The organism is Burkholderia sp. SIMBA_051 (genome assembly GCF_046534915.1).
In the GTDB taxonomy this organism is placed as follows: Bacteria; Pseudomonadota; Gammaproteobacteria; order Burkholderiales; family Burkholderiaceae; genus Burkholderia; species Burkholderia ambifaria.
Genome location: NZ_JAWRXS010000010.1, coordinates 228,238 through 285,908, shown reverse-complemented (window position 1 = coordinate 285,908; position 57,671 = coordinate 228,238). Strand labels below are relative to the sequence as shown.

Sequence of the window (57,671 nt, the reverse complement as noted above, 5' to 3'; positions counted from 1 at the left end):
CCCGTCTTCGCCGGTCTTCCGCCATGTCTGCGACCCCTCTCGCTGCTTCCGTCCCGCTCGACGCGCGCTACACGCGCGGCGCCGAACTGCCCGCGCTGCTGAAATCGCGCATCCTGATCCTCGACGGCGCGATGGGCACGATGATCCAGCGCTACAAACTCGACGAGGCCGCCTATCGCGGCGAGCGCTTCAAGGACTTCCCGCGCGACATCAAGGGCAACAACGAGCTGCTGTCGCTCACGCAGCCGCAGATCATCCGCGAGATCCACGACCAGTACTTCGCGGCCGGCGCGGACATCGTCGAAACCAACACGTTCGGCGCGACGACGGTCGCGCAGGCCGACTACGGGATGGAAGACCTCGTCGTCGAGATGAACATCGAATCGGCGCGGCTCGCGCGCGAATCGGCCGTGCGCTACGCGACGCCCGACAAACCGCGCTTCGTCGCGGGCGCGATCGGGCCGACGCCGAAGACGGCGAGCATCTCGCCGGACGTCAACGACCCGGGCGCGCGCAACGTCACGTTCGACGAACTGCGCAGCGCGTATTACCAGCAGGCGAAGGCGCTGCTCGACGGCGGCGTCGACCTGTTCCTCGTCGAGACGATCTTCGACACGCTGAACGCGAAGGCCGCGCTGTTCGCGCTCGACGAATTGTTCGAGGGCACCGGCGAGCGCCTGCCGATCATGATCTCGGGCACCGTGACCGACGCGTCGGGCCGCATCCTGTCGGGCCAGACGGTCGAGGCGTTCTGGAATTCGCTGCGCCACGCGAAGCCGCTCACGTTCGGCCTGAACTGCGCGCTCGGCGCGGCGCTGATGCGCCCGTACATCGCCGAGCTCGCGAAGCTGTGCGACACCTACGTGTCGTGCTACCCGAACGCGGGCCTGCCGAACCCGATGAGCGACACCGGTTTCGACGAGACGCCGGACGTCACGTCGGGCCTGCTGAAGGAATTCGCGCAAGCCGGGCTCGTGAACCTCGCGGGCGGCTGCTGCGGCACGACGCCCGAGCACATCGCCGAGATCGCGAAGGCGCTCGCCGATGTGAAACCGCGCCGCTGGCCGAGCCACTACAGCGACGCCGCCTGACCGACCGCCCCAACGCCCGCCCTACCTCACACGAATTCGCACCGCCATGACCGATCACATGATGCGCCTTGCCGGCCTCGAGCCGTTCAACGTCACGTCCGGGACGCTCTTCATCAACGTCGGCGAACGCACCAACGTCACCGGCTCGAAGGCGTTCGCGCGGATGATCCTGAACGGCCAGTTCGACGAGGCGCTCGCCGTCGCGCGCCAGCAGGTCGAGAACGGCGCGCAGGTGATCGACATCAACATGGACGAGGCGATGCTCGATTCGAAGGCGGCGATGGTGCGCTTCCTGAACCTGATCGCCTCCGAGCCGGACATCGCGCGCGTGCCGATCATGATCGACTCGTCGAAGTGGGAAGTGATCGAGGCCGGCCTCAAGTGCGTGCAGGGCAAGGCGATCGTGAACTCGATCTCGCTGAAGGAAGGCGAGGAAGCGTTCCGCCATCACGCGAACCTGATCCGCCGCTACGGCGCGGCCGCGGTCGTGATGGCGTTCGACGAGACGGGCCAGGCCGATACCTACGCGCGCAAGACCGAGATCTGCAAGCGCTCGTACGACTTCCTCGTGAATGAAGTCGGCTTCCCGCCGGAAGACATCATCTTCGACCCGAACATCTTCGCGGTCGCGACCGGCATCGAGGAGCACAACAACTACGCGGTCGACTTCATCGAGGCGACCCGCTGGATCAAGCAGAACCTGCCGTACGCGAAGGTGAGCGGCGGCGTGTCGAACGTGTCGTTCTCGTTCCGCGGCAACGACCCGGTGCGCGAGGCGATCCACACCGTGTTCCTGTACCACGCGATCCAGGCCGGGATGGACATGGGCATCGTGAACGCGGGCCAGCTCGGCGTGTACGCCGATCTCGACGCGGAACTGCGCGAGCGGGTCGAGGACGTGATCCTGAACCGCCGCGAGGATTCCACCGACCGGCTCCTCGAAATCGCCGACAAGTTCAAGGCGGGCGGCGCGAAGAAGGAAGAGAACCTCGAGTGGCGCAATCAGCCGGTCGAGAAGCGGCTTTCGCATGCGCTCGTGCACGGCATCACGAACTTCATCGTCGAGGATACGGAAGAGGTGCGCGCGAAGATCGCCGCGGCCGGCGGCCGCCCGATCAACGTGATCGAAGGCCCGCTGATGGACGGGATGAACATCGTCGGCGACCTGTTCGGCCAGGGCAAGATGTTCCTGCCGCAGGTCGTGAAGTCGGCGCGCGTGATGAAGCAGGCCGTCGCGCACCTGATCCCGTTCATCGAGGAAGAAAAACGGCTGCTCGCGGAAGCGGGCGGCGACGTGCGCGCGAAGGGCAAGATCGTCATCGCGACCGTGAAGGGCGACGTGCACGACATCGGCAAGAACATCGTGTCGGTCGTGCTCCAGTGCAACAACTTCGAAGTCGTCAACATGGGCGTGATGGTCCCGTGCAACGAGATCCTCGCGAAGGCGAAGGTCGAGGGCGCGGACATCATCGGGCTGTCGGGCCTCATCACGCCGAGCCTCGAGGAAATGGCGTACGTCGCGTCCGAAATGCAGCGCGACGATTACTTCCGCGTGAAGAAGATTCCGCTCCTGATCGGCGGCGCGACGACCTCGCGCGTGCACACGGCCGTGAAGATCGCGCCGCATTACGAAGGCCCGGTCGTCTACGTGCCCGACGCATCGCGCTCGGTGTCGGTCGCATCGAGCCTGCTGTCGGACGAAGGCGCGACGAAGTATCTCGACGAACTGAAGTCCGATTACGAACGGATCCGCGAACAGCACGCGAACCGCAAGGCCCAGCCGATGGTCACGCTCGCCGAGGCGCGCGCGAACAAGGCGAAGCTCGACTGGGCGGGCTACCGGCCCGTGAAGCCGAAGTTCATCGGCCGCCGCGTGTTCAAGAACTACGACCTGAACGAGCTCGCGAACTACATCGACTGGGGCCCGTTCTTCCAGACCTGGGATCTCGCGGGTCCGTACCCGGCGATCCTGAACGACGAGATCGTCGGCGAATCGGCGCGGCGCGTGTTCTCCGACGCGAAGTCGATGCTCGCGCGCCTGATCCAGGGCCGCTGGCTCACCGCGAACGGCGTGATCTCGCTGCTGCCGGCGAACACGGTCAACGACGACGACATCGAGATCTACACCGACGATTCGCGCTCCGAAGTGCTGCTCACGTGGCGCAACCTGCGCCAGCAGAGCGTGCGTCCGGTGGTCGACGGCGTGATGCGCCCGAACCGCTCGCTCGCGGACTTCATCGCGCCGAAGGAATCAGGCGTCGCCGACTACATCGGGATGTTCGCGGTCACGGCCGGCCTCGGCGTCGACGTGAAGGAAAAGCAGTTCGAAACCGACCACGACGACTACAGCGCGATCATGCTGAAGGCGCTCGCCGACCGCTTCGCGGAAGCGTTCGCCGAGGCGATGCACGCGCGCGTGCGCCGCGAGCTGTGGGGCTATGCGAGCGGCGAAACGCTCGACAACGATGCGCTGATCGCCGAAAAGTACGCGGGCATCCGCCCGGCGCCCGGCTACCCGGCCTGCCCCGACCACCTCGTGAAGCGCGACATGTTCGCCGCGCTGCATGCGGAGGAAATCGGGATGAGCGTGACCGAATCGCTGGCGATGCTGCCGGCCGCGAGCGTGTCGGGCTTCTATCTCGCGCACCCGGACAGCCGCTACTTCTCGGTCGGCAAAATCGGGCAGGATCAGCTGGACGACTACGCGCGGCGGATGTCGCTGTCGCTCGCCGACGCCCGGCGCGCGCTCGCGCCGCAGCTCTGACCGATGCCGGCGGGCGGGCGGCCCGCCATTTCGTCAGAGGAAATGAAAAGCCCGCTCGAAAGCGGGCTTTTTTGCGTTGCCGACGATCTTTCGATCGGGCGGGCAAGGAAGCTCAGAAGCCCCAGTGCACGTCGGCCTGGCCGGCCTTCGCTTCGCGCAGCATCGTAAGGAAGGGTGCGACGCGCTGCGCGAGGCTCGGCGGCACTTCGTGGTGCGCGTGGTCGTCGTCGTCCTCGTGGAAGTGGCCCGCGTGCTCGGCGCGCTCCTGCTTCGCCTGCGCGACCGCGCCTTCCAGCTTGGCGATTGCGTGGTCCAGTTCGTCGTGCGTAATCACACCGCGCTCGCCCAGCTGCTTGCCGACGAGACCCAGCACATACACGGCGAAATCCTTCAGCACGTCGAGATCCTGTGCCGCCTTGCTCTTGAACGTAATCATGACAATTCCCTTTTCATCTTGTTGTGCCTGCCCGGCGCGGTTGGGGGGACGCCGGCAGACCGGCGTGCGGCCTCACGAAGCCGGGGCGCCTGAGCGGCATATTAGCACCTGTTAAAATTCTGCGATCCCTGAAACGCGCGCTTAAAAAGCGCGCCGGCCGGCCGGTGTTTCCGGCAGCCACCAACGAAGCCTTCTACCAGCATGCTGCCAGCACACAAACAGACCCTCGAAGCCCTGCTCGCGGATAGCGTCACGCAGGTCGCACACGCGCTGAAAGGCGCCGACGCAGCGTTCGTCGCCCCGGCCATCACGCTGGAGCGCCCGAAGGTCGCCGCGCACGGCGACGTCGCGTGCAACGTCGCGATGCAGCTCGCCAAGCCGCTCGGCACGAACCCGCGCCAGCTCGCCGAGAAGATCGTCGCCGCCCTCACGGCCCAGCCGGCCGCGCAAGGGCTCGTCGATGCCGCCGAAATCGCCGGCCCCGGCTTCATCAACCTGCGCCTGACGGCCGCCGCGAAACAGGCGGTGATCGCCGCCGTGTTCGAGCAGGGCCGCGCGTTCGGCACGTCGGACCGCGAAAAGGGCAAGCAGGTGCTGCTCGAATTCGTGTCGGCCAACCCGACCGGCCCGCTGCACGTCGGCCACGGCCGCCAGGCGGCCCTCGGCGACGTGCTCGCGAACGTGATCGCGAGCCAGGGCTACGCGGTGCACCGCGAGTTCTACTACAACGATGCCGGCGTGCAGATCGGCAACCTGGCGATCTCGACGCAGGCGCGCGCGCGCGGCCTGAAGCCGGGCGACGCGGGCTGGCCGGAAGCCGCGTACAACGGCGAATACATCGCCGACATCGCCCGCGACTACCTGAACCGCGAGACGGTCGCCGCGAAGGATGGCGAGCCGGTCACGGGCGCGGGCGACATCGACGATCTCGACGCGATCCGCAAGTTCGCGGTCGCGTATCTGCGGCACGAGCAGGACATGGATCTGCAGGCGTTCGGCGTGAAGTTCGACCAGTACTACCTCGAGTCGTCGCTGTACAGCGAAGGCCGGGTCGAGAAGACGGTCGACGCGCTGGTCAAGGCCGGCATGACCTACGAGCAGGACGGCGCGCTGTGGCTGCGCACGACCGACGAAGGCGACGACAAGGATCGCGTGATGCGCAAGTCGGACGGCACGTACACGTACTTCGTGCCGGACGTCGCGTACCACGTGACGAAATGGGAGCGCGGCTTCACGCAGGTGATCAACATCCAGGGCTCGGACCACCACGGCACGATCGCGCGCGTGCGCGCGGGCCTGCAGGGTCTGCACGTCGGCATCCCGAAGGGCTATCCCGACTACGTGCTGCACAAGATGGTCACCGTGATGCGCGATGGCCAGGAAGTGAAGCTGTCGAAGCGCGCGGGCAGCTACGTGACGGTGCGCGACCTGATCGAATGGTCGGGCGGCGCGGCACCGGGCCAGGAAGCGGCGCCCGACCTGATCGACGAGGCGACCATCACGCGCGGCCGCGACGCGGTCCGTTTCTTCCTGATCTCCCGCAAGGCCGACACCGAATTCGTGTTCGACATCGACCTCGCGCTGAAACAGAACGACGAGAATCCGGTCTACTACGTCCAGTACGCGCATGCGCGCATCTGCTCGGTGCTCAACGAACTGAAGTCGCGCTACAACGTCGACGTGGCGCAGCTGCCGGGCGCCGACCTGGCGCAGCTCACGAGCCCGCAGGCCGTGTCGCTGATGCAGAAGCTCGCCGAGTATCCGGACATGCTCACGCATGCGGCGAAGGAACTGGCGCCGCATGCGGTCGCGTTCTACCTGCGCGATCTCGCTGGTGAATTCCACTCGTTCTACAATGCGGAGCGCGTGCTGGTGGACGACGAAGCACCGCGCAACGCGCGCGCCGCGCTCCTCGCCGCGACCCGGCAGGTGCTCGAGAATGGTCTGGCGGTGCTCGGCGTGTCCGCGCCCGCCAAGATGTAAGCGGCCCGAACGGGGCAGCGAATGGCCGCGGCAGGAGCGCCTGCCCCGGCCTTTTCACGATTCTTTTTGCAGGTGACTCAAGCAATGGCACAACCACGCCGAACTTCGAAGCAATCGAAACAAGCCGGAGGGACATTTCTTGGAATCGTGCTGGGCCTGATCGTCGGCCTCGCGATCGCGGTGGTGGTGGCGCTCTACATCACGCGTTCGCCGTCGCCGTTCGTGTCGAAGGTCGCACCGCCGCCGACCGACACCGGCGCGAGCCAGCCGCAGCAGTTCGACCCGAACCGCGCGCTGCAGGGCAAGACGCCCGGCCAGCCGGTGCCGCAGGCCGCGCAGCCCGCGCCGCCCAACACCGCGCCCGGCCAGGCCGCGAACCAGACCCAGGGCGGCCTGCTGCCCGAACCGCAGATCGTCGAGGTGCCGCCGTCGGGTAACGCGAACGGCTCGAACACCACCGCATCGAACAATGCGCCGTCGGGCAACGGCGTCGCCGTCGCGCCAAAGCCGGCCGACAACACGCCGCCGCCGAAGAAGACGCAGCAAGCCCAGCAACAGCAGCAAGGCGGCGAGGACGATCTCGCGCGCTTCGCCGCGCAGAAGCAGGCGCAGCAGGCGGCCGCGCAGAAACAGCAGCAACAGCAACTGGCCGCGAACACGCCGAAGCCGGCGCCGTCCGCAACATCCGCCACGTCCGCCGCTGCAGCGAAGCCGCCGACCGCGAACGACGCGAACACCGGCTACTTCCTGCAGGTCGGCGCGTACAAGACGGAAGGCGACGCCGAGCAGCAGCGCGCGCGCCTCGGCTTCCAGGGCTTCGAGTCGAAGGTGTCGAAGCGCGATGTCAGCGGCGTGACCTATTTCCGCGTGCGCGTCGGCCCGTTCTCGAAGTTCGAGGATATGAACTCGGCCCGTCAGCGGCTGTCCGATGCAGGTGTCGACACGGCGGTGATCCGCTTCACGAAGCAGTAAGCAACCAGCCGCGCCCACGCAGAACCCGTTACGTTTCGTCATCCAAGCAACTGATTCGACGCTTACAACATGAAAAAACTACTTAGCACGCTCCTCCTGTCCCTCGGCCTGGCCGCCGCGGGCTTCGCCCAGGCGTCGCCCGCCGCGCCTGTGTCCGGCAAGGACTTCGAGGTGATGAAGTCGCCGCAGCCGGTGTCCGCACCGGCCGGCAAGGTCGAGGTCATCGAATTCTTCTGGTACGGCTGCCCGCACTGCTACGAATTCGAGCCGACGATCGAGGCCTGGGTGAAGAAGCAGGGCAACAACATCGACTTCAAGCGCGTGCCGGTCGCGTTCCGCGACGATTTCATCCCGCACTCGAAGCTGTTCTACGCGGTGTCCGCGCTCGGCATCTCGGAGAAGGTCACGCCGGCGATCTTCAACGCGATCCACAAGCAGAAGAACTACCTGCTGACGCCGCAGGCGCAGGCCGACTTCCTGGCGACGCAGGGCGTCGACAAGAAGCAGTTCATGGACGCGTACAACTCGTTCAGCGTGCAGGGCCAGGTGAAGCAGTCGGCCGAGCTGCTGAAGAGCTACGCGATCGACGGCGTGCCGACGGTCGTCGTCCAGGGCAAGTACAAGACGGGCCCGGCTTACACGAACAGCATCCCGGGCACCGCTCAAACGCTCGACTACCTCGTGAAGCAGGTTCAGGACAAGAAGCTCTGATCCCCGCCCGCGCGCCGGCATGACTACTCCGCTGAAGGTCTTCATCACCGGCGCGTCGAGCGGCCTCGGCCTCGCGATGGCCGAGGAATACGCCCGCCAGGGCGCCACGCTCGCTCTCGTCGCGCGCCGCACCGATGCCCTCGATGCGTTCGCGCGACGCTTCCCCAAGCTGTCCGTCTCCGTCTATAGCGCCGACGTGCGCGACGCCGATGCGCTCGCGACGGCCGCCGCGTCGTTCATCGCCGCGCACGGCTGCCCCGACGTCGTGATCGCGAACGCGGGCATCAGCCAGGGCGCAGTCACGGGCCAGGGCGACCTCGCCACGTTCCGCGACGTGATGGACATCAACTACTACGGGATGGTCGCGACGTTCGAGCCGTTCGTCGGCCCGATGACGGCCGCGCGCCACGGCACGCTGGTCGGTGTCGCGAGCGTCGCCGGCGTGCGCGGCCTGCCGGGCTCCGGCGCGTACAGCGCGTCGAAGTCGGCCGCGATCAAGTATCTCGAGGCGCTGCGCGTCGAGCTGCGCCCGGCCGGCGTCGGCGTCGTGACGATCGCGCCCGGCTATATCCGCACGCCGATGACCGCGCACAACCCGTACCGGATGCCGTTCCTGATGGATGCCGATCGCTTCGCGGCCCGCGCCGCGCAGGCGATCGCGCGGCAGCACGCGTTCCGCGTGATTCCGTGGCAGATGGGCGTCGTCGCGAAGGTGCTGCACGTGTTGCCGCGCTGGCTCTACGACCGCCTGTTCGAGAAGGCGCCGCGCAAGCCGAAGGCCGGCGCGCACTGAGTGCGTCGCGCATCCGGCACGCCGTGCGTGCCGGACCGGCGCTGCGCCTTTCCCCCTCCCTCACCGCCGCCCCAACGCGCATTCCGTCGCGAACGCAGCCGTTGTTCGCTCAATTCGCCGCGTTCCGACGCCTTTTTTCACGCGCCGCGCGCTTTGCCGGTATGCTATTCGCCAGCCGCGCCGCCCCGTCCACCATCGGGCCGCGCCTGCATTCCGCATGCATTCCGACATCCGGCAAAAATCACAAGTCACGTGGGAGAACCTATGCACGCCAAGCTGTTCACCGCGGCTGCGCTCGCCGCCGCCCTCGCCGCTCCCGGCCTCGCCGTCGCCAAGCCGCTCACCGTCTGTACGGAATCGAGCCCGGACGGCTTCGACGTCGTGCAGTACAACTCGCTCGTCACCACCAATGCATCGGCCGACGTGATCTTCAACACGCTCGTGTCGTACGACGAAGCCGCGAAGAAGGTCGTGCCGGCGCTCGCCGACAAATGGGAAGCCAGCGCCGACGGTCTCACGTACACGTTCCACCTGCGGCCGAACGTCGCGTTCCAGACCACCGACTACTTCAAGCCGGGCCGCCCGCTGAACGCGGACGACGTCGTGTTCACGTTCTCGCGGATGCTCGACGATGCGAACCCGTGGCACAAGGTGGCCGGCGCGAGCGGCTTTCCGCACGCGCAGTCGATGGGCCTCGTGAAGCTCGTGAAGTCGGTCACGAAGGTCGACGACAACACGGTGAAGTTCGTGCTGAACGAGCCGAACGCGACGTTCGTGTCGATCCTGACGATGGGCTTCGCGTCGATCTACTCGGCCGAATACGCGGACCAGCTGCTGAAGGCCGGCAAGCAGGCCGACCTGAACGCGAAGCCGGTCGGCACCGGCCCGTTCGTGCTGAAGAGCTACACGAAGGACGCGCTGATCCGCTACGACGTGAATCCGACCTACTGGGGCGTGAAGCCGAAGGTCGACCGGCTGATCTACGCGATCACGCCGGACGCGTCCGTGCGCATGCAGAAGGTGAAGGCCGGCGAATGCCAGATCGCGCTGTCGCCGAAGCCGCAGGACGTGCTCGCCGCGAAGGGCGAAAGCGCGCTGAAGGTCGTGCAGACGCCCGCGTTCATGACCGCGTTCGTCGCGCTGAACACGCAGAAGAAGCCGCTCGACAACGAGAAGGTGCGCGAGGCGCTGAACCTCGCGTTCGACCGCGCGACCTACCTGAAGGTCGTGTTCGACAACACGGCGACGGCTGCGAACAACCCGTATCCGCCGAACACGTGGAGCTACGCGAAGGACATCGCGCCGTATGCGTACGATCCCGCGAAGGCGAAGCAGCTGCTCGCGTCGGCCGGTTTCCTGAACGGCTTCTCGACGACGATCTGGACCCGCCCGACGGGCAGCGTGCTGAACCCGAACCCGAAGGCCGGCGCGGAACTGCTGCAGGCCGACCTCGCGAAGATCGGCGTGAAGGCCGAGGTGAAGGTGATCGAATGGGGCGAGCTGATCAAGCAGGCGAAGCTCGGCCAGCATGACATGCTGTTCATGGGCTGGGCCGGCGACAACGGCGATCCGGACAATTACCTGTCGCCGCTGTTCAGCTGCAACGCGGTGAAGTCGGGCATCAACTTCGCGCGCTTCTGCGACGCGCAGCTCGACAAGCTGATCGCCGACGGCAAGGCGACCGCCGACCAGGCCAAGCGCGCGAAGCTGTACGAATCGGCGCAGAAGGTGATCCACGATCAGGCGCTGTGGATTCCGCTCGGCTACCCGACCGCGGCCGCGCTCACGCGCCCGAACGTGAGCGGCTATCACGTCAGTCCGTTCGGCCGCCAGAACTTCACGACCGTCTCCGTGCAGTAACCGCGCGTGGCGCGCAAGCGACGGCATCCCGGCCCGTCGCTTGCGGCCCGCGCGGCGCGCTTGCTACACTGCGCGCTCATTCCTCATACCGGACGCCAGCCAAAGTGAACAACTAAGCCTTCCCAAAAATGTTTTCGCCGCCGTGCCACGCACGCCGCGCGAAGGGTTTCACGCATTTTCGGAGGTGCTTATGGCTGCTGCCACGCCCATCGGCGCGCTCGTCGCGCTTCATCACGTTTCCTTCCGCTTCGACGACGGCGTCACGCTGTTCGATTCGCTCGACCTTTCCATCGACCGCACGCCGACGGGCATCGTCGGCCGCAACGGCGTCGGCAAGAGCCTGCTCGCGCAACTGATCGCGGGCCGGCGCACGCCCAGCTCGGGCACGATCGACCGGCACACGCCCGTCGTCTACGTCGCGCAGCAGCACGACGACGCGCCGGCCGGCACGCGCACCGTCGCGGAGATCGCCGCGCTCGATGCGCCGCTCGCGGCCCTGGCGCGCCTCGCGGACGGCCGCGCGCACGCGCTCGATTTCGACCTGATCGGCGATCGCTGGGACCTCGCCGAGCGGCTGCGCGCGGCGCTCGACGCGGCCGGCCTGCACGACGTGCGCGCCGACACGCCGGCGCACGCGCTGAGCGGCGGCCAGCTGGCGCGCGTCGCGCTGATCGGCGCATTGCTGTCGGAGGCCGGGCTGCTGGTGCTCGACGAACCGACCAACCATCTCGATGCAGCGGGCCGCGCGTGGCTGCGCGCGGCGCTCGACGGCTGGCGCGGCGGCGTCGTCATCGTCAGCCATGACCGCGCGTTGCTCGCGCACGTGCAGCGCATCGTCGAACTGACGCCGCACGGCGTGCGCGCGTATGGCGGCAACTACGCGCTGTACCGCGCCCAGCGCGACGCGGAACAGGATGCCGCGCAGGCCGCGCTCGAGCATGCGCACGCGGAGCGCGGGCGCGTGAGACGCCGGCTCGAACAGGAACACGACACGATCCAGCGCCACGCGGCCGGCGCGCTGCGCGACGCGAAGACGGCCAACCTGTCGTCGATGGCACGTCAGCGCCGCAAGGGCGCGGCGCGCAACATCATGGGGCAGGTCCGGCGTCATCAGAACGACTTCAAGGCGACGCTCGACGAGCGCGTGCAGGAAGCGGCCGCACGCGTCGAAGCCGACGCGCCGGTGCTCGTGTCGTTGCCGGGCACCGAGGTCAGCGCGCGCCGCCAGCTGTTCACGCTCGAGCATGCGCAATTGCCGTGGGATGCCGCCGGGCGCGCGGACGCGATCACGTGGTCGGCCAGCGGCCCGGTGCGCATCGCGCTGACGGGCCCGAACGGCTGCGGAAAATCGACGCTGCTGCGCATGCTCGCCGGCGAACTCGCGCCGCGCTCCGGGGCATGCACGACGCATGTGAGCGCCGCGTATCTCGACCAGCGGCTTGCGCTGCTCGACCCCGAGCGCTCGATCGTCGAGCAGTTGGGACTGCTCGATACGCCGCTCGCCGAAGGCGACCTGCGCAGCCGGCTCGCGTTGCTGCAGCTCGATGCCGCACGCGCGACGCAGCCGGTGCACCGCCTGAGCGGCGGCGAACGGCTGAAGGCCGCGCTCGCGTGCGCGTTGTGGCGCGGCACGCCCGCGCAACTGCTGCTGCTCGACGAGCCGACCAATCACCTCGATCTCGAATCGGTGCGCTCGATCGAAGCCGCGCTGGCCGGTTTCCCCGGCGCGATCGTGGTCGCGTCGCACGACGCCGCGTTTCTTGCGGCGCTCGAACCGACGCACACGATGCAATGGCAGCGCGACGGGTGGCGTTACGAACCCGTCGCGTGATTGGTGCTCACGATCGCTCGCCTTTGCGCGTGACGTGCGGATTGGAATCGGCGAGCCGCCGCCTGAAAAGGCGCTTCGATTCGCGCACGCCAGGGTCGGTCAGGGCGGCGGATTTCGCTTTGCCGACCGCACGCGGATCGATATTCATTTCCATGCGCCCCTCCCTCGTCGGTTGGATCATGCGTCGAGCTTCGCAGGCCGACGCATGATCCGGTTTGCGGGGCGTACGGCGCTTGAAGCGCCAACGACGGCGACGTAGCGTCGCGCATCGAACAGCCGGAGCGGTCAGGCCCGCGCGTAGCGAATCACGCCGTCGTCGCCGTGCTCGCGCACGAGCTCGCCCGCGAGCCACAGCAGATTCAGGTGGGCGAGCGCCTCGCCGAGCGCGAACGTCATCTGGTGGATGTCGAGCTCGCGGCGGCGGAACATGATCGGCACGATGTCGGCGGCGCTCATCGGCTGCTCCGCGCAAGCCGTGCGCACTTCGTCGAGCCGCGCGTCGTGATGCGCGCGCAGTTGCGCGATGCGCGTGCGCACGCCGCGGAACGGCTTGCCGTGCGACGGCAGCACGAGCGTGTCGGGCGCCATCGTTTCGTAGCGGCCGAGCGATTCCAGATACAGCGCGAGCGGGTTCGCTTCCGGTTCGAGATCGAACACGGACACGTTGGTCGAGATGCGCGGCAGCACCATGTCGCCGGAGATCAGCACGCCGTCCGCTTCACTGTGCAGCGCGCAATGTTCAGGCGAATGGCCGTAGCCGGTGACGACGCGCCACGTGCGCGCGCCGATCTTCACCGCGTCGCCTTCGCGCAGGCGGCGGTAGCGCGGCGGCACGGCCGGCACGAGATCCGAGTAGTAGCTGCGGCGGCTGCGCAGCTTGTCGAGCGCGGCCGGATCGGTCAGCCCGTGGCGCGCGAAGTGATCGGCCGCGGCCGCGCCGCCGGCGTTCGAGCCGTTGCCGGCCGCCATCAGGCAGCCGAACATGTATTCGCCGAGCGTCATCCACAGCCGCACGTTCCAGCGGCCTTTATCACCGCCTTCGCACAGCCAGTTCGCGAGGCCGAAGTGATCGGGATGGCAGTGCGTGACGAGCACGCGCAGCACCGGCAGCCCGTCGAGATGCCGATCGAAGATCTGTTCCCAGTGCGCCCGGATCGCATCCGACGAGATCCCGCAGTCGACGACCGTCCAGCCGGCCTGCCCATCGATCTCGTCGCGCAGCAGCCAGAGATTGATGTGATCGAGCGAAAACGGCAGCGGCATGCGCAGCCAGCGCACGCCGGGAGCGACCTCGAACGTGTCGCCCGCGGCGGGCAGCGTGTCGGCGAAGGGATAGTCGAGTTGGTGTTCCAGTGCGTTCATCGGTCGGGTGTCTCGTCGTTGTCGTTGCAGATGCAGCTGCAAATGCGGGGTACGTATGCGGGGGCAATGCGATTGCATGAGCGCGCGGGCGGCAGGCCGCGGCGGGCATCGCGTCGATTCTATCGCCGTCGCGTGAAACGCGTGCCCGGCGGGCGCCGGCCGCGCAAAAAAGTTCGTGTCAGAATCCGTTCCGTACCCGTATCTTTACGCGAAGATGCACCGAACGGCATGCAACCGCGCACAACCCGCGCATTGACGGCACTTGGCGCCGGACCCCGAAACCCGTTGAAATGCCGACTTGGGCGCTAAAATGGCGGGTGCTTACAGTCCCTCTCGAACGAGCCTGCACGCAATGAATCACTTCCCCAAGCTGCTGTCGTCGCAGATCGGTTTCGACGTCGCGCAGACGATGCTCGAAAACTTCGACCGTCACTACCGGATCTTCCGGGAAGCCGCGGTCGACGCGAAGACGCTATACGAGCGCGCCGACTGGCACGGGCTGCAGCGGCTGGCGCGCGAGCGGATCACGTCGTACGACGATCGCGTGCAGGAATGCGTCGAGGTGCTGCAGGACGAATACGACGCGGAGAACATCGACGACGAGGTGTGGCAGCAGATCAAGCTGCACTACATCGGCCTGCTCACGTCGCACCGCCAGCCCGAGTGCGCGGAAACGTTCTTCAATTCGGTGTGCTGCAAGATCCTGCACCGCTCGTATTTCAACAACGATTTCATCTTCGTGCGGCCCGCGATCTCGACCGAATACCTCGAGAACGACGAGCCGGCCGCGAAGCCGACCTATCGCGCGTACTACCCGGGCACCGACGGGCTCGCGGCCACGCTCGAGCGCATCGTCACGAACTTCCAGCTCGAGCCGCCGTTCGAGGATCTCACGCGCGACATCGGCTGCGTGCGGCAGGCGATCACCGACGAATTCGGCGAGTTCGACGCCGCGCCGAATTTCCAGATCCACGTGCTGTCGTCGCTGTTCTTCCGCAACAAGAGCGCGTACATCGTCGGCCGCATCATCAACGCCGATCGCGTGCTGCCGTTCGCGGTGCCGATCCGCCACGTGCGCCCGGGCCTGCTCGCGCTCGACACCGTGCTGCTGCGCCGCGACCTGCTGCAGATCATCTTCAGCTTCTCGCACTCGTATTTCCTCGTCGACATGGGCGTGCCGTCCGCGTACGTGGATTTTCTCTGCACGATCATGCCCGGCAAGCCGAAGGCCGAGATCTACACGTCGGTCGGCCTGCAGAAGCAGGGCAAGAACCTGTTCTACCGCGACCTGCTGCACCATCTGTCGCATTCGAGCGACCGCTTCATCATCGCGCCCGGGATCAAGGGCCTCGTGATGCTCGTGTTCACGCTGCCGTCGTTTCCGTACGTGTTCAAGATCATCAAGGATCACTTCCCGCCGCCGAAGGAAACGACGCGCGAGCAGATCATGGAGAAGTACCAGCTCGTGAAGCGCCACGACCGTCTCGGACGGATGGCCGACACGCTCGAGTATTCGAGCGTCGCGCTGCCGATCTCGCGGCTCGACCATGCGCTCGTGCGCGAGCTGGAGAAGGAGGTGCCGTCGCTGCTCGAATACGAGGACGGCAACCTCGTGATCAAGCACCTGTACATCGAGCGCCGGATGATCCCGCTCAACCTGTACCTGCAGAACGGCACCGACGCCGAGATCGAGCACGGCGTGAAGGAGTACGGCAACGCGGTGAAGGAGTTGATGAAGGCCAACATCTTCCCCGGCGACATGCTCTACAAGAATTTCGGCGTCACGCGCCACGGCCGCGTCGTGTTCTACGACTACGACGAGATCGAATACCTGACCGACTGCAACGTGCGGCGCGTGCCGCCGCCGCGCAACGAGGAAGACGAACTGTCCGGCGAACCGTGGTATACCGTGGGCCCGCACGACATCTTTCCGGAAACCTACGGACCGTTCCTGCTCGGCGACCCGCGCGTGCGGGCCGTCTTCATGAAGCATCACGCGGACTTTTTCGAAGCCTCGCTGTGGCAGGCCAGCAAGGACAAGCTGCTGCAGGGCGAGTTGCCCGATTTTTTCCCGTACGACGTGTCGCTGCGTTTCAGCGTGCGCTACCCCGATCGCTTCGACGCGACGTCGGACGCCGGCGACGGCGACAGCGCGGGCAATGCGCAGCGCGCTGCATGACGCAGGCCGAATCGCACGCCCGGATCCAATCGAATCGAACCGTTATCGACCCGCTTTCCGCCAACGGAATCCACACCCGATGAATACTCAAGACAATCCGCTTTCACACCTGTTCGACAACAACGACGCCTGGGTCAAGCGCCAGCTCGCCGACGATCCCGATTTCTTCGCGCGTCTCGCCGACCAGCAGGCGCCGGAATATCTGTGGATCGGCTGCTCGGATTCGCGCGTGCCCGCGAACCAGATCATCGGCCTGCCGCCGGGCGAAGTGTTCGTGCACCGCAACATCGCGAACGTCGTCGTGCACAGCGACCTGAACTGCCTGTCGGTGATCCAGTTCGCGGTCGACATCCTGCGCGTGAAGCACATCATGGTGGTCGGCCACTACGGCTGCTCGGGCGTGAACGCGGCCCTGCACAACCGCCGCGTCGGCCTCGCCGACAACTGGCTGCACCACGTGCAGGACGTGCGCGAACGCCACGCGGCGCTGCTCGACGAATGGCCGGTCGGCGAGGCGCGCTATCGCCGCCTGATCGAGCTGAACTCGATCGAGCAGGTCGTCAACGTGTGCCGCACGACGATCGTCAACGACGCGTGGGCGCGCGGCCAGTCGCTCACCGTGCACGGGCTCGTGTACGGCGTGCACGACGGGCGGATGCGCAACCTCGGGATGGCCGTGTCGAACTTCGACGCGCTCGACGCAACCTACAAGCGCTGCGTCGCGGCGCTCACCGCGCGCGGCCAGCACGCGCCGGACAACGACATGGTCGCGGCGGACGCCGCGCAGCTCGACGACGTCGCGCAGGCGGTCGCCGATACGCTCAAGCCGTCGTGCGGCGACGCGAAGTAACCGGCGCCGGCGCGGCGCGCACGCGCCGCGCGTCCTCCGGCTGAAGATGCGCACGAGCCTGGTCGCGACGGGTAGCGAACTGATCTGACACCGGCACTGCCGCGACGGCGGTGCAACGCAAAGGAGCGGCGAACATGAAAACCGTACTGATCGTCGGCGCATCGCGCGGCTTGGGGCGCGAATTCGTCCGGCAATACCGCCGCGATGGCTGGAACGTGATCGCGACCGCGCGCGACGACGCATCGCTCGCCGCGCTGCGCGAGCTCGGCGCGCAAGCCTATGCGCTCGACATCGCGCAACCCGAACAGATCGCGGCGCTCGGCTGGAAGCTCGACGGCGAACGGCTGGATGCGGCCGTGCTCGTGTCGGGCGTGTACGGGCCGCGCACCGAAGGCGTCGAGACGATCGGCGCCGAGGATTTCGACGCGGTAATGCATACGAACGTGCGCGGGCCGATGCAGCTGCTGCCGATCCTGCTGCCGCTCGTCGAGGACGCACGCGGCGTGCTGGCCGTCGTGTCGAGCCGGATGGGCAGCATCGCGGAAGCGACCGGCACGACCGGCTGGCTGTACCGCGCGAGCAAGGCCGCGCTGAACGACGTGCTGCGCATCGCGTCGCTGCAGACGCGCCACGCCGCGTGCATCTCGCTCCATCCCGGCTGGGTGCGCACCGACATGGGCGGCGCGCAGGCCGCGATCGATCCGGAAACCAGCGTGACCGGCATGCGCCGCGTGATCGCCGAAGCCGGCGCGGACGTGTCCCGAGCCAACGGCCGTTTCTTCCAGTACGACGGCGTCGAGCTCAGCTGGTGAGCCGGCATGACAACCCGGCGTCGTTAATTCACGATTCGCATGATTTTGAACCGACCTGACGCGTGCCCGTGCGGCGGCGCGTCCCCCACTCCCGCCGGCAAAGCCCCGGCGCCGCGCTATGCGGCGTGCTGCGGGCGCTTCATCGACGGCGGCGAAGCCGCGCCCACCGCGCTCGAGTTGATGCGCTCGCGGTACAGCGCGTACGTGCTCGGCGCGACCGACTACCTGCGCGCGACCTGGGACGCGCGCACCTGCCCGGCCGATCTCGATGCCGACCCGAATGCGCCCGACGCGCCGCGCTGGCTCGGCTTGGCGGTCAAACGCCACGCGCTGCTGGACGAACGGCACGCGGAGGTCGAGTTCGTGGCCCGCTACAAGGTCGGCGGGCGCGCGTACCGGCTCCACGAGACGAGTCGCTTCGCCCGCGACGAGCACGGTTTCTGGCGTTATGTCGACGGCGAAGTAAGTGAACGCTGACAAATAGTTGCCGTGTCAGACGCCGGGTAATTCCCGCATTGCACAACCTGAATTTGTCGGGCTACGATGGCCCCTCGGATCGGTCATGTTGCATGGCAGGGCTTACGAATGGCGTTCAGCAAAGTATTGGTGGGATGGATGGCGGCCTGTGCGCTGTCGGCCGCTCAGGCCGGTGCGCTGCCGAACGCAAATACCGGCGCGGCCGCGGCCGCCGGCTCGCTCGCCCATGCCGAGCGCTTCGATTACGGCGATTCGCGCCTCCCGCAAGTCGCCGCGAACCTCAACGAACAAGTCATCAGCATCCCGGCCGATGCGTCGGGCACCGTGATGCTCGAGGCCACGCTGTTCAAGCCGGACGGCCCCGGCCCGTTCCCGCTCGTCGTCTTCAACCACGGCAAGAACACCGGCGATCTGCATCTGCAGCCGCGCAGCCGGCCGCTCGCGTTCGCCCGTGAGTTCGTGCGCCGCGGCTATGCGGTGGTCGCGCCGAACCGCCAAGGCTTCGCCGGGTCGGGCGGCACGTACCAGCAGGAAGGCTGCAACGTCCGCAAGAACGGCCTCGCGCAGGCCGCCGACGTCGCCGCGACGGTCCGCTACATGTCGCGTCAGTCGTACGTCGATGCGTCGCGCATCGTCGTCGCCGGCACGTCGCATGGCGGCCTCGCTTCGGTCGCGTACGGCACCGAAGCGGCGCCGGGCGTGCGCGGCATCATCAACTTCTCAGGCGGGCTGCGCCAGGATCTCTGCGACGGCTGGCAGCGCAATCTCGTCGAAGCATTCGACCAGTACGGCGCGCATACGGCCGTGCGCTCGCTGTGGCTGTACGGCGACAACGATTCGGTGTGGACGCCCGCGCTCGTCGCGCAGATGCACGACGCGTATGTGTCGCACGGCACGCAGGCGCAATTCATCGATTTCGGCCGCTACAAGGACGACGCGCACCGGCTGATCGTCGACCGCGACGGCGTGCCCGTGTGGTGGCCGGCCGTGCATGCGTTCCTCGCGGACCTGAGCCTGCCGACCTCGGTGCGCTATGCGGTCGCGAACCCGCACGAACCGAATGCGACCGGCTACGCGTCGATCGATGCGGTCGAGGCGGTGCCGTTCCTCGACGCGGCCGGCCGCGAAGGCTATCGACGCTTCCTGAGCCAGCATCCGAGCCGCGCGTTCGCGGTGTCCGCCGAAGGCGCGTGGTCGTGGGCCGAAGGCGGCGACGACCCGATGGCGCTCGCGCTCGACACCTGCACGAAGCAGGGTGCGGGTGCATGCCGGCTGTATGCGGTCAACGACCGCGTCGTGTGGAACGGCGCGACGCAGACGGCCGACAACGGCGACGCCGATACGCACGCGCTGGCTTCGCGCTGATCGCGGATGGCGACGCCCAGGATCGGGCGGTTTCGGCATCGTCTCCTTCGCTTCTGTCCCTGCTCCCGGTAACTGAGCGCTCGCGCGGCGCGCAGCGGCGTTTGCATATCGCGACGGCCGGCCTCCGGGGCTTTCGGCATCGTCCCCTTCGCTTCTCGCCCTGCTCCCTGTACTGAACGCTCGCGCGGCCCGGAGCGGCGTTTGCATATCGCGACGGCCGGGGGATCCGGGGCTTTCGGCATCGTCCCCTTCGCTTCTCGCCCTGCTCCCTGTACTGAACGCTCGCGCGGCCCGGAGCGGCGTTTGCATATCGCGACGGCCGGCGTCCGGGGCTTTCGGCATCGCCCCTTCTCGCTCCTCTCCCTGTACTGAACGCTCGCGCGGCCCGCGGCGGCGTTCGCGCCCGGTCGCCGGATCATGAGAGCCGCCGAAGCGCGGCCGAGACCCGAAGCCGTTTCCCGGCGCCGTTCCCGATCCCCCTGCGTCCGACTCCGCCCCTTCGCCCACCCCATGCATTGCCTCGCGCGTCGCGCCCCTTTTCCCTTCCCGCCCCGATTTTTGGTCCTCGCGCGCCGGTCCGCCCCACGATTTTTTCTGTCAGGGGGTCTCACTCGAACGTCGTCATCTGCGCTCATTTCGGGATATCTGGCGCGTACCGTTCCGAGCACCCCGGATCTGCGCCGAACTCCCGCCCGGCAAGGCGTTGCGGCGTTTGTAACCGGTAGTGCAACGCGCGGCGGAACACGCTAATCTCAGCGCGTTTTCCGTCTGTCGCCGCGCGGCATCCGTTCGATGCGCGCCGCCGTTTTACCCCCCCGGAGTTGCCTTGAGTACGCCAGCCACCGACGACTGGGTCGCGCGCAGCCTGCGCGCGGTCTGGCATCCCTGCACCCAGATGAAGCACCACGAGCGCCTGCCGCTCATTCCCGTCGCGCGCGGCGCGGGCGTGTGGCTGTACGACCGCGACGGCCGCCGCTACTTCGATGCGATCAGCTCGTGGTGGGTGAACCTGTTCGGCCACGCGAACCCGGACATCAACGCGGCGCTGAAGGACCAGCTCGACACGCTCGAGCACGCGATGCTCGCCGGCTGCACGCACGAGCCGGCGATCGAGCTCGCCGAGCGGCTGCACGTGCTCACCGCGCGCACGCTCGGCCATGCGTTCTTCGCGTCGGACGGCGCGTCGGCGGTCGAGATCGCGCTGAAGATGAGCTTCCACGCGTGGCGCAACCGCGGCCGCGCGGACAAGCGCGAGTTCGTGTGCGTCGCGAACAGCTATCACGGCGAGACCATCGGCGCGCTCGGCGTGACCGACGTGGCGCTGTTCAAGGATGCGTACGATCCGCTGATCCGCAACGCGCACGTGGTCGCGTCGCCCGACGCACGCGGCGCGCAGCCGGGCGAAACGGCCGCCGACGTCGCGGGCCGCGCGCTCGACGACGTGCGGCGCCTGTTCGCCGAACGCGCGGACCGGATCGCCGCGCTGATCGTCGAGCCGCTCGTGCAATGTGCGGCCGGCATGGCGATGCACGATCCGTCGTACGTGCGCGGGCTGCGCGCGTTGTGCGACGAGTTCGGCGTGCACCTGATCGCCGACGAGATCGCGGTCGGCTGCGGCCGCACCGGCACCTTCTTCGCGTGCGAGCAGGCCGGCGTCTGGCCCGATTTCCTGTGCCTGTCGAAGGGCATCAGCGGCGGCTACCTGCCGCTGTCGCTCGTGCTCACGCGCGACGACGTGTTCGCGGCCTTCTACGACGACGACACGACGCGCGGCTTCCTGCATTCGCATTCGTACACCGGCAACCCGCTCGCGTGCCGCGCGGCGGTCGCGACGCTCGACCTGTTCGCGCGCGACGACGTGCTCGCCGCCAACACGCGCAAGTCGGCCGCGATGCGCGCCGCGCTCGCGCCGCTCGACGCGCACCCGCAGGTGCGTCACTTGCGCGAGCGCGGCACGCTGTTCGCATTCGACGTCGCGCTCGACGGCGACGCGGCACGCGGCTTCTCGCGGCGCTTCTTCGAGCGCGCGCTCGAACGCGAACTGCTGCTGCGTCCGATCGGCACGACCGTGTACCTGATGCCGCCGTATGTGATGAGCGACGACGATATCGCGTGGCTCGCGCAGCGCACGCGCGACACGCTGGATGCGACGCTCGCGGAGATCATGCAATGACACACACGGCCACCCGCTCACTTCGCTCGCTGCCCGCCGACGGGGCGACTGCCTCACGTGGGGCGGCCCCGCAAGATGCCGCGACGAACCTGCTCGATACGCTGCAACGCGGCCTCGCCGAGCTCGACGCACAAGGGTTGCGCCGCGTGCGCCGCACCGCCGACACCGCGTGCGATGCGCACATGCGCGTCGACGGCCGCGACATCGTCGGCTTCGCGAGTAACGACTATCTCGGCCTCGCCGCGCATCCGGCGCTCGTCGCCGCGTTCGCCGAAGGCGCGCAGCGCTATGGCTCCGGCAGCGGCGGCTCCCACCTGCTCGGCGGCCATTCGCGTGCGCATGCAACGCTCGAGGACGAACTCGCGGCCTTCGCGGGCGGCTTCTCCGACGCGCCGCGCGCGCTGTACTTCAGCACCGGCTACATGGCGAACCTCGCCGCGATGACGGCGCTCACCGGCAAACACGCGACGATCTTCTCCGATGCGCTGAACCACGCGTCGCTGATCGACGGGATCCGGCTGTCGCGTGCGAACGTGCAGGTCTATCCGCATGCGGACATGGCCGCGCTCGCCGCGCTGCTCGACGCGTCCGACGCCGAAACGAAACTGATCGTCAGCGACACCGTATTCAGCATGGATGGCGACATCGCGCCGCTCGCCGAACTCGTCGCGCTGGCCGAACGCCACGGCGCGTGGCTCGTCGTCGACGACGCGCACGGCTTCGGCGTGCTCGGGCCCCAGGGCCGCGGCGCGCTCGCGGCCGCCGCGCTGCGCTCGCCGAACCTGATCTACGTCGGCACGCTCGGCAAGGCCGCCGGCGTCGCGGGCGCGTTCGTGATCGCGCACGAGACCGTGATCGAATGGATGATCCAGCGCGCGCGCAGCTACATCTTCACGACGGCCGCGCCGCCGGCCGTCGCGCATGCGGTATCGGCGAGCCTGAAGGTGATCGCCGGCGACGAAGGCGACGCGCGGCGCGCGCACCTCGCCGCGCTGATCGAGCGCACGCGCGCGCTGCTGCGCATGACGCGCTGGCAGCCGGTCGATTCGCACACGGCCGTGCAGCCGCTCGTGATCGGCAGCAACGACGCGACGCTCGCGGCGATGCGCTCGCTCGACGCGCACGGCCTGTGGGTGCCCGCGATCCGGCCGCCGACGGTGCCCGTCGGCACGTCGCGGCTGCGCGTATCGCTGTCGGCAGCGCATTCGTTCGACGATCTCGCACGGCTCGAAGCCGCCTTGATCGAAGCCAGCGAGGGGCAGACCCGGCAGGAGGCAGAACAACCCCCACGCTCACTGCGTTCGCTGCCGCCCGAGGGGGCTGCAGCCTCCCTTGGGGCGACCCGGCGGGATGCAGAACAACCCCCACGCTCACTGCGTTCGCTGCCCCCCGAGGGGGCTGCAGCCTCCCTTGGGGCGGCCCGGCGGGAGACTGCGGCATGACCGCCCCGCTCTCGCTGTTCGTCACCGGCACCGACACCGAAATCGGCAAGACCTTCGTATCGGCTGCGATGCTGCACGGCTTCGCGCGGCATGGCCTGCGTGCAGCCGCGCTGAAGCCCGTCGCGGCGGGCGCGTATGAACGCGACGGCGTGTGGCGCAACGAGGACGCCGACCAGCTCGACGCAGCCGCGAACGTCGTGCTGCCGCCCGAACTGCGCACACCGTTCCTGCTGAAGGCACCCGCCGCGCCGCATATCGTCGCGGCACAAGAAGGCGTGACGCTCGACATCGACACGATCGTCGCGTGCCATCGCGAAGCGCTGACGCGCGCGGATATCGTCGTCGTCGAAGGCGCCGGCGGCTTTCGCGTGCCGCTGAACGACACGCAGGACATGGCCGATCTCGCGGTCGCGCTCGGCGTGCCCGTCGTGCTCGTCGTCGGCGTGCGGCTCGGCTGCATCAGCCATGCGCTGCTCACCGCCGACGCGATTCGCCAGCGCGGCCTCGCGCTCGCCGGCTGGGTCGCGAACCACGTCGACCCGGCGATGTCGTTCCCCGACGAGAACGTCGCGACGATGCGCGACTGGCTCGCCCGCGAGCACGGCGCGCCGCTGCTCGGCCGCATTCCGCACATGAGCCCGGCCGCCGCCGAATCCGCCGCGGCGATGCTCGACATCGCCGCGCTCGTCGAGACGCTGCGCGCCGCGCAGCATTGACCCAACAGAAACAGATCCCCCGATCCCTCATCCCCGTCCAGGACAGGAAAACGATATGACCCAAGCCCAGACCGCCACCGTGCAACCCGACGCGATTCCCGTGGCCGCTCCGGCCTCGCAGCGCTGGCGCGTCGCCGACGTCGTCGCGCTGTTCGAGCTGCCGTTCAATGACCTGATCTTCCGCGCGCAGCAGGTGCATCGCGAACACTTCGACGCGAACGCGGTGCAGCTGTCGACGCTGCTGTCGATCAAGACGGGCGGCTGCGAGGAAGATTGCGGCTACTGCTCGCAATCGTCGCACCACGACACGGGCCTGAAGGCCGAGAAGCTGATGGACGTCGACGCGGTGCTCGACGCCGCGCGCGCGGCGAAGGCGAACGGCGCGAGCCGTTTCTGCATGGGCGCCGCGTGGCGCAACCCGAAGGAGCGCCACATGCCGGCGCTGACCGAGATGGTGCGTGGCGTGAAGGAACTCGGCCTCGAAACCTGCATGACGCTCGGCATGCTGGAAGACGAGCAGGCGCAGGAACTCGCGAACGCGGGCCTCGACTACTACAACCACAACCTCGACACGTCGCCGGAGTTCTACGGCCAGGTGATCTCGACGCGCACGTACCAGGATCGCCTCGACACGCTCGACCGCGTGCGTGATGCAGGCATCAACGTGTGCTGCGGCGGCATCATCGGGATGGGTGAATCGCGCCGCGAACGCGCGGGCCTGATCTCGCAGCTCGCGAACCTGAACCCGTATCCGGATTCGGTCCCGATCAACAACCTCGTCGCGATCGAAGGCACGCCGCTCGAAGGCACCGCACCGCTCGACCCGTTCGAATTCGTGCGCACGATCGCGGTTGCGCGGATCACGATGCCGAAGGCCGTCGTGCGCCTGTCGGCCGGCCGCGAGCAGCTCGACGACGGGCTGCAGGCGATGTGCTTCCTCGCCGGCGCGAACTCGATGTTCTACGGCGACCAGCTGCTGACGACGAGCAACCCGCAGTCGCAGAAGGATCGCGCGCTGTTCGAGCGCCTCGGCATCCGCGCGAGCGACGCGGACGCGATGCAGGCGAACGCGTAAGCGGCAGCACCGCGTACCAACGAAAAAGCCGGGGCATGCCCCGGCTTTTTTTCACCCGATCGTCTGCACCGGTCATCCTGCGCATCGCGAAGCGTGCGCGTCACACGTGCGCCGCCGCGCCGTCGAGCGCCGCGCGCACGCGCTCGACCTGCTGGGCGTCGACGGGCGCCAGTACCTCGCCGCGCACCCGCACGCCCGAGCCGAAATGCACCGCGCGCACGCCGGTCGCGCGGACGAAATCGCCGACCGCATCGACCGTCAGCCCCGAGCCGGCCAGCACCGTGCAGGTCGAGCCGGCCGACTGCCGCACCATCCGCGTGATCGTCGCGACCGCGTCGAGCACCGACGGATGGCCGCCCGACGTCAGCACCGACGTGACGGCCGGCACGCGCAATAGCGCATCGAATGCGGCGTTCAGGTCGCGCGACACGTCGAACGCGCGGTGGAACGTCAGGTCGCGCCCGTCAGCGGCGGCAGCGATGCGGGCGAGCGCGTCGAGATCGACGTCGCCGCGCGCATCGAGCGCGCCGAACACGACACCGTTCGCGCCGGCCGCGACGGCCGCGCGCACGTCGCGTTCGATCACGCGCAGGTCGTCGGCGTCGTAGACGAACGAGCGGCTGTGCGGTCGCACGATCACGTTGACCGGAATCGGCACCGCGGCCACGACGGCCTCGATCAGCCCGACGCTCGGCGTCAGGCCGCCTTCGGTGATCGCGGTCACGAGTTCAAGGCGGTCGGCGCCCGCGCGGGCGGCGGCCTTCGCATCGCCGACGGTCGTGGCGATCACTTCGAGGAGAACGGAGGAACGGGTGGTACGGTTCATCGGCGGCTCGCGAATCGTCAGGACAATTCGCGCATCCTAGCCGAGCGGCGAGATGGACGCCAGCCTCCCGGCCGCCGCGCCGTCGGTTACACCGTCAGTCGCGCCGCGCAAGCCACACGCCGACGAGTGCGGACAGGCCGATCACCACGGCGCCGGGCGCGAACCGGAACATCCGCGCGCTCACGTCCACGCCCTGCTGCTGCATCACCTCGACGATTCCCGGCGCCAGCAGGAGCGTCACCCAGCCGATCATCCCGAACGCGGTGGTCGCGGTTGCGATGAGCAGTGCGATGCCCGCGCCGCGCGCACGCGGCCGGAACGCGCCGGCGAATGCGCCCACGGCCAGGAGCACGGCCGACAACCCGAACAGCACGGCGACGGATACGAGCATCACCCCCGTATGGCCGAGCTTCATGAACGCCATCATCTGCGCGGAGATCACGCACATGCCCGCGATCGTGAACAGCACGATCGCGACCGCGTTGCGCATGACACTCATGCGCTCGCCTGGAAATACGCGGTCGCGGGGCGCCGGAACAGCAGGTAGACGAACAGCGCGAACAGCAGGAAGCCCGGAATCAGCACCACGAACATCGACGCCGGCATGTTGATGAACGAGAACGCGAAGCCGACCACGGCCGTCGCGATGTAAGCCTTGCGCGACCATTCGCGGCCCTTGAGGATCGCGATGCCGATCACGATGTTCACGACTTCGAGGATCACGCCGATGCCGAGCGTCGCCCAGACGGGCAGCAGGTAGTGCGACAGCAGCGCCTGGGTGGTCGGCATGCCGATCGTGAAGGGCGTATAGATGCACGTGATCGCGTTGGTCACGATGATGATCCACGCGAGAATGGTCAGCGAAATCGGTCTTTTCATTATGTTTTCCTTTTTATTCGCCGCCATGGTGGCCCCCGGGACGGCGCGCGCGGTCACGATGGCCGCGGTCGGGCCATTGTCGGGGAAGCACGCGGCGAACGCAACGGCCGCCCCGCGCCGGCCCGCTCCGCTCGCCTCACCGCCCGCGCTACGCGCCGCCAACCTCCTCGTCGACCCAGTCGATATCGCCGCACAGCACGTGCTGCGCGTCGCCGATGCGCACGGCCACCGACAGCGTCACGCACGGCTGCGCCTCGTTGATCGACAGGTACGGACGCGTCACCTGCACGCGTCCCGGCTCGGCGATCGCCGTGCGGAAGTACGGCCGGCGCAGCCAGTTCGCGCCCTGCGCATCCGACAGCGGCGAGAAGCGCGCCTCGGCGAGCGCGCGGTCCGCGCGCAGCACGACGTTGCGGCCAGCCTGGCGGCCCCGCGCGTCGAGCAGGAAGCAGCGCGCGGCGGCGTCGAGCGCGAGGAAGTTCCAGCACACCTCGTCGAGCGGCTCGCCGGCCGCCACCCGCTCGGCCGCGCGCTCGAATGCGCGCAAGTACGGCGCGAGCCGCTGCGCGTCGCGCCGCTCGCGCGCTTCGGTCTGCGCACGAAAGCGCTCGGTCAGCTCGCCGATGCAGCCGGTCGCCGCCGCGCTGTCGGGCAGCCCAGGCGCCGGGCGGCCGAAGTAATAGCCCTGCACGAAATCGGCCTCGCACGACAGCGCGATCTGCGCGTCGTGCTCGGTCTCGATCCCTTCGACGAGCACCAGCTTGCCGGCCTCGTGCAGCAGCGTGACGAGCCCGTGCAGGATCGCAGTAAGCCCCGTGCGGTGCGCCGCGTGGGACAGCATGATCCGGTCGAGCTTCACGATGTCGGGGTTCAGTTGCCAGATCCGCTCGAGGTTCGAGTGGCCGGCGCCGAAATCGTCGAGCGCGATCAGGAAGCCCTGCGCGCGGAATTCGCGGACGGCGTCGGCGAGCCGCTCGACGTCTTCCGCGCGCTGTTCGAGCACTTCGAGCACGACGCGGCGCGGCGGCATGCCGATCCGCTTCAGGTTCGCGAGCAGCGCGGCGGCCTGGAACGGATCGGTGAGCACGCCCGGATGCACGTTGAGAAACAGCCACTCGCGCTCGGCGCCGAGCAGCGCGAAGTTCTCGAGATGCAGCGCCTGCGCGAGCCGGTCGAGCTGCAGCAGCTCGCCCTGGCGCGCGGCCTCGCCGAACACGTCGAGCGGCGACACCGCGCGGTCGAGCGCGTCATGCGCGCGCAACAGCGCCTCGTAGCCGACCGCACGCTGGTGCGACAGGCTGAAGATCGGCTGGAACACGGTCGTGAGCGACAGGTCGCGGTGACGCGTCGCCAGGCGTTCGAGCCCGGAACTCATCTCCCGCTCGAAACGATACGGCGACGCGGTGGCCGGGCGCTCCTGCTGCACGATCGTCATGGCTTCCTCCTGGCGGTGCAGCCGAACGCGGCGGTGGTTCGAGATGGCGCGCGCAATGTCATGGTCGAATCCTCGGTTGTCCGGCCGGTGCCGGACGGTACGCAAGCATCAAGCAAGCTTCGTGCAAGGGCTGAACACGCGCGCCACGCCTGCGTGCGGCGCCGCCGCACCAGTGTGGCGCGGGCCGAATGCACCGTTTGCGTGCATGCGCACCGGCGCACTCGAACGCACCCGTCACGTCGTCACGCTAAACTCCGTCCGGTCGTTTCATTCTCCACAATTGCCGTATCGATGGAAATCGTCTTCACAGTCCTGATTCTGCTGCTCACCGTCGCGCTGTCCGGCGCGGCCACACGCGTGCTGCCGTTGCGGCTTCCGCTGCCGCTGATGCAGATCGCGTTCGGCGCGATGCTCGCGTGGCCGAAGCTCAACCTGCACGTCACGTTCGATCCCGAAATCTTCATGCTGCTGTTCATTCCGCCGCTGCTGTTCGCGGACGGCTGGCGGATTCCGAAACGCGAGCTGTACCTGCAGCGCCGCGCGATCCTGATGCTCGCGTTCGGGCTCGTGTTCATGACCGTACTCGCAGTCGGCTACTTCGCGCACTGGCTGATACCCGAGTTGCCGCTGCCGATCGCGTTCGCGCTCGCGGCCGTGCTGTCGCCCACCGATGCAGTGGCGCTGTCGGGCATCGCTGGCCGTGGCCGGATTCCGCCGCAACTGATGCACATCCTCGAAGGCGAGGCGCTGATGAACGATGCGTCGGGCCTCGTCGCGCTGAAGTTCGCGGTCGCGGCCGCGCTCACGGGCGTGTTCTCGCTGCGCGACGCGTCGATCACGTTCGTGATCGTCGCCGCCGGCGGCCTGGCGACGGGTGCGATCGTCGCGTGGCTGTTCAGCGCACTGTCGACGCGCTTCCTGAACGCCGAGCAGGAAGGCGACCCGGCCCCCGGCATCGTGATGACGCTGCTCGTGCCGTTCGCCGCCTATCTGTTCGCCGAGCACCTCGACCTGTCGGGCGTGCTCGCGGCCGTGTCGGCCGGGATGATGATGAATTACACGAGCTTCTCCCGCAAAAGCACCGTCGCGTCGCGCGTGCGTGCCGAAAGCACGTGGGCGATGATCGAGTTCGTGTTCAACGGCATGGTGTTCATCATGCTCGGGCTGCAGCTGCCGCACATCATCGGCCGCGCGCTCGTCGACGCGCACCACACGAGCGACGCGCTCGTCGGCCGGATGATCTTCAACGTGTGCGCGATGATGCTCGCGCTGTATGCGATCCGCTTCCTGTGGGTCTGGCTGCTGCGCTGGATCGCGAGCCGCCGCGCCGCGCGTCACGGCCTCGCGGGCACGATGGCCGGCATCCGCACGATCGCGGTGATGACGGTCGGCGGCGTGCGCGGCGCGGTCACGCTCGCGGGCGTGCTGTCGATTCCCGTCGCGCTGTCCGACGGCTCACCGCTGCCGGGGCGGGACACCGCGATCTTCGTCGCGTCGGCGGTGATACTCGGCTCGCTGATCGTCGCGGTGATCGGGCTGCCGCTGCTGCTGCGCGGCGTGCGCTCGACGCGCAACCCGCTCGCCGACGAGGAACGCACCGCGCGCGCGGCCGCCGCACAGGCCGCGATTCGCGCGATCGACTCGTCGCACGACGCGATCTCGGCCGATCTCGACGAATCGGGCGCCGCGCGCTGCGCGGACATCTCCGCGCGCGTGATGGACCAGTACCGCCGGCGCCTGGCCGCACTCGCCGAGGACGGCCCGACGCCGCGCGCGGAAGCGAAGCAGACCGAGACGATGGAACTGCAGATGCGGATCGCGGCGGTGCGCGCGGAACGCTCGGTGCTGTACCGGCTGCGCGGCGAAAGCAAGATTTCCGACGAGACGCTGACGAAGCTGATCCGCGAGATCGACCTGTCGGAAACGGCGCTGTCGACGCGCAAGAAAGGCATCGTCTGACGCTGGGGCCGCGCAGCGGCCTGCTGCGACGCCCGTCGCATGCAACGCGAGACTAGACGCCTCCCTCTAGAAGCCCCGGCGGCATATTCAAAAAAATTAAACGAGACGTCCTTATTATCTGTTGCGGGCCGTCACGATACCGGCGCCCGCATGCATGCCGGGCCTGGCAATTCCCTCCGGCCCGCTCATCCCATGTGTCTTCAGCGAATGTCGAGGGCCGGACGCATTGATCCGGCGCGCGCGCACTTCGCCGCGCCTCATGCCTCTTTAATCGCAATCCTAATCAAAAACGCGAATGCCATTCGCCGCAAAACGAGTAAGCCCATGATCAAACCCATCTCGCTTCAGAGCCGCCGACGATTTCTGGCGCAAGGCACCGCCATGCTCGGCAGCGGCATGCTGTCCGCCTGCGGCGGCGATTCGATCGACTCCGACGCCTCCGCCCGCTTCGCCGACGACTTCGTGTGGGGCGTCGCCACCGCCGCGCCGCAAATCGAAAGCCGCGACGGCCGCGGGCGCAGCAACTGGGACGTGTTCGCCGACCAGCCCGGCACGATCGCCGACGGCTCGACGAATGCGCGCTGCATCGAATTCGAGAAACGCTACCCGGGCGACCTCTCGCTGCTCGCGAACGCGGGCGTCCAGGCGTTCCGGTTCTCGACCGCGTGGCCGCGCGTGCAGCCGGACGGCCCCGGCGCGGCGAGCGAAGCGGGCCTCGCCACCTACGATCGCATGGTCGATGCGATGCTGGAGCGGCACCTCACGCCCTACCTGACGCTGTTTCACTGGGACATTCCGGTGTGGGCCGGCGATTTTCGCGACCGCGACATCGCGTACCGGCTGGCCGACTACGCGCAGCAGGTGTCGCGCCGGCTCGGCGACCGGGTCAAGCACTGGATGATGCTGAACGAGCCCAACGGCGTCGCGCTGTCCGGCTACGCGTACGGCGCGTCGCCGCCGCGCGCGCAGTCCATGGGGGCGATGTTCGCCGCGATCCACCATCAGAACCTCGCGCAGGGGCTGATGTTCCAGGCCGTGCGTTCGAACGTGCGGGGCGCGGCGCAGATCGGCACCACGATCAGCGGGCGGCCCGTGCATGCGGCCACGAATGCGGCCGCCGATCAGGCCGCCGCCGCGCAGTTCGACGCGATCTGGCATCGCGCGTTTCTCGACCCGCTGTACGGCAAGGGCTATCCGGCCGAGCTGCAGGCGGCGCTGGCGCCGCTCGTGCAGCCGGGCGACATGACGACGATCGCGGCAAACCCGGATTTTCTCGGCGTGCAGTATTACAACTGCTTCTACGTGAAGGCCGGCGCCAACGGCGCGGGCTTCACGCTGGCCGCGAGCCCGGCGAACGAAACCCAGACGCTGGGATATCCGGTGGAGCCGTACGGGATGTCCGAGATGCTGCTGCGCGTCCATCGCGACTACGGCGCGCCGCGGATCCTCGTCACCGAGACCGGTTTCGCGATCGCGGAGCCCGCGCCGAGCGGCGGCATCGTCGACGACGGCCCGCGTATCGACTACCTCGCGAGCTACCTGAACGCCGCGCACGACGCGTATCGGCAGGGCGTGCGCCTCGGCGGGCTGTTCTACTGGGCCGGAATGGATAGTTGGGAGTGGTCCAGCGGCTTCGCGAAGAAATTCGGGCTGATCCACGTCGACCCGGCAACGCAGCAACGCGTGCCGAAACGCAGCCTCGCGTACTACTCGCGCTGCATCGCAGGTAATCGCGTCGCGTAAGGCGGCGTAGGCGCGCAGGCCGGTAGGCGGGCCGCCTGCGAACCGACGCGCCTGCCCGCGGCGCCCCGCCAGCCGTCGCGCGGGCGCGTGGTCCCCGGTCACCTGTAGCGAATCGCTGCGCCGCGCGTTCGCGTTACTTCGCGACGACGACCGGAATGCCCTTCAGGCGCGCGGGCGCGTCGCCCCCGGTCCCCCGCAGCGAATCGCCGCGCCGCGCGTTCGCGTTACTTCGCGACGACGATCGGAATGCCCTTCAGGCGCGCGGGCGCGTCGTTCCCCGCTCCCCCGCAGCGAATCGCTGCACCGCGCGTTAGCGTTACTTCGCGACGACGACCGGAATGCCCTTCAGCATCCCCGCGCCCTTCATCTCGTCGAGCGCGTGCTGCACGGCCGCGCTCGTCGCCGCGTCGATGCCGAGCTGCAGCGCGAGCTCGCGCTCCGTACGCTTCACGCCGGCCAGATTGCGCACCTTCACGTGACCGAAGCCGCGCACGCGGGTGTGCAGGTCGGCCAGTTGCGCGACCTGCGCGGCATTGCCGGCCGTCAGCGCGGCGAGCGCGCGCGTGAGCGTCGTCTCGTAGTCGTCCGCGAGCGCGCGCTCCATCCTGCGCTCGGCCGTGCGGCCGAACGGATCGAGCCACGTGCCGCGCAGGCTGCGCACGCGCGCCAGCATGCCGAAGACCGGCCACATCCACTGGCCGAACACGCGCTTCTTCGGCGCGCTGCCGTCGCGTCCGGCCTTCGCGACCGTCGGCGGCGCCAGGTTGAACTTCACGCGATAGGCCTGCCCCGGCACGCCTTCGAACTGCGCTTCGAGCGCCGTGCGGAACGCGCCGTCCGCATACAGCCGCGCGACCTCGTATTCGTCCTTCACCGCGAGCAGCCGGTAGAACGTCGTCGCAACCGCACGCGTCAGCGCGTCGTCGCCCTTCGCGCGCGCCGCGTTCACCAGTGCGCGGTAGCGCTCGACGTAACGCGCGCCGCCGTATGCGTCGAGGCGCGCTTCACGATCGGCGATCAGCTCGGCGAGCGTCTCCGGCGCGGCCTGCGTGGCCACCGTGTGACGCGCGTTCCACAATGCGTCGAGGCCCGCCGCGTCACCGGCCGCCATCCGGCCGATCGAGAACGCGAGCTTGTTCATCGGCACCGCGACGTTGTTCAGTTCGATCGCGCGCATCATCGCGGCGAGCGACACCGGCACGAGGCCGAGCTGCCACGCGTAGCCGAGCATCAGGATGTTCGCGCCGATCGAGTCGCCGAGGAACTTCGCGGCGAGCGCCTGCGCGTCGCAGCTCGACAGGTAGCCGTCGCCGGCCGCGTGACGCATCTTCTCGAGCAGCGCATCCGCGTGCAGGTTTGCGTCGGGATTCTGCACGAACGACGCGTTCGGAATCCGATGCGTGTTGACGACGATCCGCGAGCGCTCGTGGCGCACCGTCTGCAGCGCCTCGGCACTCGCGCCGACGACCATGTCGCACGCGAGCAGCACGTCGGCTTGCTGCGTGTCGATGCGCACCTGGTTCAGCCATTTGTCGCTCGACGCGATCCGCACGAACGACAGCACCGAGCCGCCCTTTTGCGCGAAGCCCATGAAGTCGAGCACCGATGCGCTCTTGCCTTCGAGATGCGCGGCCATGCTGATCAGCGCGCCGACCGTCACGACGCCCGTGCCGCCGACGCCCGTCACGAGCATGTCGAACGGCGCCGCGTCGAGATGCGTCGCGGGCACCGGCAGCGCGTCGACGCGCGCGGCGAGCGCCGCTTCGTCGAACGCCGCGCCCGCGGCCTTCTTCAGCGCCGCGCCTTCGACCGTCACGAAGCTCGGGCAGAAGCCGTTCACGCACGAGTAGTCCTTGTTGCACGACGACTGGTCGATGCGTCGCTTGCGGCCGAGCGGCGTCTCGAGCGGCTCGACCGACAGGCAGTTCGACTGCACGCCGCAGTCGCCGCAGCCTTCGCATACCGCGTCGTTGATGAACAGGCGCTTGTCCGGGTCGGGGAACTCGCCCTTCTTGCGGCGGCGACGCTTCTCCGCCGCGCAGGTCTGGTCGTAGATCAGCACGGTGACGCCCGGCGTCTCGCGCAGCTCGCGCTGCACGGTGTCGAGCTCGCTGCGGTGATGGAACGTCGTGCCGGCCGGGAACTGCCCGTGATGGCCGTCGTACTTCTCCGGCTCGTCGGACACCACCACGAAGCGCGACACGCCTTCCGCCTCGACCTGCCGCGCGATCTGCGGCACCGAGATGCTGCCGTCGACCGGCTGGCCGCCCGTCATCGCGACCGCGTCGTTGTAGAGGATCTTGTAGGTGATGTTCGCCTTCGCGGCGACCGCCTGGCGGATCGCGAGGATGCCCGAGTGGAAGTAGGTGCCGTCGCCGAGGTTCTGGAACACGTGCTTCGTGTTGGTGAACATCGCGTGCGCGGCCCAGTCGACGCCCTCGCCGCCCATCTGGATCAGGCCCGTCGTGTCGCGCTCCATCCACGACGCCATGAAGTGGCAGCCGATGCCGGCCTGCGCGATCGAGCCTTCCGGCACCTTCGTCGACGTGTTGTGCGGGCAGCCCGAGCAGAAGTACGGCGTGCGCTTCACCGCGTCCGCCTCGTTCGACAGGATCCGCGGCGCGACGAGATCGACCACGCGTTCGCGGCGATCGAGCGCCGGCTTGTGGCGCGCGAGCCATTCGGCGAACACCGGCAGGATCCGCGACGGCCGCAGCTCGCCGAGTTCGGACAACAGGCAGGCCCCCTGCGCATCGTGCTTGCCGAGCACGCGCGGGCGGGCGCCGTCCGCGCGGTTGTACAGGTAGTCCTTGATCTGCTGCTCGATGACAGGGCCCTTCTCCTCGATCACCAGCACTTCGGCGAGCCCGTCGACGAAGGTCTCGATGCGCGTCATCTCGAGCGGATACGACAGGCCGACCTTGTAGATCCGCACGCCGGCCGCGTCGAGGTCGGCCACCGTTAGGTCGAGACGGCGCAGCGCTTCCATCAGGTCGAGGTGCGCCTTGCCGCAGGTGACGATGCCGACGTTCGCCTGCGCGCTCGGGGCGATCCACTTGTCGATGCTGTTGGTGCGCGCGAAGTGGCGCACCGCGTCGAGCTTCGCGGCGAGGCGCGCCTCGATCGTGAGGCTCGGCAGGTCTGGCCAGCGGTTGTGCAGGCCGCCGGCCGGCGGCGTGAAGCCCGCCGGCGCCGGCCATTGCGTCTGCAGCGCATCGAGATCGACGGTCGAGCCGGACTCGACCGTCTCCGAGATCGCCTTGAAGCCGACCCATGCGCCCGAATAGCGCGACAGCGCCCAGCCGTACAGGCCGAACTCGAGCATGTCGGCGATGTTCGACGGGTTCACGACCGGCATGTGCCACGCGATCATCGCGAAGTCGCTCTGGTGCGGCATCGACGACGACACGCAGCCATGGTCGTCGCCCGCCACCACCAGCACGCCGCCGTGCGGCGACGAACCGTATGCGTTGCCGTGCTTCAGCGCGTCGCCGGCGCGGTCGACGCCGGGGCCCTTGCCGTACCACATCGCGTACACGCCATCGACGGTGCGCTCCGGGTCGGCCTCGACGCGCTGCGTGCCGAGCACCGCGGTGCCGCCGAGTTCCTCGTTGATCGCGGGCAGAAAGCGCACGCCGCTGCCGTCGAGCAGCTTCTGCGCCTTCCACAGCTGCTGGTCGACCATCCCGAGCGGCGAGCCGCGGTAGCCGCTGACGAAGCCGGCCGTGTTGAGCCCCTGCGCGGCGTCGGATGCGCGCTGCATCAGCAACAGGCGGACCAGCGCCTGCGTGCCGGTGAGGAAGATCCGGCCGCGCGTGGCGGTCAGGTTGTCGGTCAGACGATAGTCGGATAGAGCGGGCGTACCGTCGACAGGCAGGCGGGCGGTCATGGGGGATGTCTCCTGATTGTGCTGTTCTGGGCCGCGCACCGGGGCGTCGGGCGACGCCGGCCGGAGGCGGCTGGATGGCTCTATTTTTTCCCGGGGACGCGAGAAAGTTTTTTCTCATCTTGCTCGGCGGGTGCCGTAGTGAGAAAAACTGCGCAGATTTTGGGCGGGAATTGAGAGAGTTTTCGCGCGGGGTGGTGGGGCGGCTGTTGGGGGGCGGTCGGGGTGGGTGGGCGCTTGCGTCGAAATGGCTGGTGATGAGCGGGACGCAGGGCGCGGGCGCGGCGGCGGGTGCTCGCGGCCCGTGCGACAAGGGTTTGGGCGGGAAACGGGGGCGTGCTCACCGATGGAATGCACAGCGTTCGGATTGGTTGCGGGCGCTGGATGTCCACAATGCCGGGGCTATCGGCCGAGTTGGTGATCACGCTCACCGTTCGATCGCACAGGGTTTCGAGTCGCGTCAGGTGCTGGATGTCCACACCTCGATTTGTTCGCCGCTCGGGCGGATGCCGATGCTCACCGTCGAAATCCACAGCGCGACGAGTCGATGCCGGCAGCAGATATCCACGCCGCCGCATCCCTGCTTCGCCGCTGCGATGTTCGCCCTCACCGTCCGGATGCACAGGGTCGTGAGTCGATTCGGCGGCAGGATATCCACATGTCCGGCCGGCCTTGGTGCGTGCGGTTGCGCGGTCGAACGGGGCGCCAATCCGGGTGTGGATATCGCCGCCCGCGGACACTCCGAACCCTGTGAACTTCGACAATGAGTGACGGCACGCGCTCGAATGAGGATGCCGATTCGGGTGTGGACAGTTCGCTCCGCAACGACTCCAAACGCTGTGAATTTCGACGGTGAGCATCGGCAGCGCTCGAACAACGGTGCCGATTCGAGTGTGGACAGCCCGCTTCGCGACGACTCGAAACACTGTGAATTTCGATGGTGAGGGACGGCACGCGCTCGAACGAGGGCGCCAATTCGGGCGTGAACAACCCGCTCCGCGACGACCCCAAACCCTGTGAATTTCGATGGTGAGCGACGGAGCGCGCTCGAACAAGGGCGTCCAATTCGGGGGTGAATAGGCCGCTCCGCGACGACCCTAAACGTGGTGAATTCCGACGGTGAGTGACGGCAGACAATCAAGCGAGCACGCCGATTCGAGTGCGAATCGCTCGATCAGCGACGACGCCAAACACGGTGAATTCCATTGGTGAGCGGCGGCGCGAGGATCGAACGAGGGCGCTGATTCGGGTGTGGACAGCCCAACCCGGGACCAGTCGAGACGCTGTGAAATTCAACGGTGAGCGTGGCCGTTCTGTCGCGCGAAGGCGCCGCTTCGGCGCGAACAGCCGCGCTCGCAACCACTCTGCGCACCGTGGATCCGGATTCGCGCAGACGCGGCAGAGCCGCATGCACGCGCCCTCACCGCTTAAATACACAGCACGTCGACTGGCTTCCGCGGCCAGCTATCCACATCGGCGCATGGACGCGAACGGCACGTGCGATCGCGAGTGCGGTTAGAATGCGCGACCCTCGAAGCCGTGTCGAAGCTCGGAAACGGGCACGCGGCTCGATCGGCCGCCGACGCTCACCATTGAAATACACAACGCTTCGAGTGAATTCGGCTGCGAGATATCCACACCGTGATACGGGTCCGGATCTATCACCAATCCGCGCGTGCCGTTAGAATGCGCGGCGCCCCCGAATCTCGCGCGACACCCACGCGACTCGCGGAGGTCCTCACCGGGCAAGCCTCACGCGCAATCGGTCACCGACGCTCACCATTGAAATCCACAGTGCTTCGAGTGAATTTGGGTGCGAGATATCCACACCGCGATACGCGTCCGGATCTATCGCCGATCCGCGCGTGCCGTTAGAATGCGCGGCGCCCCGAATTCTCGCGCGACACCCGCGCGATGCCTGGAAGTCCGCACCCGGCAACCCTCACGCGCAATCGGTCACCGACGCTCACCATTGAAATGCACAGCGCTTCGAGTGAATTCGGCTGCGAGATATCCACACCGTGATACGGGTCGGGATCTATCGCCAATCCGCGCGGGCCGTTAGAATGCGCGGCGCCCCGAATTCTCGCGCGACACCCGCGCGACGCCTGGAAGTCCGCACCAGGCAAGCCTCACGCGCAATCGGTCACCGACCCTCACCATTGAAATACACAGCGCTTCGAGTGAATTCGGCTGCGAGATATCCACACCGTGATACGGGTCCGGATCTATCGCCAATCCGCGCGTGCCGTTAGAATGCGCAGCGCCCCGAATTCTCGCGCGAACACCCGCGCGACTCGCGGAAGTCCGTACCAGGCAAGCCTCACGCGCGATCGGCCACCAACGCTCACCCTTCGAAAGCACAGCATTTTTCGTCGTTGAGAGTCGCGGTTGTCCACACCCTGCATCGCGCATCCGGCCGCATGCGGTCATGCTCACCGATGAAAAGCACAGCGCGTCGAGTGATTTGGACGCCTGGATATCCACAACCGACGCCGCGCAGGAATGCGCCACCAGCGCATCGGCAACGTCGGCTCATGCACCTGCCCGCAACCGGTGTCGAATGCCGGGAAGCCCCGCCGATTCTGCCTCCGGCCACACACTCACCGTTCGCATCCACAGCGTTTTGAGTGCACCGAAGACCCGGTTGTCCACATGCGCGCCGCCGCGGGCGCGGCCCGCAGCCCCCGTCACTCGGCAATCGAGCGAATGATCCGCGCCGGGTTTCCGCCGACCAGCGTATCCGGCGGAACGTCACGCGTCACGACGGAACCCGCGCCGACCACCGCGTTCTCGCCGACCGTCACACCGCCGATGATCGTCGCGCCCGCGCCAATCCACACGTTGTTCCCGATCGCGATCGGCCGCGCGACGACGAAGTCGCGTCGGCGCGACGGCTCGACCGGATGGCCCGACGTGATGAGGCTGACGTTCGGCCCGATCATCACGTCGTCGCCGATGTCGAGGCCGCCGAGGTCATAGAACGTGCAGTTCTGGTTGACGAACACGTTGCGGCCGATCCGTGTATCGGCACCGCCCGTCGCGTAGAACGGCGGGATCAGCAGGAAGCCGTCGTCCAGCGGCTTGCCGATCAGTTCTCCGAACAAGGTGCGGACTTCGGGCGCGTCATCGAACGTCAGACGGTTGAGCCGGGCGACGATTGCCATCGTTCGCGCAAGCTCGGCCCGCATCGCGGCCGATTCCGGCGTGCGCCGGGGAATGATCGTGGTGCGATGGTCGTTCGCCATTCGTTGCTGTTCTCCGTGTGCGATCGAATCGGCATGCGGCGCAGGCGATTCCCTGCTCTTGAATTCCAGGATTCGGGCGATCCGCGCGAGATGACGCGGTTTCCGCGCTTCATTGTCCGTCCACGACCATCGTCCGGGGCTCATGCGCCGGTGCGCAGACGCGGCTCAAAGGTCGCCATAACCCTGCAGTCGCGCTCGTTTTTAGCCGAGCAATCTTTCATCGATTCATAACTAGTTAATTTATGACTAGTTAAGTCATGAACTACCGTCGAACGGGGCTCTGCGGGAAACTCCCCGCCCATTCCCAACCGATCGAACCCGCGCGCCGCGCCGTCCGCCACCGAGCCACGATCCGCCGCGCGCACCGCCCGCCCCTGTCCGAACCTCTCCCGCTCGGGTACGCTTGAGCATCCCCGAACCGACACGCACATCCAAAAGCGGAGGCGCGATGAAGCTCTACTACTGGCCCAAAACCCGGGCATTCCGGGCGCTGTGGATGCTGGAGGAAATCGGCGCCGTCTACGAGCTCGTGCCGATCGACCTGCGTTCGCACGAACAGGGCAGCGACGCGTTCGTCCAGGTCAATCCTATGGCCAAGCTGCCCGCGCTCGACGACGGCAGCGAGCCGTTCGCCGAATCGGGCGCGGTGCTGCTCTATCTCGCCGATCGCTGCCCGGGCGCCGGGCTCGGCATCGCGCCGGACGATCCGCTGCGCGGCCGCTTCCTGCAGTGGATGTTCTTCACGCCCACCTGCCTCGAACCGGCGATGGCCGAGAAATTCACCGGTGCGTCGGGCAACCCCGTCGCGTTCGGCTGGGGCAACATCACGCGGGTGCAACGTGCGCTCGCGCAAACGCTCGCTCACAGCCGCTGGCTCGTCGGCGACCGCTTCACCGCGGCCGACCTGTTGCTCGCCAGCACGCTGAAGATCGCGTTCGACGCGCATCTGCTGCCGCACGAAGGCGTGCTCGGCGACTACGTCACACGCGCCGAGGATCGCGACGGCCACCGCCGCGCGATGGCGGTCGAACAACGTGAAGCGTCACGTCTGCTGCATCCGTGACGCGTGCGCGGCGCGCGGTCGGTGGCGGCGGTTGCGGCGGCCGCATCCGCGCACCGGCGCCCGTTAGCGCCGGTCGCCAACGTCATGCAGCGGGCCCGGACGCCTGCGCCGCCGGGCCGCTCTCGATCACGCCCGGCGAACCGCGTTCGTCGCTCTCGGCGTCGACCGGCACGACCTCGTGAAAATGCGTGTAGTCGATATGCGTGATGCCGTCTTCGTCATGCATCAGGTCGACATAGCGGTGACGCCAGCGGATGTCCGCATGCGTCCATGAGTAGCGCGCCTGCATGACCTGCGCGGTCGTCTCGTCCGAGCCCTCGATCGTGATCAGCAGCGTCGCGTCGCGCGCGGCGAGCGATTCGGCCGTCTCGCCGAACAGCGGGCTCGTTTCGTCGATCACGTGCATCAGGTTCCAGCCGAGCAGGAAGATCGGATGCTCGCTGCGCACGAGCGGCAGGTCATGGATCTTGCGCAGCGTGTAACCCTCGTGCGTCCCCTCGACGCGCATCAGCCGCAGCTTCGCCTGCGCTTCGGCGATGACGTTCTGGCGCGCATTCGCGGCACGCACCATCAGCGTCATCCGCCCGTTCAGCGGGCGCACGATCGCCAGCCGCGCGAACAGAATCTTCGCCTGCGGCCGCGAAAACCGCGCGAACACGAGCCCGGTCGCCAGCGCGATGCCCGACATCCCGATGAAGATCTCGAAGGTCGAGACCACGTGCGCGTAGACGGTCTGCGGATGCATGTCGCCGTAGCCGACCGTCGCGAGCGTCTCGACGCTGAAGAAGAACGCACCGACGAAGCCGGCCGGCGACTGGTTCGCGATCGCGTCGTGGCCAAGCAGGTAGAGCGCCGCGAAGCCGCCGTTGAGCAGCAGGAACAGTATCGCGAGCGACAGGAAGAATACGGGCCAGCTCACCGTCAGCGCACGGTGATAGAGGTCGCGCCAGCCCAGCGGCGGCATCCCGTATGCGACAACGGGGCGGGTGCCCGACCAGAGCTTGCGGCCACGGCCGCGGGAAGCTGGGGAGGACGAATCGACGTTCATCGCGCGAGGCCGGAAGCAAGAAGGCGATGAGCGTAGCACGCGGGGCGGCGGCGGGGAATGCGCAGCGATGCGGGGCGATGCGTAGCGGCGTTGCGCGTGCGTCGCGAGCGATGCGTAGCGGCGTTGCGCGTGCGTCGCGAGCGATGCGCAGCGGCCTTGCGCGCGCCGGCGCGAAAAAAAGCCGGCCGCATCGGCGGCCGGCTGCGCGGTCATCCTGCCGGCACGCGCGCGGCGTGCGGCGTGCCTACTTGCGGTCGACGATCACGCGATCGAACGTGCCGCCGTCGGCGAAGTGGGTTTTCTGCGCGTTCGCCCAGCTGCCGAAAACCTGCTCGACGCTGAACGTCTTCAGCGGCTTGAACTCAGCCGCATGCTTCTTCAGCACGTTCGCGTCCCGCGGACGCAGATGGTGCTGCGCGATGATCTCCTGCGCCTGCGGCGTGTACAGGTAGTCGAGATACGCCTGCGCGATCTTGCGCGTGCCCTTCTTGTCGGCGACCTTGTCGACGACGGCGACGGGCGGCTCCGCGAGGATGCTCGCCGACGGGTACACGGCGTCGAATTCCGCCCCCGACGCACCCGTGTCCATCAACGCGACTTCGTTCTCGAACGTGACGAGCACGTCGCCGATGCCGCGCTGCGTGAAGGTCGTCGTCGCGCCGCGGCCGCCCGAGTCGAGCACCGGCACGTTGCGGAAGATCGCCTTCTCGAAGTCGAGCGCCTGCTGGTCGGTCGCGCCCTTCTGCTTCTGGTAGCCCCACGCGGCGAGATACGCGTAGCGGCCGTTGCCGGACGTCTTCGGGTTCGCGATGACCACCTGCACGCCCGGCTTCGCGAGGTCGCTCCAGTCCCGGATCGCCTTCGGGTTGCCCTTGCGCACGAGGAACACCATCGTCGTCGAGTACGGCGAGCTGCTGTCGGGGAAGCGCGCGCGCCAGTCCTTCGGCAGCAACTGGCCGCGCTCGGCGAGCAGGTCGATGTCGTTCGGCTGGTTCATCGTCACGACATCGGCCTGCAGCCCCTGCAGTACCGATAGCGCCTGCGCGCTCGACGCGCCGTGCGACTGCTTGATCGTCACGGTTTCGCCGGTCTGCTGCTTGTACGCGGCGGCGAAGCCCGAGTTGATGTCCTTGTACAGTTCGCGCGTCACGTCGTACGACACGTTCAGGATCGACGTGTCCGCGTGCGCGGCCGTTGCCGCCACGACCAGCGCCGCCGCGGTGCCCGTGTGCAGCCAGCGACCGATCCCCTTGATGCTTGCCATCGTGATATGCCCCGTGTCCAGTGGTGTTGAAGGTGCGTGACGGCACGCGTGCGCGCTGTCATCGAAACGTAAGCGGGCATTCTAGCGGCCGGGCGTCGCGCGCCTTCCAATCTGTCGTGGAAAGCAAATCTCGAATTCTGCTAACCGGCGCATGCGCGCTCGCGTGCGCGCCGGATCCGATGTTAAGATCGCCGCTCAGCCCTTTTCACGGTTCATCCATGTCCGCTGCCCTGCGCTCGTCGTCGATCCTTGCCGCCATCGCGGCAGGTGCGCGCGCGGCCGGGCTGAAACTGAAAAAACGACTCCTCGACTGACGGGGACGTCGCGTCCCGTCAGGCGAATGCCGGACGGGATGCCCGCAGGTCGTTTCTTTTCCTTGCTCGCACGCCTCGCTCCGGCCCATCGCCGGCGGAACGGTTCCTTCCCACTCCGTTTCCACCATGAGGCTTTGCATGCACACACGTTTCGAAGGTATCTGGCTGCCCATCATCACGCCGTTCCATAACGGCGAGGTCGACCACGGCGCGCTCGCGCGACTCGCGCGCCACTATGCGGCGGCCGGTATCGCGGGTTTCGTCGCGGGCGCGACAACCGGTGAAGGCGTGCTGCTCGACGCGCGCGAACAGGACGCCGTGTTCGCGACGCTGCGCGACGCGGTGCCCGATCTGCCCGTCGTCGTCGGGCTCACCGCGAGCGCGACGCACTTCGCGGCCGCCCGCGCACGCGAGCTCGCCGCGCTGCGGCCCGACGGGCTGCTCGTCACGCCGCCCGTCTACGTTCGGCCGACGCAGGACGGCATCCGCCGCCACGTGGAAGCAATCGTCGACGCGGCCGACCTGCCGGTCCTCGTCTACAACATCCCGTACCGCACCGGCGTGAACGTCGAACTGGAGACGCTGCAGGCGCTCGCGCGCGACCCGCGCGTCGCGGGCATCAAGGAATGCGGCGGCACGCTCGACCGGATGAGCCGGCTCGTGCACGACACGCCGCTCGCGATCCTTTCCGGCGACGACAACCAGAACTTCGCCGCGCTGTGTGCCGGCGCCCATGGCGCGATCGCGAGCAGCGCGCATGTGCTGCCCGAATGGCATGTGCGCATCCATGCGCTGCTGCGCGACGGCCGGCTCGCCGACGCGCGCGAGCTGTCGGTCGCGCTGCAGCCGCTGGTCGCGGCGCTGTTCGCGGAGCCGAATCCGGCCCCGGTGAAGGCGGTGCTGGCCGCGCAGGGGTGGTGCGAGGACGGCTTGCGGCTGCCGTTCGTGCCGGCGAGCGACGGGTTGCGGGGGAGGCTGGCCGAAATTCTCGCCACGCTCGGGGTAATCGCGCCGGCCAGCGCCGTCGCATAGGCCGCGACGCGACGCGCGGCTCGGACAATGGGCGCTGCTGACGAAGCGCTCATCCGCGCCCGAGATCAGTTCAGCTCGCGCGCCCGCGCGCTAAGCTTCGGGTCGTTGGTCACGATCCACAAGAAGATGTGCGTATCGAGCAACAGGCGCATCAGCGTCCCTCGAACGCATCCAGCAGATACGCCGGCAACGGTGCGTCGAAATCATCCGCGATCCACGCCTGACCTTCTAAAACGCCGAAGCGAATGGGCACCTTCGCCGACCCGACTGAATCGACGTGAGTATCGTCAGCCGGGCTCGATACGTCGCCTTGCTGCGAAGGACCAATCGCAATGCCGTTAGGCAGGTTCGCGTCTTGCATGATGACCTCCGTTTCAGGTGTCCATCACTGTAGTCCCGTTCGCCTGATCGCTCCATTCGGCCGATCGGCAGAGGCGTGCCGACGCATACCGAGCCGCTGCTTCGGAACGTTCCGTTACGCCGCAAGCATCGCCACCTCTGCCTGCGTCGCGTCCCGCACCGCCTGCGTGACGATCCGCGCGAGCCGCTCGACGGTCGGCGTCGCCGACGACGTGCGCCGCAGGAGCATCAGCGGCAGGCTCGGCAGTTCCGGCAGCCCGAACGACGCCGCGTCGAGCACGCGCACCGACGCGGGCAGCCCATAATGCGAGCGCACCGTCAGCCCGAGGCCGGCTGCCGCCGCGGCCCACAGCCCGGCCAGGCTCGGCGTCGTGAACGCGACGCGCCACGGCACGCCCGCGCGGTCGAGCGCGTCGGTCGCCGCGCCGAAGAACCGGCACGGCCGGTCGAACACGACGAGCGGCAGCGGCTCGCCCGACGCGCGCATCACACGCAGGCTCGCATCGCCGTCGTCGGCCGCATCCGCCGGGCCGCCGCCGTCCGGCACGCCGAAACCCGCCGCCCCGACCGCCGCGATCCACTGCATCGGCACCTGCGCGATCGCGTCGCTGTCGATGCCCGCGCGCGACACGAGCGTCGCCGACGCCGGGTCGCCCCACACCAGCGCGAGATCGAGCTGGTTCGCGTCGAGCCGCTCGAGCAGCTCGGCGTTGCGCGCGACGCGCGCCTCGATCCTCACCTTCGGATGCGCACGCGCGAACCGCCCGAGCACGTCGGGCAGGATCGCTTCGCCGAAATCCTCCTGCAGGCCGACCCGCACCCAACCGTCGAGATTCACGCCGCGCACGGCCGCGGCCGCTTCGTCGTTCAGTTCGATCATCCGGCGCGCATAGCGCAGCATCGCGTCGCCGGCGTCGGTCAGCGCGAGCCCGCGCCCGGCCTTCACGAACAGCGGCGTGCCGGCCTGCTCCTCGAGCTTGCGGATCTGCGCGCTCACCGCCGACGACGAACGCGCGACGCGATCGGCAGCCTTCGCGAAGCTGCCGAGATCCACGCCCGCCACCAGGCTGCGCAACGCCGCGACGTCGAAGTTCGGCCGGGCCAGCGTGGCATCGGGTGCCGCGAGCGACGCCGCGCCGTAGGCATTGTCTTGTCCGGACATTTCAACCATCCCGTTTTATCGAACGATTCATCAAAAACTTTCCGATTTTCAGGATGAATGTAGGTCGCCACACTGGCGATGTCAATTTCCGAACGGGCTTTGTCGCCATGGATACCTCCTGCCTCGCTTCCCCGTCCTCGCGCGCGCACGACGCGCGCGGCCCGGCCCATCGCTGGCGCGTGCTCGCGGCCGGCGTCGCCGCGAACATGAGCTTTTCCGCCGCCGCGGCCGGCATTCCGACCACCGCCGTGTGGATGCGCTCGGCCTACCACCTCGACAACGGCGCGCTCGGCCTCGTGCTCGGCGCGCTCGGCTTCGGCGTCGCGCTGTCGGAGCTGCCGTGGGGGATCGCCGCCGACCGTTTCGGCGACCGCCGCGTGTTGCTCACCGGCCTCGTCGCGACGGCCGCGATGCTGGCGCTGATGGTGATCACGATCGTCCCGAGCACGCACGCGGTGCCGCCGCTGATGCGCGTCGTCGCGGCGATGTGCTGCGTCGGCCTGCTCGGCGGCAGCGTGAACGGCTCGAGCGGACGCGCGGTGATGCGCTGGTTCGGCGAGCGCGAACGCGGCCTCGCGATGAGCATCCGCCAGACGGCCGTGCCGCTCGGCGGCGGCGTCGGCGCGGCGCTGCTGCCGTCGCTCGCGTCGCATGCCGGCTTCGCCGCGGTGTACGGCGCGCTGATGCTGCTGTGTGCCGGATCGGCCGCGCTGACGTGGCGCTGGCTGCACGAACCGCCCGACGCGCCGGCCGCCGCGCACGGCCCCACCGCGCACCGCCCCACCGCGCACCCCCCCGCCACGCAGCAACCGCCGGCCGCAGCCGCGCGCAGCCCGCTCGCCAGCGGCCGCGTGTGGCGCATCGTGCTCGGCATCGGCGCGCTGTGTGCGCCGCAGTTCGCGGTGCTCACGTTCGCGACCGTGTTCCTGCACGATTTCGGCCGGCTCGGCCTCGCCGGCATCAGCGCGGCGATGGTCGCGCTGCAGGTCGGCGCGATGGTGATGCGGGTCTGGAGCGGTCGTCATACCGACCGGCACGGCAACCGGCGCGCGTATCTGCGCGGGTCGGTGTGCGTCGCGGCCGGATCGTTCGCGCTGCTCGCGGCGGCCACCGCCGGCAGCCCGCACGTGCCGCTCGCCGCGATCGTCGCGATTCTCGTGTTCGCCGGTATTTGCGTGTCGGCATGGCACGGCGTCGCGTACACCGAACTCGCGACGCTCGCGGGCGCGAACCATGCGGGCACCGCGCTCGGGATGGCGAACACGATCGTCTATCTCGGGCTGTTCGCCACGCCGCTCGCGATTCCGCCGCTGCTCGCCGTCAGTTCGTGGAGCGTGGTCTGGCTCGCCGCCGCGCTGATCGCGGGCGCGACGTACCCGCTGTTTGCACGCTAGCGGGCCGGCGCGGCACCGGTTTGCCGAATCCGCACGGGCCTTCAAAACGTGTACACGGCCGACAGCATCGCCGAGCGGCCGTCGCCGAGCTCGACCGCGGACGAGCGCGATTCGCTCCCCGACACCTGCCGCACGCGTTCGACATAGGCACGATCGAACAGGTTGTCGACGTTCAGCTGGAAGCGCAGCCGGCGGCTCACCTCGTAGCCGGCCATCAGGCTGTGCACCCAGTACGCGCCAAGCTGGCCGTCGCCTTGCGACGTCACGTTGCGCCGGCCGACGAAGTGCGAACCGTAGCCCACCGTCCAGCCCGCCGGCAACCGATAGGTCGTCCACACGTTGAATGCGTGCCGCGGCGTATTGCCGAGCGCCTGGCCCTCGCGGCGCGGCGTGGCCGGCGAGCTGAGCGTGACGCTCGCCAGATACGTGTAGTTCGCGAACAGGTCCCAGCGCGGCGTCACCTTGCCGGCGGCACCGAGCTCGACGCCGCGCACGCGTTGCCGGCCCACGAGCGCGTAGCCGCCGTCGGCCATTCGTTCGCGCGCGTTGTTCTTTTCGGTCTGGAACAGCGCGCCGTTCAGCGCGATGCCCGCGAGCCCTTCCCATTTCGCGCCGAGCTCGAAGCTCTCGTTTTTCTCGGGGGCGAGCGCGCCGGTTGCCGCGCTCACGCCGGAGCCGGTGGTCACGAGGAATTCGGCGGACGGGTTGAACGATGTGCCATAGGCGAAATACGCGCGACCGTTATCGGTCGGCTTGAACACGAGGGCTGCGCGCGTGCTCAGATGACGGTCGCCGCTCTCCGCGCGCTCGGTCGGTTTGCCGGCCGGCGTACTTTCCGCCCAGCCGTCGATCCAGTCGTGCCGCAGCCCGACGTCGACGTCCCAATGACGGCCGAGCGAGATCGTGTCGAACGCGTACAGCGCCTTCACGACGAGCGCCGTGTCGTTGCGCGCGCTGTCCTGGCGCCGCGCGGGCCCTTGCCAGAGGCCCGGCGGCGCGGCGAGCGCGAAACCGTCGGCCGGATAGAACCGGTTGAGCCCGTACGAATAGGTCGTGCGGCCGTACGTTTCCCGCGAGATCTCGAAGCCGGTGACGAGCGTGTGCCCGATCCCGAGCGTCGCGAACTCGCTCGTGATGTTCGTCTGGTTCGCCCACATCGCGGTCGACGCATCGCGGCCGTAGCCCTGCGGCCCGGCCGGCTTGTAGCGCCCGGGCGGCAGCCCCTGCAGGTTCACGTGCGACGCGGAAATCACGGTGTCGCGATTCAGGTGCGCATAGCGGCTCAGGTTCTGCACCTTCAGGCTGGACGACACATCGTGTTCGGCCTTCACGGTGAACGCGTCCGACGTGATGCGCTCGCGATCGAGATTGCGCCAGCCGAAATAGCTGTCGCGCGACACGCCGGCCAGCACCTGGCCGTTGTGCGCCGGCAGCCCGTAGTCGGGCAGGTTGTTGTCGTACTGGTGAAAATAGCCGAGCGTGACGCGCGTCGGCGTGCCGAGACCGAACGCGAGCGACGGCGCGACACCCCAGCGCCGCTTGCGGATGTCGTCGCGGCCCGGCACTTCGTTGACGTGCGCCATCGCGTTCAGGCGGAACGCCACCCGATCGTCGGTGCCGGGCAGCGGCCGGTTCGCATCGAGCGTCACGCGGCGATAGCCCGACGTGCCGAGCATCGTGCCGGCCTCCGTGGACGCGCCGGCCTTCGGGGTCTTGGTGACCAGGTTCACCGAGCCGCCCGTCGTGCCCGCGCCGCCGAATACCGAGTTCGGCCCCTTGATCACTTCGACCGCCTCGATGTTGAACAGGTCGCTGCGATTGTTCTGCGCACTGTCGCGCAGCCCGTCGATCTGCATATTCGCATTCGCGCTGAAGCCGCGAATATTGAACATGTCGCCCGAACCGCCGCCGCCCTCTCCGGCGTTGAACGTGATGCCCGCGACGTTCGACAGCGCCTCGCGCAGGCTCAGCGCCTGCTGTTCGTCGAGCACCACGCGCGGCACGACGGTGATCGTCTGCGGCACGTCGAGCAGCGGCGTCGCATATTTGGCGGAGCCCGAGCGGTCGACGCGCGAACCCGCGTCGCGCTCGCCGTGAACGAAGATCGGGCTCAGGTGCGGCGCATGCCGCGGCTCGCCCTCGTCCGCGCAGGCCGGCGCGGCCGCACAGGTCATCATCGCGAATGCGACGGACGCGCTCGCGCGGCGCGGCGGCGTCGCGCGCGACTGGATGCAACGGCTCATGTTTATTCCACTCCATTGTTGCGAATGATTCTCATTACAATGGATTGGGCGCGACGGGGCAATTGGACACGTCCGAACTTCGTTATCCGAATGAACCGTCGAACGAAGCGACCATTCAACCGACCGGCCAGCCGCGGCCGCGTGTCAGACCTGCTCGCGCGCCAGCGCGCGCCGAGCGGCCGGCCGCTCGGCCTCGCGCTGCGCATGCGCGGTCCACGCGGGATGCCGCGTCATGTCGAGCCCGATCGCGACACCCCAGCGATACAGCACCAGCAGGAACGGATCGACGATCGAATGACCGCCCGGCTCCGCCCACGTGCGGCCGTCGGCGAGCGCGGCTTCGATCGATGCGTTCGCGGCGTCGATCAGCCCGCGCCCGTGCGCGCTGATCGCGCCGTGCAGCGCGGGATCGCCGATGAAGCGCCCCGGCCGCCACAGCGTGCCGTAGCCGACGCCGTGCACCCAGCCGACCAGCCAGGCGAGCCATTCGTGGCAGCGCGCCTCGCGCAGCGGATCGTCGAGCGGCAGCAGCCGCGCGTCCGGATGACGGCGCGCGAGATACGTGAGGATCGCGGGCGTTTCGGTCAGCACACGCGGCTCGCCGGGAATCGCGAGCACGGGCACCCGTGCCTTCGGATTGATCGCGAGATAGCGCGCGTCGAGATTCTGCCGCTCGCGCACGGACACGATCTCGACGTCGAACGGCGCGCCGGTTTCCTCGAGCGCGATGTGGGCGGCGAGCGAACACGCGCCCGGCGAAAGGTAGAGACGATATGCGTTCATGGATGGCGTTGCCCGGTGGACTCGTTGAAAGACGGAACCGAGTGTAGGAGCGCGCGGCCGGCCGCCACAAACGATGAATTGTCGTGCTCGGGCATTAGTGCTACTAATGCGTGATGCGACGCATCCACCTTCCCCCGCTGCAGACGCTGCGTGCGTTCGAAGCCGCCGTGCGGCTGCAGAGCTTCACGCGCGCGGCCGACGAACTCGCGCTCACGCAGGGCGCGGTCAGCCAGCACATCCGCGCGCTCGAGGCGCAGCTCGGCCACCCGCTGTTCACGCGCGAGCGCAACGGCGCCACGCCGACGCATGCCGCGCATGCGCTCGTGCTGCAGGTGCGCCAGGGCCTGAGCGTGCTCGAACGCGCGTTCGAGCCGGCGCTCGCCGTGCGCGACCGCCCGCGCACCTGCGACGTCACGCTGAACGCGAGCGTGCTGCCGAGCGTCGCCGAGCGCTGGCTCGCGCCGCGCCTGCCGCGCTTCGCGGCCGCGCATCCGCACATTGCGATCGCGCTGCATCCGGACGCGGCGCTCGCGCCGCTGCGCAAGCGCGACCGCATCGACGTCGCGCTGCGCTACGGGCCCGGCACCTGGCCGGGCGTCGTCGCCGAGAAGCTGATGAACGAGACGGTGTTTCCGGTCGCGAGCCCCGCGTACCGCAATCGCGACGGCATCGCGCCGCGCACGCCAGCCGATCTCGTGCGCGCGACCCTGCTGCGCCACCCCGCGCAGCCGTGGGAACCGTGGTTCCAGGCCGCGCGCCTCGACCTCGTCGAATCCGCGCGCGCGCCGCGCTTCACCGATGCGAACGCGTTGATCGACGCGGCGCTGAAAGGACGCGGCGTCGCGCTCGCGCGCCGCTCGCTGATCGAACCCGAACTCGCGGCCGGCACGCTCGTGCGCGTGTCGACGGTGCGCGTGACCGACGTGTATGCGCACTACGTGGTGTGGCGCCCCGGCCATCCGCACGAAGCGGCGATCCGCACGTGGCTCGACTGGCTGCGCAGCGAAGTGCGGCGCAGGACGCCGCGACGCTGACGCGCTCAGGCCCGCGCCGGCATCGCCACCTTGTCGAGCGTGATCGGCAGATCGCGCACGCGCGCGCCGGTCGCGTGATAGACGGCGTTGGCAATCGCGGCCGGCACGCCGGTGATCCCGATCTCGCCGATGCCACGGATGCCGAGCGGATTGAAATGCGTGTCGCTCTCGTCGACGAAGGTCACGTCGAACTCGCCGATATCCGCATTCACCGGCACGTGATATTCGGCGAGGTTCGCATTCGTGAAGCGGCCGTGCCGCACGTCGAGATGCGAACCTTCCTCGAGCGCCGTGCCGAGCCCCCACACCATCCCGCCGAGCAGCTGGCTGCGCGCGGTCTTCGCATTGAGCACGCGGCCGACGCTGTACACGCCGACGATGCGCGGCACGCGGATCGTGCCGAGTTCGGCGTCGACGTGCACTTCCGCGAACACCGCGCCGAACGAGTGCGACGCATAGCGCGACTTCTCGTCGCCCGGCTTCGCCGTCGCCTGCGCGTCGATCGGATGGCCGCCCGCCCGCGCGATCACCGCGGCGGCCGGATCGCGCCGCGACGGGTCGCCGCGATGCACGAGCCAGCCGTCGTCGACCGTCACGTCGTCGGCCGCCGCGCCGTGCAGCGGCGAGCCCGGATCGGCGATCGCCAGCGCGATCAGCTTCGCGCGCGCCTGCAGGGCGGCCTCGCGCACGGCCGGCGCGACGCTCGCCGCCGATTGCGAGCCGCCCGACACCGGCGCGCGCGGCAGGCTCGAATCGCCGAGCACGAAACGCACGTGTTGCGGCGCGAAGCCGAGCGCATCGGCGGCGACCTGCGTCATCACCGTGTAGGTGCCGGTACCGATGTCCTGCGTGCCCGACGCCACTTCGGCCGTGCCGTCCGGCAGGATGCGCGCACGCGCGGCCGCCTCGCTGCGGTTCGCCGGATACGTGGCGGCCGCCATCCCGAGGCCGATCAGCGTGTCGCCGTCGCGCATCGTGCGCGGCGCGCCGGTGCGGCGCGACCAGCCGAAGCGCTGCGCGCCGACGCGGTAGCACTCGCGCAGCTTGTTGCTCGACCACGGCTTGCCGTCCTCAGGATCGACCTCGGCATAATTCGCGAGCCGCAGCGCGACCGGATCCATCCCGAGCCGCCACGCGAGTTCGTCCATCGCCGATTCGAGCGCGAACGAGCCGGGCGTCTCGCCGGGCGCGCGCATGAACGTCGGCGTGCCGACGTTCAGCGCCACGATCCGGTGCGTGGTCGCCTGGTTCGGCACCGCATACATGATGCGCGACGGCATCCCGCACATCTCCGTCCAGTCCTCGAAGGTCGACGTGGTGACGATCGAGTCGTGGCGCATCGCGGTCAGCGTGCCGTCGTGGCGGGCGGCCAGCACGATGCGCTGTTCGGTGAACGGCCGGCCGCCGACCGGGCCGAACATCTGCGGCCGCGTCAGCGCGAGCCGGACCGGGCGACCGACCTGCTTCGCGGCCATCGCGCACAGCGACACGTGCGACCACGACGATCCCTTGCAGCCGAAACCGCCGCCGAGGAACGGTGAAATCACGCGGACCTGTTCCGGCGCGATACCGAAGACCGCGGCCACCGCGGTGCTCGCGCCGGACACGCCCTGCGTCGCATCGTGCAGCGTGAGCGTCGGCCCGTCCCAGTGCGCCATCGTCGCGTGCGGCTCGATCGGGTTGTGATGCTGCATCGGCGTCGTGTAGGTCGCGTCGATGCGTACCGCGCCTTCGCGCAGGCCCGCGTCGACGTCGCCGCGCTGCGTGTCCATCGCGCGCCCCTGCTGCTTCGGCGGCACGCGTGCGGCGCCCTTCTCGCGTGCGAAATCGAGCGCGGCACCGCTCGCGCGATAGCGCACGCGCACCGCATTCGCGGCGTCGGTCGCGTGCTCGAGCGTGTCGGCGACGACGACCGCGACGGGCTCGTTACTGTAGCGCACCGCGTCGTCCTGCAGCAGCGTGAGCCGGCGCCCGGCGGGCGGCGACAGCGGCGGACGGCCGCCGTTCGGCAGCCGCATCGCATTCTCGTGCGTCATCACGAGCAGCACGCCCGGCATCGCGCGGGCGCGCGCCGTGTCGATCGACTCGATGCGTCCCGATGGAATCGTGCTGGTCACGAGCACCGCATGCGCGAGCCGCGCATCGGCAAACTCGGCCGCGTAACGCGCGCCGCCCGTCACCTTGAGTTCGCCGTCGACGCGGTCGAGCGGCTGTCCCGTCAACGTGTTCATGCGGCACCTCCCGTCGCGCCGGCGGCGAGGGTCACCGCGCGCACGATCGCGCGCTGCGCGAGCGCGACCTTGAATCCGTTGCCCTGAAGCGGCTGCGCATCGCGCAGCTCGAGCGCGGCCGCCTCGCGCAGCGCGGCATCGGTCGGCGCGCGCCCCGCGAGATGCCGTTCCGCGGCCGTCGCGCGCAGCGGCTTGTGCGCGACGCCGCCGAGCGCGATGCGCGCCTCCGCGATGCGCGGGCCGTCCATCCGCAGCGCGGCGGCCACGGCCACCAGCGCGAACGCGTAGCTCGCGCGGTCGCGCACCTTCAGATAGTGCGCATGGTCGGCGAAGCGCGGCGGCGGCAGGTCGACCGCGGTGATCAGTTCGCCGGGCTCGAGCGTCGTGTCGAGATCGGGCCGATCGCCGGGCAAGCGGTGAAACGATGCGAACGGAATCTGCCGCGCGCCGTGCGGGCCGCTCACCTGCACGACGGCGTCAAGCGCCGCGAGCGCGACGCTCATGTCCGACGGGTTCACCGCCACGCACTGCGGGCTCGCGCCGAGTATCGCGTGCATCCGGTTGTGGCCGCCGATCGCCGCGCAGCCGCTGCCCGGCGCGCGCTTGTTGCATTGCGCGAACGCCGGATCGTAGAAATACGGACAGCGCGTGCGCTGCATCAGGTTGCCGCCCACGGTCGCCATGTTGCGCAATTGCGCGGACGCGCCGGCGAGCAGCGCTTGGGACAGCAGCGGATAGTCGGTGCGAATGCGCGGATGGTCAGCCGCGTCGCTGTTGCGCACGAGCGCACCGATGCGCAGCCCGCCGCCGGGCAACGCATCGACCGTGTCGAGACCCGCGATGCGCGTGATGTCGATGAGCGCGACGGGCCGTGCGACGCCGCCCTTCATCAGGTCGAGCAGGTTCGTGCCGCCGCCGATGAACGCCGCGCCCGGCCGCTGCGCCGCGCGCACGGCAGCGGCGACGTCGGTTGCGCGTTCGTAGGAGATCGCTTCCATTGCGGTGCCCTCCGTCGGCTAGCCGCGCGCCGCGTGCGCGGCGCGCACGGCGGCGACGATGTTCTGATACGCACCGCAGCGGCACAGGTTGCCGCTCATGCGTTCGCGGATCTCGTCGTCCGACAGCTGCGCCGGGCGCCGCCGCACATCGTCGGTAACGGCGCTCGCGGCCCCGGACGAGAACTCGTCGAGCAGCGCGGTCGCGGAGCAGAGTTGGCCGGACGTGCAGTAGCCGCACTGGAACGCATCGTGTTCGACGAACGCACGCTGCACGGAGCTCAATACGCCACCGCGCGCGAGGCCCTCGACGGTCGTGATCCGCTGGCCTTCGTGCATCACCGCGAGCGTCAGGCACGCATTGATGCGCCGCCCGTCGACGAGCACCGTGCACGCGCCGCACTGCCCGCGGTCGCAGCCCTTCTTCGTGCCCGTGAGCCCCGCATATTCGCGCAGCGCGTCGAGCAGCGTGACGCGCGGTTCGAGCTGCAGCGTGTAGGCGCGCCCGTTGATGTCGAGATGAACCGGTTGTGCCGGGACCGGATCGCGGTGCGGGGCAGCCGACCCAGACGCAGCGTGTGCGGGCTGCGGATGAACGTGCGATGCGGCGCTGACCGTCGCGGCGGCGGCCGCGGATTGCAAGAAGCGGCGCCGTGCGGCACTCGACGGCGTATCGTGCGGCGACGGCAGCGCCGCTGCATGGTCGGGCGCGGGTGTCGGCGGGCCGGCATCGCGCGCGGGTTCGGCGGACGGGGACTCGGATCGATCGCTGGACATGACTTCTGCTCGCTCCATGGGGTGAATGGATGCAGATGTGCCGCCCGTGCGCGGATGGCCGCGCGCGACGGCACGCGCATCGGCGCAATTAGCAATTCCGGTGCCGCGGGTATGTGGGGGTAGCGCCCCAACGCGCGGCGCCGGCATCGACACGCGGTGCGAACGCGCGGCAAACTGGCCGCGCCGCCTTTCTTGACGCATGCATGGCACGACGCTGGCGCGTGGCTGACCGTGCGCTGGCAAAGTGGCAAAAACGCCCGCTTTTTGGGCGTGACCCGCGGCGCATCGACCGCCGATTTCCGATCGCATTCGGCGCGCCGCGCACACCGCAGGCATTGCAATGAGTCCGTCGACGCATTGCACACGCGTGTAAATACGCGCGGCCTCCGCGTCCGCTGGAAAATTCCACCATGCGAGCATGCGATGCTTCTCGAAAGCATCCGGTCAGCTTCATGAAAGCCTTTCGCGATCACGCCCCGGTTGCAAACGATTCACCGAATCGTCGCATCGCACCGGCATACTGGAAATCGTTTCCCGATCCGCCTGCCAGGAGAGAAGTCATGCGTCGCGTTGCCCTCGTCGTCGTTCTGTGTGCCGCCACCTTCGTCGCCGCCTGCAGCGACGATGCGCCGCACGACGCGCACACGGCCGACGGCTCGCCACCGGCCGGCGCATCGTCCGGCTCGGCGAGCGCATTCAACAGCGGTGCAGGCGCGAGCACCACCGCGTCGGAAGCCGCACCGCTCGCGCCGCCCGTCGTCCACTACCCGCCCGACGATGACGACGACGCCAAGCCCGCGACGAATGCGGGCGCGTCCGGCGTCGCTGCGTCCTCATCGCACTGATCCCGCCGCTCCTGTCCCGTCCCCGATCGCAGAACCGAGGTGAAACAACATGACGTCATCCAGCCGCCGCCGTTTCCTGCATACCGTCGCACAGTCAGCGGGCGCCGCCGTCGCGCTCAACGCGTTCCCTGAATCGATCCGCCGCGCGCTCGCGATTCCGGCCGCGCGCGGCACCGGCACGATCCGCGATGTGCAGCACATCGTCGTGTTCATGCAGGAGAACCGCTCGTTCGACCATTACTTCGGACACCTGCGCGGCGTGCGCGGCTACAACGACCGCTTCCCGATCCCGCTGCCGAACGGCAAGCCGGTGTGGTACCAGCCGTCGAAGGAAGACCCGACGAAACCGGTGCTGCCGTTTCGGCTCGACACGAAGACGACCAGCGCGCAGTGCCTCGGCGCGCTCGACCATTCGTGGGCGAAGACCCACGCGGCGATCGACGGCGGCCGCTACGACCAGTGGCCCGCGAACAAGACCGACATGACGATGGGCTATCACGTGCGCGAGGACATCCCGTTCCACTATGCGCTCGCCGATGCGTTCACCGTGTGCGACCACTACTTCTGCTCGCTGCCGGGGCCGACGCACCCGAACCGCGCGTATCTGATGACGGGCACGGTCGACCCGACCGGCAAGTTCGGCGGCCCGCTGCTCGACAACGCCGACTACGTCGACGGCGACCTGCCGCCCGCGTATCAGCTGCTGTCGTGGACGACCTTCCCCGAACGGCTCGAGGCGCACGGCGTGTCGTGGCAGATCTACCAGCAGGGGCTCACCTGGGCCGACCCGTACAACGGCAACTACGGCACGAACATCCTGCAGAACTTCACGAACTTCATCAACGCGAAGCCGGGTTCGTCGCTATACCAGCGCGCGCAGACGGTGCGAACGCTCGACAACCTGAAGGACGACGTGATCAACGACCGGCTGCCGCAGGTGTCGTGGCTGCTGCCGCCCGCCGCATTCTCCGAGCATCCGAAATACACGCCCGCGTACGGCGCGAACTACACGTCGCAGATCCTCGACGCGCTGACGTCGAATCCGGACGTATGGGCGAAGACCGTGCTGTTCATCATGTACGACGAGAACGACGGCTTCTTCGACCACGTCGTGCCGCCGCAGCCGCCCACCTCCGCCGCGCAGGGCGCGTCGACCGTGACGACCGACGGCGAGCTGCATACCGTCGTGAACCCGGGCCGCGGCGGCAGCTACACCGCCGACGGGCTGCCGTACGGCCTCGGGCCGCGCGTGCCGATGACTGTCGTGTCGCCGTGGTCGAAAGGCGGCTTCGTGTGCTCCCAGGTGTTCGACCACACGTCGGTGATCCGCTTCATCGGCGAGCGCTTCGGCATCGACGAGCCGAACATCACGCCGTGGCGCCGCACCGTGTGCGGCGACCTCACCGCCGCGTTCGACTTCCGCTCGTCGGATGCATCGTTTCCGTCGCTGCCCGATACGAGCCAGTACCGCTCGATCGCCGACCAGCAATCCCGCGCCCACCGTGCCCGCGACGCCGTCGCCGATCGTCCCGCAGGAGCCCGGCGTGCGGCCCGCCCGCGCGCTGCCTTACGAACTGCATGTGAACGCGAGCATCTACGGCGGCAACACGCTGCGCATCGAGTTCGCGAACCGCGGCAACCAGGGCGCGCACTTCCAGGTGTACGCGACGAACCGCACCGACGGCCCGTGGCGCTACACGGTCGGCGCGCGCCGCGTGCTGCATGCGGATTTCGACCTGACGGAGACGAACGGCGTGTATGCGTTCTCGGTGTACGGGCCGAACGGCTTCGTCCGGATGTTCGCGGGCAACGTGTCGGCGGCAACCGCGCGCCGCCGCAACCACGCGCAGCCGGAGGTGAAAGCCGGCTACGACATCGCGAACGGCAACCTGTACCTGAAGCTGCGCAACCATGGCGCAGGCCACGTCACGCTGACGCTGGCCGACAACGCATACGGCGCGCCCGCGCGCCAGGTGACGCTGCACGGCGGCGACGAACGCGTCGAGCAGTGGGCGCTCGCGTCGAGCCACCACTGGTATGACGTTACGGTGAGCGACGGCGCGAACGGCACGTTCTCGCGCCGCTTCGCGGGTCACGTCGAGAACGGCCGGCCGAGCTACTCGGATCCGGCCGCGGTGGCGCCCGTCTCCGCGTCGTAACTGCGCGACGACACTGCGCGGCCCCGGCTGCGCAGCGTCGTGACGATGAGTGTCAGACCGCGTGCGCGAGCGCGCGGTCGACGAGCGCGGCGTCGAAGC

At 68.6% G+C, this 57,671-nt stretch carries 44 protein-coding genes and 1 pseudogene (1 of these 45 running past the window's edge); 25 read left to right on the top strand and 20 right to left on the bottom strand.

All coding sequences use genetic code 11. The features are described 5' to 3' along the window. Positions 1 to 23: 23 nt before the first annotated feature. Both SB771_RS25020 and metH read left to right on the top strand, forming a co-directional pair. A complete protein-coding gene (locus SB771_RS25020) occupies positions 24 to 1,091 on the top strand; it encodes a homocysteine S-methyltransferase family protein (RefSeq protein WP_175662527.1) in 1,068 nt (355 codons plus the stop codon). Between the two features lie 46 nt (positions 1,092 to 1,137). Then, positions 1,138 to 3,855 (top strand): methionine synthase, encoded by a 2,718-nt coding sequence (metH, locus tag SB771_RS25015; RefSeq protein WP_175662528.1) that lies wholly within the window; start codon positions 1,138 to 1,140, stop codon positions 3,853 to 3,855. Positions 3,856 to 3,967: 112 nt separating this feature from the next. On the opposite strand, the gene SB771_RS25010 is transcribed toward metH, so the two are convergent. Further along, on the bottom strand, positions 3,968 to 4,291 hold the full coding sequence (locus tag SB771_RS25010) for a DUF1840 domain-containing protein (RefSeq protein WP_012364816.1): 324 nt from the start codon (positions 4,289 to 4,291) through the stop codon (positions 3,968 to 3,970). A gap of 201 nt (positions 4,292 to 4,492) precedes the next feature. Between SB771_RS25010 and argS the strand changes: the two genes are divergently transcribed. The 6 genes from argS (at position 4,493) to SB771_RS24980 (ending at position 12,441) form a co-directional block, all read left to right on the top strand. Continuing rightward, positions 4,493 to 6,274, top strand: a complete 1,782-nt coding sequence (gene argS, locus SB771_RS25005; RefSeq protein ID WP_175662529.1) for an arginine--tRNA ligase — start codon at positions 4,493 to 4,495, stop codon at positions 6,272 to 6,274. Between the two features lie 84 nt (positions 6,275 to 6,358). Further along, positions 6,359 to 7,246 (top strand): SPOR domain-containing protein, encoded by an 888-nt coding sequence (locus SB771_RS25000; RefSeq protein WP_138847078.1) that lies wholly within the window; start codon positions 6,359 to 6,361, stop codon positions 7,244 to 7,246. Positions 7,247 to 7,315: 69 nt separating this feature from the next. Further along, a complete protein-coding gene (locus SB771_RS24995) occupies positions 7,316 to 7,957 on the top strand; it encodes a thiol:disulfide interchange protein DsbA/DsbL (protein WP_105832860.1) in 642 nt (213 codons plus the stop codon). 19 nt (positions 7,958 to 7,976) lie between these two features. Next, entirely contained in the window at positions 7,977 to 8,750 is a 774-nt protein-coding gene (locus tag SB771_RS24990; protein ID WP_006750886.1) for an SDR family oxidoreductase, read from the top strand. Between the two features lie 264 nt (positions 8,751 to 9,014). Further along, complete coding sequence (locus tag SB771_RS24985; RefSeq protein WP_175662530.1) at positions 9,015 to 10,610, top strand: ABC transporter substrate-binding protein; 1,596 nt, start codon at positions 9,015 to 9,017, stop codon at positions 10,608 to 10,610. Between the two features lie 190 nt (positions 10,611 to 10,800). Further along, complete coding sequence (locus SB771_RS24980; RefSeq protein WP_175662531.1) at positions 10,801 to 12,441, top strand: ABC-F family ATP-binding cassette domain-containing protein; 1,641 nt, start codon at positions 10,801 to 10,803, stop codon at positions 12,439 to 12,441. A 7-nt stretch (positions 12,442 to 12,448) separates the two neighbouring features. Here the strand turns inward: SB771_RS24980 and SB771_RS24975 are convergent, their stop codons facing one another. Beyond that, complete coding sequence (locus SB771_RS24975; RefSeq protein WP_175662532.1) at positions 12,449 to 12,595, bottom strand: hypothetical protein; 147 nt, start codon at positions 12,593 to 12,595, stop codon at positions 12,449 to 12,451. Positions 12,596 to 12,726: 131 nt separating this feature from the next. Beyond that, positions 12,727 to 13,803, bottom strand: coding sequence for an MBL fold metallo-hydrolase (locus SB771_RS24970; protein WP_175662533.1), 1,077 nt, complete (start codon positions 13,801 to 13,803; stop codon positions 12,727 to 12,729). A 352-nt stretch (positions 13,804 to 14,155) separates the two neighbouring features. Here SB771_RS24970 and aceK point away from each other — a divergent pair, with 352 nt between their 5' ends. The 9 genes from aceK to bioB all read left to right on the top strand — a co-directional run bounded on the left by aceK (position 14,156) and on the right by bioB (position 24,892). After that, entirely contained in the window at positions 14,156 to 15,982 is a 1,827-nt protein-coding gene (gene aceK / locus SB771_RS24965; RefSeq protein ID WP_175662534.1) for a bifunctional isocitrate dehydrogenase kinase/phosphatase, read from the top strand. A gap of 79 nt (positions 15,983 to 16,061) precedes the next feature. Beyond that, positions 16,062 to 16,832 carry a carbonate dehydratase gene (gene can, locus SB771_RS24960; RefSeq protein WP_126228610.1) on the top strand — a complete coding sequence of 257 codons (771 nt, stop codon included), beginning with the start codon at positions 16,062 to 16,064 and terminating at the stop codon, positions 16,830 to 16,832. A gap of 134 nt (positions 16,833 to 16,966) precedes the next feature. Continuing rightward, the gene (locus tag SB771_RS24955) at positions 16,967 to 17,644 is read left to right on the top strand and encodes an SDR family oxidoreductase (RefSeq protein ID WP_011658064.1); all 678 of its coding nucleotides are present in this window, start codon (positions 16,967 to 16,969) and stop codon (positions 17,642 to 17,644) included. 39 nt (positions 17,645 to 17,683) lie between these two features. Beyond that, positions 17,684 to 18,121 carry a YchJ family protein gene (locus tag SB771_RS24950; RefSeq protein ID WP_105832854.1) on the top strand — a complete coding sequence of 146 codons (438 nt, stop codon included), beginning with the start codon at positions 17,684 to 17,686 and terminating at the stop codon, positions 18,119 to 18,121. A gap of 108 nt (positions 18,122 to 18,229) precedes the next feature. Further along, positions 18,230 to 19,486, top strand: coding sequence for a dienelactone hydrolase family protein (locus tag SB771_RS24945; protein WP_175662535.1), 1,257 nt, complete (start codon positions 18,230 to 18,232; stop codon positions 19,484 to 19,486). An 826-nt stretch (positions 19,487 to 20,312) separates the two neighbouring features. Further along, complete coding sequence (bioA, locus tag SB771_RS24940) at positions 20,313 to 21,659, top strand: adenosylmethionine--8-amino-7-oxononanoate transaminase (protein ID WP_165752112.1); 1,347 nt, start codon at positions 20,313 to 20,315, stop codon at positions 21,657 to 21,659. Then, complete coding sequence (gene bioF / locus SB771_RS24935) at positions 21,656 to 23,101, top strand: 8-amino-7-oxononanoate synthase (RefSeq protein WP_175662536.1); 1,446 nt, start codon at positions 21,656 to 21,658, stop codon at positions 23,099 to 23,101. Before bioA ends, bioF begins: the two co-directional genes overlap by 4 nt. Beyond that, positions 23,098 to 23,817, top strand: a complete 720-nt coding sequence (gene bioD, locus SB771_RS24930) for a dethiobiotin synthase (protein ID WP_175662537.1) — start codon at positions 23,098 to 23,100, stop codon at positions 23,815 to 23,817. Before bioF ends, bioD begins: the two co-directional genes overlap by 4 nt. Positions 23,818 to 23,872: 55 nt before the next feature. Further along, positions 23,873 to 24,892, top strand: a complete 1,020-nt coding sequence (bioB, locus tag SB771_RS24925) for a biotin synthase BioB (RefSeq protein WP_006750874.1) — start codon at positions 23,873 to 23,875, stop codon at positions 24,890 to 24,892. Between the two features lie 100 nt (positions 24,893 to 24,992). Here the strand turns inward: bioB and SB771_RS24920 are convergent, their stop codons facing one another. The 4 genes from SB771_RS24920 to SB771_RS24905 all read right to left on the bottom strand — a co-directional run bounded on the left by SB771_RS24920 (position 24,993) and on the right by SB771_RS24905 (position 28,032). Continuing rightward, on the bottom strand, positions 24,993 to 25,718 hold the full coding sequence (locus SB771_RS24920) for a copper homeostasis protein CutC (RefSeq protein ID WP_175662538.1): 726 nt from the start codon (positions 25,716 to 25,718) through the stop codon (positions 24,993 to 24,995). 94 nt (positions 25,719 to 25,812) lie between these two features. Further along, positions 25,813 to 26,217: a hypothetical protein gene (locus tag SB771_RS24915; protein WP_175662539.1), complete on the bottom strand. Its 405-nt coding sequence runs from the start codon at positions 26,215 to 26,217 to the stop codon at positions 25,813 to 25,815. After that, complete coding sequence (locus SB771_RS24910; protein ID WP_175662540.1) at positions 26,214 to 26,597, bottom strand: hypothetical protein; 384 nt, start codon at positions 26,595 to 26,597, stop codon at positions 26,214 to 26,216. Before SB771_RS24910 ends, SB771_RS24915 begins: the two co-directional genes overlap by 4 nt. A gap of 148 nt (positions 26,598 to 26,745) precedes the next feature. Further along, positions 26,746 to 28,032: an EAL domain-containing protein gene (locus tag SB771_RS24905; RefSeq protein ID WP_175662541.1), complete on the bottom strand. Its 1,287-nt coding sequence runs from the start codon at positions 28,030 to 28,032 to the stop codon at positions 26,746 to 26,748. A 291-nt stretch (positions 28,033 to 28,323) separates the two neighbouring features. Here SB771_RS24905 and SB771_RS24900 point away from each other — a divergent pair, with 291 nt between their 5' ends. Both SB771_RS24900 and SB771_RS24895 read left to right on the top strand, forming a co-directional pair. Then, positions 28,324 to 29,991: a Na+/H+ antiporter gene (locus tag SB771_RS24900; RefSeq protein WP_126228618.1), complete on the top strand. Its 1,668-nt coding sequence runs from the start codon at positions 28,324 to 28,326 to the stop codon at positions 29,989 to 29,991. Between the two features lie 324 nt (positions 29,992 to 30,315). Further along, positions 30,316 to 31,734 carry a glycoside hydrolase family 1 protein gene (locus SB771_RS24895; protein WP_244096807.1) on the top strand — a complete coding sequence of 473 codons (1,419 nt, stop codon included), beginning with the start codon at positions 30,316 to 30,318 and terminating at the stop codon, positions 31,732 to 31,734. A gap of 316 nt (positions 31,735 to 32,050) precedes the next feature. On the opposite strand, the gene SB771_RS24890 is transcribed toward SB771_RS24895, so the two are convergent. The 3 genes from SB771_RS24890 to SB771_RS24880 all read right to left on the bottom strand — a co-directional run bounded on the left by SB771_RS24890 (position 32,051) and on the right by SB771_RS24880 (position 38,868). Next, on the bottom strand, positions 32,051 to 35,623 hold the full coding sequence (locus SB771_RS24890) for an indolepyruvate ferredoxin oxidoreductase family protein (protein WP_175662542.1): 3,573 nt from the start codon (positions 35,621 to 35,623) through the stop codon (positions 32,051 to 32,053). 457 nt (positions 35,624 to 36,080) lie between these two features. Further along, complete coding sequence (locus tag SB771_RS24885) at positions 36,081 to 36,278, bottom strand: hypothetical protein (RefSeq protein WP_175662543.1); 198 nt, start codon at positions 36,276 to 36,278, stop codon at positions 36,081 to 36,083. 2,032 nt (positions 36,279 to 38,310) lie between these two features. Continuing rightward, complete coding sequence (locus SB771_RS24880; RefSeq protein WP_175662544.1) at positions 38,311 to 38,868, bottom strand: sugar O-acetyltransferase; 558 nt, start codon at positions 38,866 to 38,868, stop codon at positions 38,311 to 38,313. A 448-nt stretch (positions 38,869 to 39,316) separates the two neighbouring features. Here SB771_RS24880 and SB771_RS24875 point away from each other — a divergent pair, with 448 nt between their 5' ends. Beyond that, positions 39,317 to 39,931, top strand: a complete 615-nt coding sequence (locus tag SB771_RS24875; protein WP_105834766.1) for a glutathione S-transferase family protein — start codon at positions 39,317 to 39,319, stop codon at positions 39,929 to 39,931. Positions 39,932 to 40,013: 82 nt separating this feature from the next. On the opposite strand, the gene SB771_RS24870 is transcribed toward SB771_RS24875, so the two are convergent. Continuing rightward, complete coding sequence (locus SB771_RS24870; RefSeq protein ID WP_105834765.1) at positions 40,014 to 40,979, bottom strand: ion channel; 966 nt, start codon at positions 40,977 to 40,979, stop codon at positions 40,014 to 40,016. Between the two features lie 244 nt (positions 40,980 to 41,223). After that, complete coding sequence (locus tag SB771_RS24865) at positions 41,224 to 42,243, bottom strand: sulfate ABC transporter substrate-binding protein (RefSeq protein WP_175657029.1); 1,020 nt, start codon at positions 42,241 to 42,243, stop codon at positions 41,224 to 41,226. 452 nt (positions 42,244 to 42,695) lie between these two features. On the opposite strand from SB771_RS24865, the gene dapA reads away from it, so the two are divergent. Next, complete coding sequence (gene dapA / locus SB771_RS24860) at positions 42,696 to 43,589, top strand: 4-hydroxy-tetrahydrodipicolinate synthase (RefSeq protein ID WP_175662546.1); 894 nt, start codon at positions 42,696 to 42,698, stop codon at positions 43,587 to 43,589. Between the two features lie 151 nt (positions 43,590 to 43,740). Here the strand turns inward: dapA and SB771_RS24855 are convergent, their stop codons facing one another. Both SB771_RS24855 and SB771_RS24850 read right to left on the bottom strand, forming a co-directional pair. After that, a complete protein-coding gene (locus SB771_RS24855) occupies positions 43,741 to 43,950 on the bottom strand; it encodes a hypothetical protein (RefSeq protein ID WP_175662547.1) in 210 nt (69 codons plus the stop codon). Between the two features lie 114 nt (positions 43,951 to 44,064). Then, positions 44,065 to 45,111, bottom strand: coding sequence for a LysR substrate-binding domain-containing protein (locus tag SB771_RS24850; protein ID WP_175662548.1), 1,047 nt, complete (start codon positions 45,109 to 45,111; stop codon positions 44,065 to 44,067). A 107-nt stretch (positions 45,112 to 45,218) separates the two neighbouring features. Here SB771_RS24850 and SB771_RS24845 point away from each other — a divergent pair, with 107 nt between their 5' ends. Next, positions 45,219 to 46,505, top strand: coding sequence for an MFS transporter (locus SB771_RS24845; protein ID WP_175662549.1), 1,287 nt, complete (start codon positions 45,219 to 45,221; stop codon positions 46,503 to 46,505). Positions 46,506 to 46,546: 41 nt separating this feature from the next. Here the strand turns inward: SB771_RS24845 and SB771_RS24840 are convergent, their stop codons facing one another. Both SB771_RS24840 and SB771_RS24835 read right to left on the bottom strand, forming a co-directional pair. Continuing rightward, complete coding sequence (locus SB771_RS24840) at positions 46,547 to 48,748, bottom strand: TonB-dependent receptor (RefSeq protein WP_175662550.1); 2,202 nt, start codon at positions 48,746 to 48,748, stop codon at positions 46,547 to 46,549. Positions 48,749 to 48,892: 144 nt separating this feature from the next. Further along, entirely contained in the window at positions 48,893 to 49,531 is a 639-nt protein-coding gene (locus SB771_RS24835; RefSeq protein WP_175662551.1) for a glutathione S-transferase family protein, read from the bottom strand. Positions 49,532 to 49,644: 113 nt separating this feature from the next. Between SB771_RS24835 and SB771_RS24830 the strand changes: the two genes are divergently transcribed. Continuing rightward, positions 49,645 to 50,565: a LysR substrate-binding domain-containing protein gene (locus SB771_RS24830; protein ID WP_175662552.1), complete on the top strand. Its 921-nt coding sequence runs from the start codon at positions 49,645 to 49,647 to the stop codon at positions 50,563 to 50,565. A 5-nt stretch (positions 50,566 to 50,570) separates the two neighbouring features. Here SB771_RS24830 and SB771_RS24825 read toward each other — a convergent pair whose 3' ends face one another. The 3 genes from SB771_RS24825 to SB771_RS24815 are packed head-to-tail and all read right to left on the bottom strand — an operon-like array spanning position 50,571 to position 54,568. Continuing rightward, on the bottom strand, positions 50,571 to 52,796 hold the full coding sequence (locus SB771_RS24825; RefSeq protein ID WP_175662553.1) for a xanthine dehydrogenase family protein molybdopterin-binding subunit: 2,226 nt from the start codon (positions 52,794 to 52,796) through the stop codon (positions 50,571 to 50,573). Beyond that, positions 52,793 to 53,794, bottom strand: coding sequence for an FAD binding domain-containing protein (locus SB771_RS24820; RefSeq protein ID WP_175662554.1), 1,002 nt, complete (start codon positions 53,792 to 53,794; stop codon positions 52,793 to 52,795). The genes SB771_RS24825 and SB771_RS24820 overlap by 4 nt, the downstream gene beginning before the upstream one ends. 18 nt (positions 53,795 to 53,812) lie before the next feature. Further along, complete coding sequence (locus tag SB771_RS24815; RefSeq protein ID WP_175662555.1) at positions 53,813 to 54,568, bottom strand: (2Fe-2S)-binding protein; 756 nt, start codon at positions 54,566 to 54,568, stop codon at positions 53,813 to 53,815. Between the two features lie 560 nt (positions 54,569 to 55,128). Here SB771_RS24815 and SB771_RS24810 point away from each other — a divergent pair. Both SB771_RS24810 and SB771_RS24805 read left to right on the top strand, forming a co-directional pair. After that, positions 55,129 to 55,413 (top strand): hypothetical protein, encoded by a 285-nt coding sequence (locus SB771_RS24810; protein ID WP_175662556.1) that lies wholly within the window; start codon positions 55,129 to 55,131, stop codon positions 55,411 to 55,413. 49 nt (positions 55,414 to 55,462) lie between these two features. Next, positions 55,463 to 57,572: pseudogene (locus tag SB771_RS24805) on the top strand (phosphocholine-specific phospholipase C). 52 nt (positions 57,573 to 57,624) lie between these two features. Here the strand turns inward: SB771_RS24805 and SB771_RS24800 are convergent. After that, positions 57,625 to 57,671, bottom strand: partial view of an RBBP9/YdeN family alpha/beta hydrolase gene (locus SB771_RS24800; protein ID WP_175662557.1) — the final stretch only. The gene runs 577 nt beyond the window's last position; only the last 47 of its 624 coding nucleotides appear in the window; its start codon lies off the right edge, out of view — the gene reads right to left on this strand; it ends in the stop codon at positions 57,625 to 57,627.

Bases quoted from the DNA above. Each gene is read 5' to 3' on its own strand.
- SB771_RS24840 (WP_175662550.1), bottom strand. From the start codon at position 48,748: ATGAGCCGTTGCATCCAGTCGCGCGCGACGCCGCCGCGCCGCGCGAGC.
- SB771_RS24995 (WP_105832860.1), top strand. From the start codon at position 7,316: ATGAAAAAACTACTTAGCACGCTCCTCCTGTCCCTCGGCCTGGCCGCC.
- SB771_RS24870 (WP_105834765.1), bottom strand. From the start codon at position 40,979: ATGAACGTCGATTCGTCCTCCCCAGCTTCCCGCGGCCGTGGCCGCAAG.
- bioB (WP_006750874.1), top strand. From the start codon at position 23,873: ATGACCCAAGCCCAGACCGCCACCGTGCAACCCGACGCGATTCCCGTG.
- SB771_RS24895 (WP_244096807.1), top strand. From the start codon at position 30,316: ATGATCAAACCCATCTCGCTTCAGAGCCGCCGACGATTTCTGGCGCAA.
- aceK (WP_175662534.1), top strand. From the start codon at position 14,156: ATGAATCACTTCCCCAAGCTGCTGTCGTCGCAGATCGGTTTCGACGTC.
- SB771_RS24905 (WP_175662541.1), bottom strand. From the start codon at position 28,032: ATGACGATCGTGCAGCAGGAGCGCCCGGCCACCGCGTCGCCGTATCGT.
- SB771_RS24955 (WP_011658064.1), top strand. From the start codon at position 16,967: ATGAAAACCGTACTGATCGTCGGCGCATCGCGCGGCTTGGGGCGCGAA.
- SB771_RS24985 (WP_175662530.1), top strand. From the start codon at position 9,015: ATGCACGCCAAGCTGTTCACCGCGGCTGCGCTCGCCGCCGCCCTCGCC.
- SB771_RS24815 (WP_175662555.1), bottom strand. From the start codon at position 54,568: ATGTCCAGCGATCGATCCGAGTCCCCGTCCGCCGAACCCGCGCGCGAT.
- SB771_RS25010 (WP_012364816.1), bottom strand. From the start codon at position 4,291: ATGATTACGTTCAAGAGCAAGGCGGCACAGGATCTCGACGTGCTGAAG.
- SB771_RS24980 (WP_175662531.1), top strand. From the start codon at position 10,801: ATGGCTGCTGCCACGCCCATCGGCGCGCTCGTCGCGCTTCATCACGTT.
- metH (WP_175662528.1), top strand. From the start codon at position 1,138: ATGACCGATCACATGATGCGCCTTGCCGGCCTCGAGCCGTTCAACGTC.
- SB771_RS24970 (WP_175662533.1), bottom strand. From the start codon at position 13,803: ATGAACGCACTGGAACACCAACTCGACTATCCCTTCGCCGACACGCTG.
- SB771_RS24890 (WP_175662542.1), bottom strand. From the start codon at position 35,623: ATGACCGCCCGCCTGCCTGTCGACGGTACGCCCGCTCTATCCGACTAT.
- SB771_RS24910 (WP_175662540.1), bottom strand. From the start codon at position 26,597: ATGAAAAGACCGATTTCGCTGACCATTCTCGCGTGGATCATCATCGTG.
- SB771_RS24875 (WP_105834766.1), top strand. From the start codon at position 39,317: ATGAAGCTCTACTACTGGCCCAAAACCCGGGCATTCCGGGCGCTGTGG.
- SB771_RS24835 (WP_175662551.1), bottom strand. From the start codon at position 49,531: ATGAACGCATATCGTCTCTACCTTTCGCCGGGCGCGTGTTCGCTCGCC.
- SB771_RS24920 (WP_175662538.1), bottom strand. From the start codon at position 25,718: ATGAACCGTACCACCCGTTCCTCCGTTCTCCTCGAAGTGATCGCCACG.
- SB771_RS24945 (WP_175662535.1), top strand. From the start codon at position 18,230: ATGGCGTTCAGCAAAGTATTGGTGGGATGGATGGCGGCCTGTGCGCTG.
- SB771_RS25020 (WP_175662527.1), top strand. From the start codon at position 24: ATGTCTGCGACCCCTCTCGCTGCTTCCGTCCCGCTCGACGCGCGCTAC.
- SB771_RS24845 (WP_175662549.1), top strand. From the start codon at position 45,219: ATGGATACCTCCTGCCTCGCTTCCCCGTCCTCGCGCGCGCACGACGCG.
- SB771_RS24810 (WP_175662556.1), top strand. From the start codon at position 55,129: ATGCGTCGCGTTGCCCTCGTCGTCGTTCTGTGTGCCGCCACCTTCGTC.
- SB771_RS24830 (WP_175662552.1), top strand. From the start codon at position 49,645: ATGCGACGCATCCACCTTCCCCCGCTGCAGACGCTGCGTGCGTTCGAA.
- SB771_RS24900 (WP_126228618.1), top strand. From the start codon at position 28,324: ATGGAAATCGTCTTCACAGTCCTGATTCTGCTGCTCACCGTCGCGCTG.
- SB771_RS24950 (WP_105832854.1), top strand. From the start codon at position 17,684: ATGATTTTGAACCGACCTGACGCGTGCCCGTGCGGCGGCGCGTCCCCC.
- SB771_RS24865 (WP_175657029.1), bottom strand. From the start codon at position 42,243: ATGGCAAGCATCAAGGGGATCGGTCGCTGGCTGCACACGGGCACCGCG.
- SB771_RS24880 (WP_175662544.1), bottom strand. From the start codon at position 38,868: ATGGCGAACGACCATCGCACCACGATCATTCCCCGGCGCACGCCGGAA.
- SB771_RS24825 (WP_175662553.1), bottom strand. From the start codon at position 52,796: ATGAACACGTTGACGGGACAGCCGCTCGACCGCGTCGACGGCGAACTC.
- bioD (WP_175662537.1), top strand. From the start codon at position 23,098: ATGACCGCCCCGCTCTCGCTGTTCGTCACCGGCACCGACACCGAAATC.
- bioF (WP_175662536.1), top strand. From the start codon at position 21,656: ATGACACACACGGCCACCCGCTCACTTCGCTCGCTGCCCGCCGACGGG.
- SB771_RS24975 (WP_175662532.1), bottom strand. From the start codon at position 12,595: ATGGAAATGAATATCGATCCGCGTGCGGTCGGCAAAGCGAAATCCGCC.
- SB771_RS24820 (WP_175662554.1), bottom strand. From the start codon at position 53,794: ATGGAAGCGATCTCCTACGAACGCGCAACCGACGTCGCCGCTGCCGTG.
- argS (WP_175662529.1), top strand. From the start codon at position 4,493: ATGCTGCCAGCACACAAACAGACCCTCGAAGCCCTGCTCGCGGATAGC.
- SB771_RS24915 (WP_175662539.1), bottom strand. From the start codon at position 26,217: ATGAGTGTCATGCGCAACGCGGTCGCGATCGTGCTGTTCACGATCGCG.
- dapA (WP_175662546.1), top strand. From the start codon at position 42,696: ATGCACACACGTTTCGAAGGTATCTGGCTGCCCATCATCACGCCGTTC.
- SB771_RS24855 (WP_175662547.1), bottom strand. From the start codon at position 43,950: ATGCAAGACGCGAACCTGCCTAACGGCATTGCGATTGGTCCTTCGCAG.
- SB771_RS24990 (WP_006750886.1), top strand. From the start codon at position 7,977: ATGACTACTCCGCTGAAGGTCTTCATCACCGGCGCGTCGAGCGGCCTC.
- SB771_RS25000 (WP_138847078.1), top strand. From the start codon at position 6,359: ATGGCACAACCACGCCGAACTTCGAAGCAATCGAAACAAGCCGGAGGG.
- can (WP_126228610.1), top strand. From the start codon at position 16,062: ATGAATACTCAAGACAATCCGCTTTCACACCTGTTCGACAACAACGAC.
- SB771_RS24850 (WP_175662548.1), bottom strand. From the start codon at position 45,111: ATGTCCGGACAAGACAATGCCTACGGCGCGGCGTCGCTCGCGGCACCC.